Source organism: Winogradskyella psychrotolerans RS-3, from assembly GCF_000427335.1.
In the GTDB taxonomy this organism is placed as follows: Bacteria; Bacteroidota; Bacteroidia; order Flavobacteriales; family Flavobacteriaceae; genus Winogradskyella; species Winogradskyella psychrotolerans.
The window spans coordinates 1-57,671 of record NZ_ATMR01000042.1 but is presented as its reverse complement, the minus strand read 5'-3'; the positions used below and the strand labels follow the sequence as shown (position 1 = coordinate 57,671).

Here is a 57,671-nt window from a genome sequence, read left to right as displayed (position 1 = left end):
AATTTTTGAACCCGCAGTGATTAATGCTTTAATAATTTCTACACGATTATATTTTGCTGCGTAGTGAATTGGCATCATTCCATTAGACTTTGCATTGACATCTACACCTGCTTTTATAAGCTTATTAACTTCGTCTAAGTCACCTGTAGCAACGGCCTTACATAAAGGACTGACCTCAACAGTTTTTACAATGACCTCATTTAAGCCCGAAGTTAAAATGTCATTAGATGCATTTACGTTTGAAATTGTGAAGCCTAATGCTAAGGCTAAAACGATTACTGATTTTTTCATGATGAAAGATTTTAAATTTAATTGATTGTTTTTTGATTATACTAAATAGACGACATATTGCTTGAAGTGTTACACCAAAAAATATTTTATAACATTTCTTTAACGCTTTGAAAATAAATATGTTAATATCATCACAAAACGTAAAGAGATCTTTACGAACTAATTAGAAAGACTTAAAATAGAGTTAACATGTCAAATTTTTTTAACATACAGATTTGTTGTAGCGTTGTATGTATTATCTTTGATACTCAAAATATTTCACATGAATAAAAAGGTTATTTTAATGATTTTAGATGGTTGGGGAAAATCACCCGATCCTAAAGTCTCTGCTATAGACAACGCAAACACTCCATTTATAGATTCACTTTACACTAAATACCCAAGTGCCAGTTTAAGAACTGACGGTTTACACGTTGGTTTACCAGAAGGACAAATGGGAAATAGTGAAGTTGGACACATGAACTTGGGTGCTGGACGAATTGTATATCAAGATTTAGTAAAAATTAACCTTGCTGTAGAAAATAATACCCTTAGAGAAGAGCCTGTTTTAAAAACCGCTTTCGAATACGCTAAAGTCAATAATAAAAACGTACACCTACTAGGCTTAGTGAGTGATGGTGGAGTGCATTCTCATATTAATCATCTTTTCGGACTCTTAAACGCCACACATGATTACGGACTAAAAAACGTCTTTGTACATGCATTTACAGATGGTAGAGATGTAGATCCAAAATCTGGATTTGGTTTTATTTCTAAATTAGAAGATCACTTAGAAAAAACCTCAGGAAAACTAGCAACCGTATCTGGTCGTTATTATGCCATGGATAGAGATAAGCGTTGGGAACGTGTGAAGATTGTTTATGATGCGTTAGTAAATGGTGAAGGAGAAAAAACCAAAGATGTATTACAATCGATTCAAGACAATTACGAAAACGACATTACAGACGAATTTATAAAACCTTTAATTGTAACAGGTAATGATAACCAACCTGTGGCAACTATTAAGGAAGATGATGTTGTAATCTTTTTCAACTTTAGAACCGATCGTGGAAGACAACTGACAGAAGCATTGACACAAAAAGATTTTCATGAGTATAACATGCACAAAATGAATCTTAATTATGTGACTATTACTAATTACGATAACACCTTTAAAGGAATTAATGTTGTTTTCAACAAAGATAACCTTACAGAAACCTTAGGTGAAGTCCTAGAAAAACATCATAAAAAGCAAATTCGTATTGCTGAGACAGAGAAGTATCCTCATGTTACATTTTTCTTTTCAGGTGGACAAGAAAAACCATTTGAAGGAGAAACTCGAATTTTAAGAAACTCACCAAAAGTAGCGACCTATGATTTAAAACCAGAAATGAGTGTTTATGAATTAACAGAAGCGCTTATTCCTGAACTTAAAAAAGGAGAGGTTGATTTTGTATGTCTAAATTTTGCCAATGGTGATATGGTTGGTCATACAGGAGTTATGCAAGCAGCGATAGAAGCTTGTGAACATGTTGACAAATGCGTTAAAGAAGTTGTAACTACAGCCTTAGAGAATGATTATACCACTATTTTAATTGCTGATCATGGTAACTGCGAAACGATGATAAATCCTGATGGCAGTCCAAACACAGCTCATACAACTAATCCTGTTCCAATTATATTAATAGACAAAGATTTAAAAAACATTAAAGACGGTGTTTTAGGCGATATAGCTCCAACCATTTTAAAATTAATTGGTGTACCTCAGCCTAAAGCAATGACTAGAGAAAGTCTTGTATAAATTTCTTAATAGTGTAACTTTGCCCTAGATTATAATAAATAGCATGAATTTTCAAAATAGATTAATAGTGGCCGTAGATTTCGATGGCACCATTGTAGAAGATGCCTATCCTAAAATTGGAAAAACGCGCATCTTTGCTTTTGAAACCTTAAAAAAGCTTCAAGAAGATGGTCATCGATTAATTCTTTGGACCTATAGAAATGGTGCAAAACTACAAGAGGCTGTTGATTTCTGTAAAGATAATGGCATTGAATTCTATGCCGTAAATGCTAGTTTTCCTGAAGAAAAATACGATTACAGTAGAAGTCGAAAAATTCATGCCGATCTTTTTATTGATGATAGAAACATCGGAGGTATTCTCGGTTGGGGCGAAGTTTATCAAATTATCACCAATGAAGAACCTAAAATTCCTACTGCTAATAAAAAGTGGTGGCAATTTCAGTTAATCTTCTAGTTTATTAAATTAAAATAAGATTTCTCAATTTCCTCACTGTGATCTGGATGTGCTATATTGACTAAAGCTTTAACTCTGTTTTTAATTGTTTTACCATATAGATTCGCAATCCCGTACTCCGTAACGACATAATGTACATGCGCTCTCGTTGTTACAACTCCTGCACCTGGTTTTAAAACAGGAACAATTCTACTGATTCCATTTTTAGTTACTGATGGTAAGGCAATAATAGCTTTACCTCCATCACTTAATGATGCTCCTCTAATAAAATCCATTTGTCCACCAACACCAGAATACATACCAGAACCTATAGAATCTGCACATACTTGACCTGTTACATCAACCTCAATTGCAGAATTGATGGCAACCATCTTAGGATTCTGTTTAATATATGCTGCGTTATTTGTGTAATTTGAAGCGCGCATTTCTACAAACGGGTTATCATCTACATAATCATACAAGCGTTTAGAACCCATTACAAAAGTAGAAAGCGCTCGTCCACGATTAATCTTTTTATAGTTACCGTTTATAACATTATTAAGAATTAAATCTATAACTCCATCCGAAAACATCTCCGTATGTAAACCTAAATCTTTGTGATTCGTTAACTGTGTTAAAACGGCGTTAGGAATAGAACCAATTCCCATTTGAAGTGTACTTCTATCCTCTATTAAACTGGCAACGTATTCTCCTATTTTAAGTTCTATAGCATTAGGTTCAGCCATGAGATGTACTGGCAATTCTTCATTCGATTCTACAAAATAATCGATTTCTGAACTATGAATAATTCCTGCGCCATGCGTTCTTGGCATTTGCGGATTTACTTGAGCAATCACAGTCTTAGCATTATCTATAGCAGCCAAAATAGCCTCAACAGAAACACCTAAAGAACAATACCCATGACGATCTGGAACAGAAACATGAATTAAAACCACATCAAGTTCTAAAATGCGTTGCTGAAAAAGACGCGGTAATTCACTTAAAAAAACAGGAGTATAAGATCCATTACCCGCTTTTATGGTATGTCTTACATTTTTTCCAAGAAAAAAGAATTAACATGGAAGCTGTCTTTCAATTCCGGATTAGCATAAGGAGCAACTCCTTCGGTATGCAACTGACAAACCTCAACATTACGAAGTTCTTCATGTCTTGCCGATAACGCCTTAACAAGTACTTGTGGTGCCGCAGCTGCTGCTTGAATATAGACACGATCATTAGACTTCACAACTTTTAAAGCCTCTTCTGCGGAAACAATTCTATACATAGTTATACCATTTAATTCTGCAAACATATAATAGAAAACTTATTTTTAAACTGTTATATATCATGTTTTAGAAATACTTAAGAATTGTTATAATTCCCTATCTTTGCCGCTCAATATTTTGAATCATGATTATAGTAAAAACAGCAGAAGAGATTGAATTAATGCGTCAAAGTGCGCTCATCGTATCTAAAACCTTAGGTATGTTGGCTAAAGAAACCAAAGAAGGTGTAACCACGAATCATTTAGATGCTATCGCTGAAGAATTCATTCGGGATCATGGTGCTTTACCTGGCTTTAAAGGCCTTTATGATTGTCCCTCAACGCTGCTTTGTAGTGTTAATGAAGCTGTAGTTCATGGTTTACCAACAGACATTCCATTACAGGATGGTGACATTGTCTCAATAGATTGTGGTTCATTTATGAATGGCTTTTATGGCGATCATGCTTATACTTTTGAAATTGGAAATGTTGCAGAAGAGACTAAGAAACTCATTCAGATTACTAAAGAATCACTTTATAAAGGTATTGAACAATTAAAAATTGGCAATCGCGTTGGCGATGTAGGTTTTGCAATTCAACAATTTACCGAAGCAGAAGGCTATGGTGTGGTTAGAGAATTAGTTGGTCATGGTTTAGGAAGAAAAATGCATGAAGATCCTGAAATGCCTAATTACGGAAAACGTGGCCGTGGCAAAAAATTTATTGAAGGTATGGTGGTTGCCATTGAGCCTATGATCAACTTAGGAACGCATAAAGTAAAACAATTGAGTGATGGTTGGACGATTGTAACACAAGACGGAAAACCAAGTGTACATTTTGAACACGATGTTGCTATTGTTGACGGTAAGCCAGAAATACTTTCTACGTTTGCCTATGTACATGAAGCTTTAGGAATTGTAACCAAAGAAGAAGAACCTTTTAGACAAAACGCATTAGTACTCTAATTATATACAGTTATGACCATTGCACACTTAGAGAATGAATTAAGCTCTTTAAGAGCAGAACTCAACGCTCATAAATTATATAGTGCTTTATCATCTATTGATGATATAAAAACTTTTATGGAGCAACATGTGTTTGCCGTTTGGGATTTTATGTCTTTATTAAAAGCGCTTCAAAATCAATTAACGAACACTAGAGTGCCTTGGACTCCTGTTAAAAATCCATCGACGGCTCGTTTTATTAACGAGATTGTTCTTGGTGAAGAAAGTGATATTAATGAGTTTGGTGAACCTAAAAGTCATTATGAAATGTATTTAGATGCGATGCACCAAATTGGAGCAAGCACTTCGCAAATTGAAAGTTTTGTTAATCATATTCAAAATATTGATTCTGTTTCTATTGCAGCAGAAAAAGTAACTTTGAATGCTGAAACATTAAAATTTGTAGATTTTACATTTAAGGTAATTGCAACAAATGAATCGCACAAAATTGCCTCGGCTTTTACTTTTGGTCGTGAAGATGTAATACCTGATATGTTTTTTCAAATTATTAATCAGTCTAAAACCAGCGACAATACCTATAGTAAGCTAACCTATTATTTAAAGCGTCATATTGAATTAGATGGTGATGAACACGGCCCACTTTCATTAAAAATGATAGAGGAATTATGTGGTAATGATAAACAAAAATGGAATGAGGCTTTAGACGTTGCCAAAGCCGCTTTACAACATAGAATTGCACTTTGGGATGGTATTTATGATTTAATTTCTAGTCAAATAGAAGCGTAAATATTATTTTTATTTTCTGAATTAAGTAACGGTATTGTTTCTTACTATCACTAAATAGTTATTTCTCAGAGATACTTAGAGTTTTCACGGAGATTCACGGAGCGTTTTGAGTATAATTTTGATATTATGGTTTACGATAAAATTACGGAAAATATTATTGGAGCAGCTATAGAAGTGCATAAAGAACTTGGCCCAGGCCTATTAGAATCCGCTTATCAGGACTGTTTGTTTTATGAATTAAAAGTATTAGGCTATTCAGTTCAAAAAGAAGTTTCAAGACCAATTATTTATAAAGACATCACGTTAGATCACGGTTACAGAATTGATATATTAGTAGAAAACAAAATAGTTATTGAACTAAAAACTGTTGAGAAATTTACAGATGTTCATACCGCTCAAATATTGACTTACATGAAATTAGGGGATTACCCAATAGGACTATTACTTAACTTTAATACTAAGCTTCTAAAAAACGGAATAAAAAAATTCATAAACACAATCCAGTAAGAACTCCGCGAAACTCTGTGTGTCTTTGTGTATCTCTGAGTAACACTATGAAAAAACTTTTTAAACTTATATTAAACACCATACCAAGACCTTTACTCATAAGATTAAGCTACGTGGCACGCCCAATATTAGCTTTCTTTTTAAAAGGAGATACATTCACGGATCCCATTGACAACAAAAGCTTTAAAACGTTTTTACCTTATGGTTACGGTAACCAAAGAAATAATGTATTATCACCATCTACATTAAGTTTAGAACGTCATAGATTATTGTGGTTATACCTTAATAAAGAAACTAATTTTTTTTCAAGAGATACTGAATCAAGTTCAGCATTAAGTGTACTTCATTTTGCGCCTGAACAATGTTTTTTAAAACGTTTTAGAAGTCTTAAAAACTTAAAATATACGACTACAGATTTACTGTCTCCTATTGCAGATGTTAAGGCTGATATTTGCGACCTTCCTTTTGAAGATAATAGTTATGATGTAATTCTTTGTAATCATGTTTTAGAGCATATCCCAGATGATACTAAAGCCATGCAAGAATTATACAGAGTAATGAAACCTGGTGGGTATGGTATTTTTCAGATTCCACAAGAATTAGATAGAGCGGTGACTTTTGAAGACGATTCTATTACAGACAGAGATGAGCGTGCTAAAATTTTTGGACAATACGATCATGTTCGTGTTTATGGTCGTGATTATTTTGATAAGCTGCGTTCTATAGGTTTTAAAGTTGAAGAAGTGGATTACACGGCTTCACTTTCTAACGAAGACATTGAAAAATACTGCCTAGCGAAAGGTGAAATTATTCCTGTAGTTTATAAATAAAATAACATACTAAAATGACGCAACATATTATAATTGCAACTGGAGCTTTATTCGGTATGCTAGCCGTAATCTTTGGTGCTTTTGGCGCCCATGCTTTAAAGAAAATCTTATCTACAGATCAATTACATAGTTTTGAAGTTGGCGTAAAATATCAAATGTATCATGCCATTGTTTTGCTAACTTTAGGTCTAAGCGCTACCAACGTTACCTCAGCAACGTATTGGTGCTTCACAATTGGTATTATATTATTCTCGTTTAGTATTTACGGTTTGATTTTATCGGATGCCAAAGGCAAAAAACTTCGGTTTTTAGGACCTGTGACTCCGATTGGTGGATTGTTATTGGCAATCGGTTGGTTGTTGGTGTTGATTCATGCATTATAAGATTAAAATAACCACATTAAAAAAGTACCTAGACTCGTGTAGAATAGCACAAGAAATAATTCTAATTTGTATTGTTTGAAATACTTCATGCTTAAATAAAAAGAAAAGTTAAACTCAAATGAATTAGTCTAACTTTTCGAAATTTTAGAACTAATTTTACTAATATTAGTTTACGTTAACCGTATTCCCACAACCCGAATTTTTGCGATACACTTGTACATTAGTAGAATCATAAGCATTACTTCCACCAGACTTCGTTATTTTTTGTAAATAAGCATCTTGATCACAGCTCCATCTGGCTGTTCCACCAGCACTAATTCTTGTTCCTGGATTACTACTTCCAGCTCTACCTATATAAATTTCATGATTCGAGTTATTACGAAGTGTTACCGTGTTTTTTAACTCTGATGCCTGATAGTTTGCCTCATTCTGTTTTATTCTTCTTTGCAAGTCTTTATACTCTGGCGTAGCTTTTATAGAATCGTTGTAGCGTTTTATTTCTTCGTCTCCTGCTTCTCTTGCGCGTTTAATTTTTGCAATATCTATATTATCCTGGGTAGATATTGGACTCGCTTGTTTGGCTTTCATCGCCGTGACGTAATCGTTGAATATCTTTTCAATATTTACCGTTTGTATATATTTATAGGTTGGTGATTGTCCTGTAGCTTCTAACTTAGCTTTCATACGTCCTAAAAAACCACCTTTCTTCTTTTTCTTCTTTCCTGAGTCTTCTTTTGCTTCGCTACGATCTTTAACCATAACATATACAGCAGTGACATTTTTCACTTCTGGAACACCGTCACTTGGTATGTAACTAATCTTAAATAATAAATCGTCGATTACCATATAACCATCCAGTCCTCTTTTGTAAGTGTTTTTTATGGTCATTACATTTGGGTAACTATCTACTCTATCATAATCGCCTAGTTCAGACGCTCCAAAACCACCATAAGTTTCTGAAACGGGTTTAGCTTCAAAACCCACAGGTTGTCCGGTTGCTAATTTTATTACGGTAATAGCTACTGCTGGTTTTCCACTTACAATAGCTATGGTACCATCGTCATTTATAGATATACCAGAAAACCCTTCGTAGGTTGCTGTCTCACCATTAGCTTCAAGCGCTTCGTAAAAGGTTTTTTGAGCTTGCGCTATGGTCGCTGTAAAAATTAGAGCAACCGTTATCATTATTTTTTTCATAATAGGTTAAATTTTAAGTTTATATCGTGTCAAATATCGAATATGACAGAGCTAAAAAATGAAGTAAGTTTCTGAAATGCCGTTTTTGACTTCTAAAAAATAAGAACTTCTAAAAATTTGAATTAATTCGAAATTTATTCTGAAACCGCTACAACAAACGCTTTAATTTTTTGTTGTGTCATAGCAATAATCTTTGCTTCATTTTTACTATAAAAATTACTATAACTAAAATCTGTCCAGTCTTCGCTATCTGCATCTGCTGCTTTAACCATAACAAAACTTTCGTTATCATATGTAATAACAAAAAGTCCGTAATCGTTATAAAAAACAGGAATTCCTAATTCTTTACTTTCTTCTTTTTGATACTTATAAATTGCAGGCATACATTGAGCACAAGCCGCAATTGCTAATACCTTATCGCCTGCAAACTCTCCATATTGAAAAAGCTTAGATTTGGTTGGCTTATTGCCTATTCCCTTTTCGGCTTCTAATAAATGGTAAGTTCCGTTAATGGCTTCTGTAGGTATTTCATTTTGAGAAAAAAGTACAGATGATGTAAATGCTATAATAAAGTAAGTTAAAATTGTTTTCATAATAAGTTGTTTTTTTAGATTTATACCACAAATATCTATGATGCTGTCGTTGGTTTTGCCTATCGGTTTCTGAACCAATAATTTCAACTTCTAAACAAAAAAAATCACGTAAGCCTTACACTTACGTGATTTCTAAAAAACTATGTATTTTATTGTTTGATAAAACGTTTGGTTGAAATATTTCCGTTTTCATCTTCAATTTTAATTAAAAACAAGCCTTGAGATAAACCAGACACATCAATAGTGGTATGTTGCGTCTTTAAGACTTCGTTTCCTAAAACAGAATAGATAAAGGCTTGCTTAAACGCTTGATCCATTTCTATATTTAACATTAAACTTGTTGGGTTTGGATAGAGTTTAATGTGGTTTTCATTAAAATCAAGATCATTAATCCCTAAAGTAGAATCGTACTCATAAGCTCCCCTATCTACCGTGGTATTTAAAATACGTTGATTTCCTAACAAATCTAGAGAGGTAGTAACATAACTATTATCTCCTGTGTCGATTGCAGATGAGCCTGCCGTTAATTCAAAGTTAGCATTCAAATTAGGGTTTGAAGAACTTGTATTAGTAGTTCCTGAAATAAGTGAAAAATTATTTTCATCTGTATTATGTGTTATTACTCTATTACTACTTACGGTTAATCTTGTATACGTAGAACTAGTTCTACCTATTGCAGGGCTTGTTACTCCACCATTTGCTGTGTTGCCCCAGAAAATATTATTTGCTATATTAAAGTCTTCAAAGATCCCTGTTCTCTTGGAAATTCCTACAACTGAATAATCTGAACTCCATTCACTACCTAAGCTGCTATTGTTTACAAATGTGTTATTTACTAAGTCTGCATAAAGTAGCATGGACCAATAAGCTCTTATTCTTACTGCTGCTGCTCCAACCCCGTCTCTAGCATTAGCAACATCATCAGCGGTTTTATTACCTTTAAATAAGGTATTCGTTATATTAACATTCATAACAGCTCCATTACCTGAACCATGATGAAAGTCACCGCCTGCTCCTGCATTTGCCAAATTATTTTCAATGGTACAAGCATCAATACTTAAAGTAGATAGAGCTGCTGTAGTTGTCATCGACAAACCTGCCCCTGTATACGCCACATTATTTTTTATAATACTATTCTTTAAAGTGAAATTTGCGATGCTTGCTGTTTTAAAAATACCTGCTCCAAAACGATCATCGCCACTTGTAGCATTTGCATAACCATCTTGTATGATTAAACCATCTATAATCAAATCTTCTTGAGTGACTTCTACTACATGATAACTATTATCATCTCTTGTAGCATCACTAAAAGCAACTGTAGCAGCATCATCGTTATTTAAATCGCCACTTAAAATGGTTTCATTTGTTGTATGTATTAGGCTTATATCTCTATCGGCTAGAGTATTTTCTGTACCCGCAAAACCTCCATAAATATTTGCAATTACATTAAAACTAACATTTCTATCTGAAGCATCTGGTTTATAAGTTCCTTTGGCGATCCAAATATTGGTTGCTCCCGAAATAAGGGCATCGTGTAAACTAACAAATGCATTTGCCCAAGTAGAACCATTATTGTTACCCGTTGCATTTTTATCTACATAGGCATGAGTCAATGAAGACAATATAAAATTAGCAGTAACATTCTTATCATCATTCATTAAAACGGTTGTTGTACTTGTGCTTCCCGTAGCATCTCCGGTCCATACATTAAAAATAGAACCAGTATTTGAAGTCGCAGTTAAAGTTACTGTTGTTCCAGAAGTATATGTACCGTAAGATGACGATGGCGCTGGACTTGTTGTTAGTGTACCATCTCCTATAATACTTGTATCTATAGCGTAGCAATTTTCACATAAATTATATAGTGCTGTAATTTCAGTATCACTTAAAGCTCTATTAAAGACTTTAATATCATCAATAGATTTTTTATAATTAGCTACAGATGAAGGTGAAATAGTCAATACCCCATTGCCTAAAAAACTTGTTATATTACTCTGTAAAACAACATTTCCTGTTAGTGTATTATTTAAAACACCATCAATATACACATGAATACTTCTCCAATCTTGAACAGGATGACTAGTACCTTTCAAAAGAATATGATGCCAAGATCCATCATATAGATTATTTACAACAGCACTTTTCGAATCATTTGATTGCCCTCCACTAGAGTTGTATAAACTTCCTGACCAAGTGAGTACATTACCTGATGAAAGCTCTAACCTAAAACCATTAGCCCCATCATACATTTGAATAATACGCTCTGTACTAGTTACTGAATTTGGTTTTAACCAAAAACTTAATGTTAAATCAGTAGAAGTTACAGTTCCTCCCGTAAATTGATCTCCGTTTAATTCAATAGCATTCCCGGCTGTTCCATAACTATCCGTTACAAAAGCAGCTGCACTTCCTGTTTGAATTAAATTACCTGTTCCTGGGTTTGCCTCATTTACCAAACTTCCTCCTGTAAAAGAATAATGTAAAGCTTCATCAATAGGTGTTTGCGCAAAAGCGATACTGCTTACAAAAAGCAGTGCTAACAGTAATTTTGTTTTCATAATAAGTTGTCTTTTAAAATTTATGAAAACAAATATCTACTATAAAGCTTCAAAAAATTGCTGTGAGTTTCTGAAATGCTAATTTCAACTTCTAAACAAAAAATCTCGTAAGCATAACACTTACGAGATTTCTAAAAAAACAAAATTATGTATTATTGTTTGATAAAACGTTTGATTGAAACATTTCCGTTTTCGTCATCAATTTTAATTAAGAATACACCATTTTTTAAGCTAGAAACATTTAACTGTTTATTTTGAGTTTTTAATACTTCTTTACCTAACATAGAATAGACAGTTGCTTGTTTTATGCTTTTAGTCATTTCTATATTTAACATTGAAGTTGTTGGGTTTGGATGTAATGAGATTGAATTTAGATGAAAATCATCTATGCTTAATAATGCTGCACAATCGTCACTATAACTTGCTGTTGGCTCTTTTTGCCATCCTGATGTTGGCGTGAAGCCTGCATCTATTTGAATACAGGTTAAATCTAGGTTGTTAAGTGCATTAAATTGAACTAAATTCGGATTGTATCCATTAGCTATATCTAGACTACTTAGTTGATTATTACTACAATCTAGTCCTTGTAAAGCCGTATTTGCTGAAACATCTAAACTTATGAGCTGATTATAACTACAGCCTAGTCCTTGTAAAGCTGTATTTGCTGAAACATTTATATTGCTTAGTTGATTATTACTACACTGCAACACTCCTAAGGCCGTATTTGCTAAAACGTCTAAACTGGTGAGTTGATTATAACTACAATATAACTGTGTTAAAGCTGTATTCGTAGAAACATCCAAAGCACTTAGTTGATTGGCTTCACAATCTAAATATTCTAAGTCAGTGTTTGCAGAAACATCTAAACTTGTAAACATATTACTACTAATCGAAAGTCTTGTTAAAGCCGTATTTTGTGATACATTTAAACTGCTTAATTGATTAGTATAACATTCTAAATTTATCAAAGCCGTATTTTGTGATACATCCAAACTTGTTAAATTATTATTATAACAGTATAATTGAGTTAAGTTCGTAAACGCCTCAATTCCTGTTAAATCTGAAATAGATAGGTTGCCAACATTTATGGCTCCCGTAAAAGCACTTGCCTCACTACATTGTATTTCTGCATCACCATTGGTGTTTATAGCAGTGTTTCCAACTAAATAAGATTTAAAGTTGGCATCTGGGATATTTACAGTACAAGGTGCCAAATTAGTGTCTGTATATTTATAAATACCTGGTAGTGTTCCAACCACAGCGATATAAATATCTTCACCATCAATATCTATACCTCTTGGATTATTGATCGATTGACCTATGTACGAAACTACTCCTGTACCCGATTTATGAATTTTACGAATATATCCTGTACTTGCACTGCTAATAAAATACAGATAATCATTTACAAAATGAATTCCCCATGGTTTTGGCAAACCACTTTTCACCAATTGAGCCATTGGTGCCGCTGCTGCTAAGTCTATTTTATAGATAGCTCCATTACTGCTGCCTGTACCAGTATATGTAAAATACATAATTGCCCCTTCATTAGTAACATCTGCTATATATTGATGACTTACTGGCAATGAAGCAACAAATACACTCGAGTTAACACCTGTAGCTTTACGTAATTCGTGTAGCGAATTATTATTAGGATTTGTAGATGTAAAATATAATTCATTATTATAAATGTAAACTGTAGACACAGTTCCTGAGGTATTTAATGCTTCATAAGAGCTTGTTGGTATTGTACCTCCAACATAAGCCGATCTAATACCATAACCTGGCACATAAATATTCTGGTTTAGACTCCAAAGATTATAGCCATTATAACTTATACCATTACTAGTGAACCCTGTAGCCACAGTTTCGAAATTATTTGTCCCAACTTGATTTTTATTAGCTCTTAAAAGATTAGCATTACTCGTGGTATAGACATAATCATCCACTACTGTGACACCTCTTGCGTCTCCGCTACCTGATGCAATTCTTGTTTGCGCATAACTTAATGTTGAAATTAACATCAATAATAAAAGTAATTTTGTTTTCATAGGTTAAGAATTTTAAAGTTTATAAGACCAAATATCTTAAACCAGCCTACTACAAATCCAACTTAACTTCTGAAACACCATTTTCAACTTCTAAAGCAAAAAAAATCTCGTAAGCTTTACACTTACGAGATTTCTAATAAAAACAAAACTATGTATTATTGTTTGATAAAACGCTTGGTTAAAACGTTTCCGTTTTCGTCTTCTATTTTAATTAAAAATAAGCCTTTTGTTAAACCAGACACATCAATGTTTTTATGCTGCGTTTTTAAGACTTCTTTTCCTAAAACGGAATAGATGGTTGCTTGTTTAAACTCTTGGTTCATTTCTATATTTAAGATTGAAGTTGTTGGGTTTGGGTGTAATGAGATTGAATTTATATTAAAATCATCTACACTTAATGCTGCGCAATCGTCACTATAACTTGCTGTTGCATCTTTTTGCCAAGTTGTTGGCGGTGTAAAACCTGCGTCTATTTGAATACAAGTTAAGTTAGGATTGTTAGAGGCAATAAAGTCGTTACTGCCAGTAAACGAAGCATTGTTTCCATTAGCAATATTTAAACTCGTTAATGCATTACTAGAACAATTTAGTTTATATAAAGCTGTATTAGCTGAAAGGTCTAAATTTGTTATAGCATTACTGTGACAATACAGTTCTTCTAATGCTATATTATTAGACAAATCTAAACTTGTTAATGTATTAAATGCGCAATATAAATTTGTGACATTTACAAAAGCTTCAATACCTGTTAAGTCAGAAATTGATTCATTATATAAATAAATCTGCCCTGTAAAAGCAGTCGCTTCACTACACTCAATTTCTGTATTTCCGTTTGTGTTTATAGTCGGTTGTGCTACTAATGCTGCCTTAAAATTGGCATCTGGTATGTTTACTGTACAAGGTTCAGCAATAGAAACATCAAAATTTAAATCGAAATTAGGCTGTGGAATTATTGTCCCGTTATCACTTTGAAAAAAAGTACCACCTGAATAACCTCCAGCAAAATCAAATAAAATATCAACGTTGTTTATGGTAATTTCAAAAGTATATTGGACATTATTAACCATATTTACAACACCTGTAATATCTACTCTAATAGGATCGTTAGCTTGACTTACTGTAATTGCAGGATGTGATTGCGTGTATATTGGTGAACCGCTTACCTGATTTCCAGAAAATATCTTTAAGGTTCCAGCTGGAATTGTACCTGCAGATGCGGCTAAGAATTGCACATATTCTAAAGCCCCATCACATTGAGCTATAAAACCCTGACCACAACTGTAGTTAGGACTAAGACTACCAGTTCCCTGATTAAAGCTTGTGGTGCATTGTTGTGCTTGCATATTTAAAAAGCTAAATACTGCGAGTAATAAAAGTAATTTTGTTTTCATAATAGGTTAAGAATTTTAAAGTTTATAAGACCAAATATCTTAATCCAACCTACTAAAAATGACAATGAACTTCTCAAACACCACTTTGGACTTCTAAAGCAAACTACCCTATATTTTGAACAATGGTTAAAAACTCTTCCTTTTTATCTTTTGAGACAGAAACCGTTTCATCGTTATCCATTATAATATAACCGCCATCTTTTTTATAATATTCTTTAATATACTTTAAGTTGATTAAGTACGAACGATGTGGTCTGTAAAACATAGGAATAGTATCTAATAATTCTTCAAAATGTTTTAATGGCTTACTGATTAACAGCTCTGAAGCATCTTGCACATGAACTTTGGTGTACATACCATCTGCCTTTAATAGGATGATATCATCAAAATTCACAAACTTGATACCATCTGCAACTGGAAGTGCTATTTTTTTAAAATTAGACGATTTTAAACTTTTCTGAAGCTCATCTAATTTGATGTTAATATGAGATTTCCCTATGTTAATAATCGCTTTATCAATTGCATCACTAAGCTTATCTAATCGCAGTGGTTTTAATAAATAATCTACAGCCGAAAGTTCAAAAGCCTTAATAGCGTATTCGCTATAAGCCGTTGTAAATATAATTTCGAAATTACGATGTGTTTCCTCCAAAAAATCAAAAATTTCTAAACCCGAATGCTCTGGCATTTCAATATCTAAAAATACAATTTGTGGTTGTTCAGCTTTTATAATTTGGACTCCACTTAACAAATCTTCAGCGGTAAAAACAGTAGTCACTTTTTGGCAATTCTCCTCTATTAGTATCTTAAGCAATTTTCTTGCTTTAGGTTCGTCGTCTATAATTACTACTTTCATATGTGTTTATTTTATTAGAGCATGTTTAATGATTAATCTGTAGTGTATGGGATTGTAATATCAACTTGCGTACCTACAGGTATATCTTTATCAAACAGATCGGTAATAATGACACCAACTTGTTTTTCCTTTCCGTAGTTTAATAATGCTAATCGATCTTGAGTAGCTTTAGTAGCAAAAGACGGATGACTTTTACGACTTCTCGATTTAAATTTTTCAGCTTGTGCTCTACCAACACCATTATCTACAATAATACATCGTACTGTTTTTGATTCATCATTTATAAAGAAATTGATTTTTAAATTCCGATCTATTTTACGATGTAACAATCCATGTTTTAGAGCATTTTCTACATAGGGTTGAATAAGCATGGTAGGAATATTAGCTTCGTCTGGCTTTAAACTGCCAGATGTTGAAATGCTATAATGTAATTTATCCTCAAAACGTAACTTCTCTAATTCTAAATACATTTCCAAACAATCAATTTCTTCTTGTAAGGTAATCTTCCCCTTGGTGCTATGGTTTAAGTAAGTTCTTATTAAATCTGCGAACTTTCCCAAATATATAGTTGCTAATATTTTTTGGTTTAAAACAATATATTCTTGTATCGAATTTAACGCATTGAATATAAAATGCGGATTCATCTGCGAGCGTAAATTTTCTAGCTTTAAAGCGATTAACTCATTATCTAAAGAGAGTTGTCTAATCTCTAATTCTTTCGCTATTTCCTTCTTTTTTAATTTCCTTTTGTAATACAAAATAATGAGACCTACAAAAGATAAACTGTAGGCTAAAATAAACCACCACTTTTTCCAATATGGCAATTTGATATTCAATTTAATACTTTTAAGGTTAGCGTCAGTCCCGTCAATAATTGATGTTGGCCTTACCTGAAACGTATATTTACCCACTGGTAGACTACTATATTTTACGGTATTCACACCTAAATCTGTAGTAATCCAATTACTATTATAACCAACTAAACGGTATTGATACGTTTTATTTATATTGTATAAAATACCATTGACATTAAAACTAAATTGTACTGAATTCTGATTATAATCTAAATCATAATCCGTTCCTAGATCAGTCGATTCTTCATTAATCTTTATGTCGTTAAAATAAATTTCGGGTTGTGACGTCGTTTTAAATACCTTCTCTTTATCAAAAGAAAAAATGCCCTTATTTGAAGACAATACCACGCGGTTCTTTAAGACTTCGATTCCTGAAATTTTATAAGATAAAAGACCATCTGTCTTAGTTAAATTTTTAAAATCTTTGTTATCCGTATTAAATACTTGCAAACCTTTTGGTGTCGCTATCCAAACCGAATTTTCATCAGCCTTTAAATATTTAATCTGATCAGACAACAAGCCTTCTTCTGTAGTGTAATGCGCAATAACTTGATTATCCCTTATTGCAAAAATTCCATTTTTAAACGTTCCCACCCAAACGATGCCATCTGCAGTTTCCGTAATAGAAATAGCTAAAATCTCTTTGTCATTATAGCGTATTGTGGTTGCTTTAAAATCGTTATCTAAAACTAATAAATCATCTACATAGCCAACAAAAATAGTATTACTATTTTCATTATAATAAGTTGTATAGATGCGCTTATTTTTAGAAAATGTCTTTACTGATTCTGCTTTATTATCCATAAAAGCCAATCTGATGTACGTTCCAAAAAGTGTCATCGTTTCATTAACACGAGAAAAACTTTTCACACCAAGAAATTCATGTTTTTTTATGGTTTCTAATGTCTTGTTATTTACAAAATAAGCACCATCGTCGATACTTACATAACTATATCCAATATTAGAATTATACTGTATTGCAGAGACTTTATTACCCAGGTTAGAAGATGCTTTATAAGTAGAAGCATCAACGTTTAAAAACCCTACGACTCCACTTTTAGAACCAAAAAACACAAGCGAATCATTCACCTTATCGATAGCCATAATATCATCGCTGTTTTCAGGCAATTTATGTTTTACAACCTCTATATTCGGTATTAGATGAACACCATTAGTAAGTGTGGACACCCAAAAATTTTGATCTTTATCAATGATAACGTCAGTAACGATTTCATCTTCTAATATTTGGTTTTTAAGTGTGAATTCATTTTTATCATTTTCATAAATATAAATTCCGGTATTGGTTAACACCCACAAATTACTCTCTATGACCTTTATAGCAATGATTCTTTTATTTTTCAGAAGTTCTAATCCTATTGTAGCATCCGCAGTGCCTGTATTTAGGTTGATACTTCTGAACATGTTTTTATGCTTAAATTGTTGAGAAAAAAATAAAATCTCATTTAGTTTAAAAACTTGACCTTGTCCTGTAATCATACCTTTAATATCACGATAGTGAATATTAAGCACAAACTGATTGGTCTCCTTAAAATCATTATTGAATATTTTTACAGCATCAAAACTAATCAACATGTAGCCCGTATCTAGAGGCATCAATCTTGCCCCACCATTTCCATAAAGTTCTCTTAAAAGAATCTTCTTGGTAATTAAATCAATAACATATAACGAACGACTTGTTGTAATTAAAAGTTTGTTGTCTCGTATTCTATAATTCCCTAACTGCCCTTTTAATTCCTCTTTTAAATCTATAAAGGTAATGAGTTGGTTGTTTTCAACATAAAAGAACTGTCCTGAAATATTAGTACACCATATACGGCCTTGTGTATCTTCAAAAAGTCCAAAAACAGATAGGCCTCTTTTTTCTGCGTTAGTATATTGGGTATACGCTTTGCCATCATAACGATACAAACCACTCTCTGAAGCCAACCAAATAAATCCTTTACTGTCTTCTAAAACCCCGTAAAATTCAATATCTGGTAAGCCATCTTTTTCAGTAAGATGAATAGACACAGGTTCTTGGGCGCACAAAAAATGCAAGCCTAGTAGCAATACAATAAAAAGTAGTGTTTTCTTCAACATTTAAAAATTGTAGTTAAAACTACAATAAAATACAAATTGTAAGCCTATAAGCTTTTAAAAGTGTGTTTTTAACTGCTGAAAGTTGTTGTTTCTATTGTGGAAAGTTATTTAATGAAAGGGTTTCAAGTTCTTTCGCTTCATTCTCAAAAATAATAAACACTTTTAGTTCAGAATGTCTTTCTGTGAAAGCTTTTACCTTTTCAACTCCCATAGCCTGAAATGCGGTTGCATAAGCATCAGCCGTCATACAATCTTCTGCAAGAACAGAGACACTAAGAATATTTGTTTTTGAAGGATAACCTGTTTTCGTATCTATTATATGTGCATAACGATTACCGTTGTCATCAATTTTAAATTTACGGTACGTGCCAGAGGTTGCCATCGCTTCATCTTGCAACGGAATGACTTTAGAATAGGATTGTTCTCCTTCAAAATTTGGATCGTCGATACCCACTTTCCAAGGTGATTTTTTATCAAGATTAATACCTCTTACGCGTATTTCTCCTCCGATTTCAACTAAATAATCGGTTACATTCTTGCTTTCTAAAAACTCACCAATAACATCCACACCATAACCTTTTGCAATAGCATTAAAATCTAAAAACGATTTAGAACTTTTAACAATTTTATTATCCCTCAATCCCATGCGATTATATCCCACAGCCCTCATTAAACTATCTATAGTCGTGCTATCTATATTGGTGATTTTTCCTTCTGGCCCAAAATCCCATGCATTCACTACCGATCCGATGGTAGGATCAAAAGCTCCTTCAGTTGCTCTGTAAATTTCTTTGGATTTATTAAAAACACGCGTAAAATGTGCGTCTAATTCTACGCTTTCACCTTTATTAATTCTAGATATTTTTGAATCCGGAATATAGGTAGACATCGATTCATTAATTACAGCAAAAAGACTATCGAACTGTATTTTATAATCTGAATCATCCGTTGTGTAATATTGGATATTATAAGCTGTTCCAAATACAGGGCCACTAATTTTAGTGTTTTCAGGTTCTTGATTACAAGAAAAAACAATGCTAATTATAAATAGGTAAACTATTTTTTTCATAAATATGTAGATTGATTTAGACTGTGATTATTCGAATAAAGCGAATGCTGTATTAATTCAAATTCATTTCAATAACCTGAATCCCGTTATACTCAATAAGATATTCTTCATCTAAATAAATCGGTAAGTCTTCACCTTCAGGATTCCCCAAACCAACACCTGCGTATAACACTTTCGCATCTTTATCGAATGCGTGTTTTTTAAAGGTCTCCATCCAAACCACATCGTAATTATTAGGATTTTCTGGTAAAATAGCAGCACGCACCACGACAAAATAATACTGATTATTTTTGTCGATACAGACAAATTGCGGATGGCGTTTTAGCTTGCTATTAATCGCAATAAATTCAAAACCACGCGCTTCTAGGTCTTTGCCAACATGGTTCATGGCGAGATTGTGTACTTCTTGAGGTGTTAGTGGTTTACTCATATTAAATTTTGACTTTTACAAAGATAAAGTCTTGATGAGATATTTCCGAATATAACTGTAGAATAAAGAATTTTTGAAGCCTAGCCAATAATGTTTCTATATTATTTAAACCGCACAAATTTAGAATTTCCAAACGTATAATTTGAAACTGAAATCACGGCATCATCTTCCAATTGATACCATGGAGAAATACCAGCATCTTCCATATTCTTAACCAAATGCACACTTTGGGCTGGTGTATTACCTTGAAATAATAAAAATAATTTCTCGCCTTTATCATTAATCACTTCATCTGCAATCATAACAATATGTCCGGGAGAACCTCCTTTAATAAGCATATCACCGATTTTTAAATCTTTTGCAGCAACAGATTCCAACTCATTGAAAAGCGATAAAGTACCAGAATACATGTAAATTAAATTCAAGTATTTATAGAAGTTTTCTTTTGTAGTATTAGCATTAGCCGTTTTATGAAACGTTACTTTATTACCGTTAATTTTAGGTCTATACCCTTCTGCATATTTGGTCCAAGAACAATAATGCCCAGACGTAAAGTTGAAACCTATTTCATCTTTTCTATTATTATCCCATAAGTATTCACTTCGTATCCGAATTAAGGCATCCGCACATTGTTGTAGTCCGTTTTTAGGTACAGGAATCTCTAAAATGCCAATGTGTCCTCTTTGCCAAAAATAATTGGTATCATCGTAATTGATAATTTTACTTCCAAAAGCTTTCAGTTTGTAATTTCTAAGATACTCTTGAAAACTTCCTTGTCTATAATTCACGCGTTTATACCCCTCAGGACTATTAACTCTTGATGCAATCGTTAGACTATCTTTATTAATGAGACTTGGTGTTTCAATACTTGATTTAACGATACTAACCACCTTTTTTACTGGTTTAAACTGAAATGCTAAAACAGCAAGTGATGTTAAGATTAAAATGGCGAGTAGAACTTTTTTCATACTTTAAATAACGACAAAAAAATCTATTTTCGTATGTTGAGGATTGAATTATAGTTCGTTATCGTAAGATTTCCGAATCAATTCGGCTTTACTATTAATCTCTAAAGCCTTGTAGATATTCTTAATATGCGTACGCACCGTATCAATGGAAACAAACAAATCATTAGCAATCATTTTGTAACTTTTGCCATCTACAATTTCTGCAACAATTTCTTTTTGTCTTGGCGTTAACAAATTGCTTTTATGCTGTTTTGGAGCAAAGGTATTCACTATTTTGCGTGCAATGGAAGGTGACATATAAGAACCACCTTTACTCACCACTTCTATAGCTTCTTTTATTTTTTTAAGCGGTGTTTTCTTCGATAAATAAGAACAGGCTCCGGCACATAATGCCTTATAAATACTATCATTATCTTCAAACGTGGTTAACATAATGATATCTACTTTGGGAAGTTCGTTTAAAAGTAACGGAATCCCTTTAATACCAGACATGCCTAATAAGTTGATATCGAGAAGAATTATCTCTGGCAACTTTTTAAGTGATTTAATCGATGTTAAAAAGTCTTCAACCGAAGACGAAATCTGTACACATTCTATTTCAGGTTGGGCATCAAAAAAGGCGTTCAGGCTTTCCTGAATTAACTCATCATCTTCTATAATCCCCAAGGTAATCGTATTCATTTTTTGAATGTGAAAGACTTTTATTTTATCACCATTTCAAAAGCTAAAAAAGTGATATCTATTCAATAGTAAAGTTATAATTTTAAAAACGGTGTACAATCACATTAAGATGTGATTTTAATCAAAAAAACTCAAAATAATCCATATAACTCATTTTAATATAGTTTTGAGATTACAGATTAAATGGCAAATGCAGATGAACGCTAAATCCGTTTTCTTTTTAAATACTAATTCTGCTTTTAATTTTTCAGCACGCATTGCCATATTAGATAAACCTAAACCTGTGGATTTATAGCACTCTTTTTTACTACCATTATCTTGAATTGTAAACTCACAACCTTTAGAGGTGTTGATTAAAGATATTTTGACATTAGAGGCATCAGAATGCCTTAAAATATTGGTTATAGATTCTTTATATATTAAAAATATATCCTGTTTGGTTTGTGCTGTTAAACGTCTACTGGGATTTCTGATACTAGAACTGTCTATTTGAAACGCAATTTCTTTTGGTAACAATAATTCTTCTGCTAACTCGTGCATGCGTTCAATTAAATCATGAACCGTTTCACGTCTGCTATCTATACTCCACACCAAATCGCGCATCTGAGAAATGGCATTCCGACTAATACCTGCAATTTTTTGAAGCTTAAGCTTATCGGCTTCACTGGCATTAATTTCCATAAGTTCAGTTTGCATGGCAAGACCAGATAATAACGAACCTACATCATCGTGCAAATCACTAGATATTTTAGTTCGAAGCCGTTCCATGGCTAAAGCTTGCTTAAATCTATATCTAAAAATGGAGTACATAATGGCAATTACAAATAGCAGCACTAATAGTATAAACCACCATTTCTTGTAAAAAATTTGTTTAACCGTAATTGGAATCGATAAAATGGATGCCGCTTTATTTCCTCTAGAATCTGTACCTTTTATTTTTAGCACATAATCACCTGCTGGTAATTGATTATAACGGATGGATGATGCATTCCCTTGATAAAACCACTGACCTTCAAAACCCTCTAATTTAGTGCTGTATGTGTTCTTTTGATTATTAAAATAATTAGGCATCGTCCAATCAATCTGAAAATATTGATCATATGGAGAAATTTCTACTGCCTTATTTTTCAAGTAACTACAATCATTATTAAATCTACTTTTAAGCTTGCTATTATATCCAGAGATACCTGTAAAATGAATATGAAACCGCTCTGCACTCTTAAAAATCTCTTCAGGTTTAAAACTATTTAGACCATTCATACCTCCGAAATAGTAATTATTCTTACTGTCTTTAAAGGCAGATGAATAATTAAACTCGTTGTGAGAAAGACCATCTTCTACATAAAAATTTTGAAACTGAGCATTTTCCTTATCAAAATACGAAATACCATTATAAGTACTAATCCACAAATTACGTTGTTCATCATGCATAATACCAACGACATTATTGTCTGCCAAACCATCGGCTTTGGTATATTTTTTAATCGTTTTTCCGTCTGCAGAAAGATAATTTAGTCCTCCACCATAGGTGCCAATCCAGAGGCTACCGGTTGTACCTCCTTCAAGAACTAAAATGCGATTTTTTGAAATATTAGGTGTTGTGTTGATACTAAATCGTTCTACAACCGTACCATTGAGATCAATTTTTAATAAGCCATCATTTTGAGTACCTACCCAAACCATATCATCTTCACGATTCTGATAAAAATAAGACAAATCTGAAACTTCAGTAAAATCAGATGTGTCTTTAAAAACGAATTCGCTCTCTTCGGTCTCGGGATTAAAAAGAACCAATCGCGATAAGGTATAACCGAACAGCAAGCGTCCATCTCTAAGCTTGATTAATGGATTGGGCCCATACACTTTTAAGTTCGGAATAAATTGATCGTAGCTTTTAGTTTCTCCAGTTTTCAAATCAATTTTATACACCGTTTTTCCAACAGTAAATGCGGTAGTTTTAGCCTTATTAGTCACAAAAAAACTTGCGGCATATTGAAGCTCAATCTTGTTTTCACTTTCAGTGTGTAACTTAAGTGTATCCATTTTACCATCAAAATCTTGAAAAAGCAAGACACCTTCGTTTTCACAGTGCGCAAAGATAGTTCCATCATTAGCTTCAAAAACAGCACGCATTGCATTACCCCAACCATTTTTATTGGATTTAAATACATTCTTAAACAGTTGCTTATCCGTTCTAATTTTAAATAGGCCATTATCTGTAGCAACCCAAAGTAAATTACTGGCATCGATAAAGAGCCTATTAATTTTAGTGAAATCAAATCTTGACTTAAGAATTTCAGAATAATCTATAAATTCACCTTTTGGACTCATTCTATATAACTTTTGCAGACCACCAAACCAGATGTGATGTTGATTATCTTCAATAGCATAGCCAAATTCATCCTCTACATCAAAAATCAGTTTTGAACGTTGTGTTTTTTCATCAAAAACTTTAACACCACCTGTATGAGGAAAATAATAATGTGTATTATTATGGTCAAAAAACGAGATTACATAGTGCATTTCAGAACCAAACCATTCGTAACTTCCCAAGTCATGAGAAGCCATAAGTTCACCATCTGTATTATACTTTAAGGTACCATTTGGAGTACTCCACCATAAAAAACCTTCAGCATCTTGGAGTAAGCCGCTAAAACCTCTATTTGTTCTTGGGATAGATGCCATGATTCTAAAGTTTCCATCCTCAAACTTTTGAAGATATTGCTTAGAGTCTTGACCTTGATTTTCCCAATAATCATCTGTAATAACCCAAATACTATGATCAGCTGTTTTTAGCAATCTCAATACCTTGCCTTTTATATGATGTGCTTCGTTGTATTCCTTTACTTTGTCTGTGGATAAGTTTAAATTAAATAGGCGATCATTAGCCATAAACCAAAGTGCATCCTTAGCTTCATTCATTATCATTTCAGCTGTAAAACCTTCCTCCTCAATAAAATTGGGGTTTTTCTTATCGCTATTATAAGTCAAAAAATGGTAGCCATCATAGCGATTAAGGCCTTGTGATGTTCCAAACCACATATGTCCAGATCTATCTTGGGCAATGGCCTGAACGTCTCTAAACATCAGCCCTTCTTCTGTGGTTAATACATCGACTTGCGACGGGTTTTGAGAATATACACTACAGAACGCAAAAAGTAAACTTATTTGCAGAACAAAAGCGCACGGTAATTTAAATAAATTCAAAATAATGGTTGTAATTAATAGCTAAGTATCAAATATACAAAAAGATATCCCCTAATATCACATCAATATGTGATTGACAACACCTCAATTAAAACCTAAATTAGCTACAGTTAAAACACCCCTTTTTACGATGTTTTAACAAAGCAAATCCCACTACCCTAAGAAATTTGATTTTGCTTGTTATGATTAATAGCAACATGTAACACAATAAAACCCATTACAACAATGGGTTTAAATACATAGCAATTGCTATATAAAATAATTATATCAATTATTAAAATCAAATTATAATGAAAAAAGTAGGCATTATTGGTGGTTCTGGTTTTATAGGAAGCCATATAACAAAACAGTTTTTAGACAATGGCTTTGAGGTTAAAGTCTCAACCAGAGATTTATCTAATATTGACAAATACCGACACTTAAATCGGCTTAAAAATGCTGAGCATTTAAGTTTTAGCGAATTAAATGTTACCGATAAAAACAGACTAGAAAACTTTGTAAAAGATTGTGATATTGTCATTCATTCTGGTACACCTTTTCAGTTAGATTTTACAGACGCTAAAGCCGAATTGTTTGATCCAACCATAAAAGGAACAGAGAATTTCTTGGAAGTCATCCATAAAACACCAAGTGTAAAAAAGGTAGTTCTCATTGCTTCAGTTGCAGCATGGAACACCAATTTCCCTTTACCAGCAGGAGGAAAATTAAGTTCAGATAATTTTAACGAAAACGACACTCCTTTTACAAATGAAGAAAGTCATCCGTATGCACAAGCCAAATTTATGGCTAATCAAACAGTTAATAAATTCATTGCAAAACATCCAGACTCAATTACTGAAATCGTGAGTGTATCACCAGTAATGGTTATGGGAAAATCACTTTCAAATCGAGAAGATTCTACCTCAACTGGCATTCAATATTTATTCAAAAATAAGATTGCACCTAATCCTTTTATTCAAATGTTTTATGATGACGACATAGAAATGGCAATCGTTAATGTAAAGGATGTTGGTCGGGCTGTCTACAAAGCTGCAACGATCCCTGGTTTGCATGGCAAAAACTATTTACTGAGTAGTGAAACCTACCCCGTTTCGGATGTGACGTTGATGCTCAATAACAAAACACCAAAACATGCCGCCAAAATTATCTATCAAAACCAGCTGGCAGAACGCGACTTAGGATTACCGTTTCAATCCGTTTCTAAAACCCTAAATCAATACAACTCTTAAAAAAATAAAATCATGAAAAACGAATTAGCAAAATGGTCAAAAGCAGAATTCAAAATTTATATGTTATTGCTCTGTGCAAAATTTGACCATCATGAAGCAGAAGAAGAAATCGCGCTTATAAAATCAAAAACAGACAGCGCCACTTTTAATAAAATCTACAATGAATTTAGCTGTGACGAAGAAGATAGTTGTTTTGAAAAAATAGAAGATACCATCAACCAACACGAATATACTTTAAAAGAATTAGCTGATTTAAAACAAGAAATTCTTGATGTCTTTCATTCTGACAATAAAATCTCACAAAGGGAGATCTACTTAGAAAAAGTGTTTGACAATATTTTATACTGAAAAAAATGAACCAACCAAAGCAAAATAACAACATAAGAAAATATGGAATCATAACTTTAGCTCTCTGTACAAGCCTTTTAGCATGCTATTATCTTATTACTACAGCATTACCCATGCTAATTCCAACTGAAGCAGTTTACGGCTCGTATTACTTCCCGAGAGTGTATTGGGTATTTCCACATATTGTTTTGGGGATAATCGCGACTATAATTGGGCCATTTCAATTTATGCCAAAAATTCGAAATAAATATCTCAAAATCCACAGGCAATTAGGTCGTGTTTATATTATGTCTACTGTTTTATCAGGAATATCTGGTATGTATATGGCGATTACTTCCGATGTTAATTTACCATATGCCGTTGGCTTGTTTATGCTTGGCGTTGCGTGGTCAACGTCTTCCATAATGGCATTTATTTCTATAAAGAACCGAAAAATAGACTTGCATAAAGAGTGGATGATAAGAAGTTACGTCATAACGCTAGCTTTCGTCACATTCAGATTTGTATACGATATTATTAGGTCATTTGATATTGGAACCTGGGAAGAAGTTCAAGTTTTAATGAGTTGGGCCTGTTGGGCGATACCCTTATTTATTGCTGAAGTTTTTATACAAGGAAGAAAGATAAAAAAGAAATAATACAAAATGTGAACCTACTCGTAGATTAAGACAGAAAGGACTAGGTCTAATTGAAATTGATTAAAAAACCTTAAACAAAAGATAAATTAAATATTATGAAGAACATTCTATTATTACTAAGCCTTGTTTTACTCATTACAGGTAGTAAGCAAGGACATGCCCAAAAAGCAAAATTACCTAATGGTAATATTACTGAAAAACTGAGTTACATTAAGGATAGTAAAAATTTCAGTAGCGAAAGTGAACGTTTAAAAGTGCTCTTTGAAGTCTTTACCGAAAGCCAATTAGAAGCATCGCCTGTAATGGCTACTTTTTTTGGTAAACCTGGATACAACCATTTTTGGGATGATGTTTCACCTGAAGCCACAAAAAAAACTTAGCGGTATTAAAGATTTTTAACGACTCTAAAGACTGGTTTAATCTTGAAAATTTAACGGAAGAAGATAAAGTCAACTTCAGCATCTTTAATCGCTCTGTTGGCGACCAATATACTTTAAATAGCCAGTTTCCGCAGCAGTATTTAATCATAGACCAAATTCAGGGCATTCATTCGTACATACCTGCAATTATTCAAATGATGCCAACGAATTCGCCAAAGGCATTAGAAGATATTATAGCAAGACTTGAGGGTGTTTCAGAACTTTTAAAAAACGTTGAAATAACGTTAACAGAAGGCATTGAAAAGGGCATCGTGATGCCACGGAATACAGTGGTACAAGTACCCGAACAATTGAAAAGCATGATTTCAGAAACGCCTGTAGAAAGCATTTTTTATACACCATTTACAAACCTAGAAGGCAATGAAATATTGAAAGAGAAAGCTCAGACTATCATTAGCGAAAGTGTTAACCCAGCTTTTGACAAGTTTATGAGTTTTATGACAGACATCTATTTGCCTAACACTAGAGGAAGCTATGGACTAAGTGAATTACCCAATGGAACGGCATGGTACAATGAGCAAATAAAGTTTCATACCACCACAAATAAGACCGCTCAGGAAATCCACGATATCGGCCTATCTGAAGTAGCAAGAATATTGGTTGAGATGGAAAAGGTGAAATCAGACACAGGCTTCAAAGGAGACTTAAATGCATTTAATACTTTTCTAAAAGAAGACCCTCAGTTTTATTTTGATACGCCTGAGGAATTGCTTTCGGCTTATCGTGACATTTGCAAAAAGATAGATCCTGTCTTGCCCCAACTTTTTGGGAAACTACCAAGGCTTCCGTATGGTGTAAAGAAAGTGCCTGCTTATTCAGAGCAAGCGACTACAACGGCGTATTATAATCCAGGTTCTCTGCAATCTGGTATAGCAGGCTATTTCTATGCGAATACTTATAAACTAGAATCGAGACCCAAATGGGAGATGGAAGCCTTAACTATTCATGAAGCGGTTCCTGGTCATCACTTACAGATTTCACTTGCTCAAGAACTAGAAAACGTTCCTGAGTTTAGAACCATGCTCGGGTTTACGGCATTTATTGAAGGTTGGGGACTGTATTCTGAAAGTCTTGGATCAGAACTCGGTATGTACCAAGATATGTATTCTAAATACGGGCAATTGACTTATGAAATGTGGCGTGCCATGAGATTGGTAGTTGATACCGGCATCCATGCCTTTGGGTGGACAAGACAAGAAGCTATCGACTATTTTAAAGAGAATTCTGGCAAAAACGAAAACGACATTTCGGTTGAAGTTGATAGGTATATCGCTTGGCCTGGACAAGCTCTAGCTTACAAAATTGGCGAACTGAAAATAAAAGAACTTAGAAAAAAGTCAGAAGACATCCTAAAAGATCAGTTTGATATCAGGGCATTTCATGATGTTGTTTTGGGTAGTGGAACGATTCCTTTAAACGTGCTAGAAGGCAATGTAAATCAATGGATAAGCCTTGAAAAAAACAATTGAGGACTAAATAGTTGTTTACATAAAACCGTCAGAAAACAAACCGCTTTAAATAATTATGAAACTAAATAAACTTATGAAAACCAAAATTTTATTACTCATGCCTATCATTTGCTTCTTATGGTCTTGTAATGAGAAAGTCAAAACGACAACTATAGAGAAAGAAACAAAATCGTCCTATTTCGATTATTCTAACAGCGACGACCAAAAAACAGGTGGCATCAAAATGATTCCTATTAAAACTGCTAAAGGCACATTTAATGTTTGGACAAAACGTATGGGCAACAATCCAAAAATGAAAGTGCTGTTGCTTCATGGAGGTCCAGGAGGTACTCATGAATTTTTTGAGAATTTTGATGGCTATCTTCCAAATGAAGAGATTGAATACATTTATTATGACCAGCTAGATTCCTATTACAGCGACAAACCAAACGATTCCACTTTATGGACTACCGAGCATTTTGTTGAAGAAGTAGAACAGGTTAGACAAGCTTTAAATCTCGACAAAGATAATTTTTACCTTCTTGGACAATCTTGGGGCGGTATTCTCGCCATGGAATACGCTTTGAAATATCAAGATCATTTAAAAGGTTTGATTATTTCTAATATGATGGCTAGCATTCCTGAATATGAAAAATATGCAGCGGAAGTTTTAGGTCCTCAACTGCCACCAGAAGTTTATAAAGAAATAAAAGCCATGGAAGCTGCAGAAGATTTCGGCAATCCACATTATACAGAACTCGTTACACAACATTATTATACCAAACACATCTTGCGTAAACCATTGAACGAATGGCCAGAATTTATTAATCGCGCGTTTTCGCATCTTAACCCAAACATTTACATCTATATGCAAGGCCATAGTGAATTTGGTGTCACAGGAAATGCGACGTTGAAAGGTTGGGATGTTTCTGGTAGATTAAAAGAATTAACGGTTCCAACATTGATGATTGGCGGAACATACGACACCATGGATCCCAAATATATGGAATGGATGAGCACCGAAGTTCAAAAAGGGAGAAGTCTCACGACAAACGCGGCACATGTATCACAATATGATGATCCTGAAGCTTATTTCTCAGGATTGATACAATTTATAAAGGATGTGGACAGCGGCGAATTCAAATAAACTTTAATAGACGTCTTGGTATTGCAACCGAGAATTAAAATTAATAATTACTAAAGACCAACCATTATGAAAAAATTAACCATCATTTTTTTTGCATTTTTATGTTTCTATTCCTTCGGCCAGATTAACGCCAAACTGATGCGCTACGTAGATGTTTCGAACACTCAAATCTGTTTTGTTCTTGGAGGAGATATATGGGTTGTAAACAAAAATGGCGGAGTCGCCACGCAACTCACCAATTCTCCAGGCGAAGAATCTTATCCTAAATTTTCTCCAAATGGTAAGGAAATAGCTTTTACGGCGAGCTACAGAGGAAATCCAGATATCTATGTCATGAATACTAAAGGAGGAATTCCTAATAGAATTACCTATGGCTCACATTCAGACCGTATGGTAGATTGGCATCCTTCTGGTGATAAAATTCTATTTGCATCACGTCGTGAAACAGGTATTCCTTCAGGTCGTATAAACCAACTATTTTTAATTTCTAAAAACGGAGGTATGCCTGAGAAATTACCGATTCCGTATGGTGAAATAGCTTCTTTTTCAACGGATGGAAAACAGTTAGCATACATTACAAAAATCACTGAAACCTATCCATTTAAACGCTATCGTGGTGGTTTAACATCGGAAGTAATATTATTTGACCTTGAAAATAAAACCGCTAAAAACATCACTAACCATACGGCAAATGATGGCAAACCGGCTTGGGCAGGCAATAAAGTTTATTTCCTGTCTGATCGTGCTGATGATATGCGCTTAAATGTTTGGAGTTACGACACGCAAACAGAACATCTCAACCAAGTCACCCACTTTAAAGATTTCGATATTACCTATTTATCCGCTGGTCCTTCAGACTTAGTCTTTGAAGTTGGAGGCACACTTCATCTTATGGATCTCGCTACCGAGCAATCAAAAGAAGTAAACGTTTCTGTTGTTAGTGATTTAACCTTAGAAATGCCAAAACGTACTGATGTAAGCAAGACTATTAATAATATGACTGCATCTCCGGGCGCTAAACGCATTGTATTTGAGGCCAGAGGTGAGTTGTTCAATGTACCTGTTAAAGACGGCTTTGTTGATAATATCACCACGAATTCTGGTGCTTTCGATCACAGTCCTACGTGGTCTCCAAATGGTGACTATGTGGCGTATTGGAGTGACTCCTCTGGAGAATATGAAATTTACGTTCAGGCGATGCGCGAAGAAAAAGCTCTAAAAAAAATAACCTCTCGTAACAAAGGTTATGGCTATACCTTACATTGGTCGCCAGACAGTAATAAACTTGCTTTTATAGATGAAAAGAATGACATCAGCATTGTAGATATCAATTCAGGTAAGATAGAAATTGCAGATAATTACAGGTGGAATTACGGTCATGGTGGTCGCTATAGTTTTCCCATAAACTGGTCGCATGATTCTAAATATCTAACCTACACGTTAGGAATGGATAATTCTAATGAAGCTATTTTTATTTATGATGTCAACAACAAAAAATCACAACAAGTCACAAGTGGTTTTTATAACGACAGCAATCCTGTATTTAGCACAGATGGAAAACACATATTCTTTCTTACCAAAAGAAATTTTGATGCTGCATACAGTGCTTTAGATGATGGTACTTGGATTTATCCAAATGCTACGCAATTGGCAGCTATCAGTTTAAGTGATGCATCGCCATATCTTCTCGAAGCAAAAAATGATGCTCTAGAAGCTGAAAAGAAAGAAAACGCTTCTGAAAATAGTGATAAGGCTAAAGACACTAAAACAGTCGAAAAACCTATCAAAATTGATTGGACTGAACTTGAAAACAGATTGGTCATCCTACCCATTAAACCTGGTAATTTAGGACAATTAATGGCATTTGATGATAAAGTGACTTATATCCGATATCCTAATACAGGATCTGAAGGAGGCGACCCAACGCTAATGTTTTATGATTTAAAAGAGCGCAAAGAACAAACGATTATGCCTAAAGTTAATAACGTGGTTCAAACAGCAGATGGAAAAGCACTATTAGTTCAGAGTGGTCCGCAATTTGGAATTGTACAACCCGCTCCAGATCAAAAAATCAAAGATGCTATACCAACAGACGGTTTGGTTATGGAACTTAATCCACGAGAAGAATGGCATCAAATATTTAATGATACATGGAGGAGATATCGCGATTTCTTTTATGACGAAGATATGCAACAAGTAAATTGGCAAGCGATGCGAACACGTTATGGTGCGCTTATAGACGATGCAAGATCACGTTGGGACATTTCGTATTTGCAATCAAATATGTTGTCAGAATTAAGCGCAGGACATACCTATACATTTGGTGGAGATAACGAAACTATTGAAGACGTAAGCACAGGCTATTTAGGTATTGATTGGGCAATGGATTCAAAAGGCTACAAAATTAAAAAATTGTAAAACCTGCTCCATGGGATGCCGAAAATCGATCTCCATTTGATCGTCCAGGGGTCGACGTTTCAGAGGGTGATTATATTCATTCCGTAAATGGAATGGCTTTACCATTGGATAAAGAACCTTTTGCAGCTTTTGAAGGTCTTAACGGAAAAACTGTCGCTTTAAAAATAAGTAAAACTGGTAAGTTAAGTGATGCAAAAAACATAGTTGTAACCTGTTTAACAGCTGGTGAGGAAGGAAATATCCGCTATTTAGATTGGATTGAAACCAATCGTTTAATGGTCGAAAAACTTTCAAACGGCAAATTGGGTTATGTGTATATGACCGATACATCACCACGAGGACAACTCGATTTGGTAAAAATGTACTACGGCCAGTTAGATAAAGAAGGTTTTATTATTGATGAACGTTTTAATGGTGGTGGTCAACTAGCCGATCGTTTCCTTGAATTAATGAAAAGACCAACCATTTATAATTTGTATTGGAGACACGGAAAAACACATACCATGCCTACAAAAGCTAATACTGGCCCAATGGGAATGTTAATAAACGGCTGGGCAGGTTCAGGTGGTGATGGACTTCCCTGGGCATTCAGGGAAATGGATGCAGGTCCGATTGTAGGCGAACGGACTATTGGCATCTTGGTTGGCCCAGCCACTGGACATCAGCTTATAGATGGCGGAGGTATAACGGTTCCTGGTGCTCGATTGTTTTACAATTCTGGGAAATGGTTTGATGAAGGTGTCGGTGTAAAACCAGATTTCGCTGTTTGGGATGATCCAAATCTATTGATAAAAGGACGTGATCCGCAAATGGAAAAAGTCGTAGATGAGGTGATGAAACTTGTAAAAGTTAATCCAAAAATGGTGACGCCAATACCTAAAAAAGAGGATCGTACGGCAAAAGGTCTAAAAAAAATTAAGATAGTTGCACTTAGAATTTTATGTCATAAAAATAATAGACTCACGAAAAGACTATCTCTTATTTTTATTTCAATAGGAATAACACAAAGACTTAAAAACAAACCTAATAGCATATGATTTAAATAATGATAAAAGATAAGGGATTAAAAATAAAAGTTGGTGTATTTGGTTTATCGGCTAATATCATCAACATTATTATTGGGTCGGGTATTTTTGTGCTGCCTGCAATTGTAGCCAGTTATTTAGGAGCCTCTAGCATCATTGCGTATTTATTTTGTGGCTTGTTAATGGCTACGATTATGCTTTGTTTTGCCGAAGCCGGAAGTAAAGTCACCAATACTGGAGGTCCTTACACGTATATTGAAACCGCTTTTGGTGATTATGCTGGCTTTGTTGGAGGATTTTTTGCCGTAGGAAGTAATCTGTTTGCAGATGCGGCAGTTTCTAATGCTTTGGTCAACGTTATTGCTTCCGCATACCCAATATTTGAAAACGGTTTACCTCGTATTCTATTTTTATTTATACTGTTTTATGGCTTGGTTTACATCAATGTCATAGGCCTAAAACAAGGTATTGGTTTAGTAAAGTTTAATACCATTATTAAGTTAATACCCTTGATTTTATTAATTGCTTTTGGCTTTAAAGATGTTTCTTTAAGCAACTTATATTTTCATGATCTGCCAAGCTTTAAAACATTAGGGGAAACATCTCTTATTTTATTTTTTGCCTTTCAAGGTTGTGAAACGGGAATTATTGTTGGTGGAGAAGTTGTGAATCCAAAACGCACTATTCCAAGAGCTATTTTAATAAGTATTACGACGGTTATGGTTGTTTACATTTTAATTCAAACTGTTTCTCAGGGAGTTTTAGGTGATGCTTTACCCAATTTCACAGCGGCACCACTTGCCGAAACAGCTAAAGTCATATTTGGCAATTTTGGATATCTATTCCTAATTATCGGAGCCGTTGTGTCTATGTTTGGCTATATGAGCGGCACTATTCTTAACAGTCCAAGAATTGTTTACGCACTCGCCAGAGATAAAGTCATCCCAATAGCCGCACTTTCTAGAATTCACAAATCTTTTGCGACACCACATATAGCCATTATAGTGTATGCCACTATCGGTTTTATTCTAGCTATTTCAGGTAGTTTTGAACAGTTGGCAGTCATTGCGAGCAGTTCTATGCTAATTCTATATTTAGGTGTTGCCCTATCCGTAATGAAATTGCGTAAATCTAAAAAAAATTATGAAGGCAGTTTTAAGATTCCCGGAGGCTGGACGATTCCTATTATAGCTATTGTCATAATTCTATACTTTTTATCAAGTCTTTCGACACATGAAATGATTGGCACAGGACTTTTTATTGTGGCATTAACGCTTATTTTTTTCGCTATGAAATTTTTAAAAAGAAGGAGGAATGATTAAACTTTTTAGAAATATCCGCAAAAACTATCTTAATGAGGGCAAAAACACCAAGTATTTAAAATATGCCATTGGTGAAATCATCCTTGTGGTGATTGGTATTCTTATTGCGCTTCAAATTAACAATTGGAATGAAAACAGAAAATCCAATATTGAATTACAGCTGATAACAAAAAATCTAGTTCAAGAATTTGAAGCCAATCGAGAAGCCCTACAAAAAGCATTGAACTCAGTGATATATACCAAAAACGGAAGTTTAGATAATCTATCATTAATAGCGTCTAAAAACAATTTGATTTCAAAAGAACAAAGGAATACAATGATTGAAAAGTCATTGTTCTTTCCGACTTGGATACCGAGCAACTTTACAATGAACGAATTAAACAATACAGGTAAGTTGTCCTTGTTAAAAAATGAAAACTTAAAGCAATTACTTTTTAATTGGGAAACCCAAATTGAAGTGATAAAAGAATGGAATCGAAGGCTAGAAAAAAGCTCACAAGATATTATAGATTATATAAAACACAACGGATCATTACGAAACTTAAATTATAACACAATTAAAACTAAGCCTTCAAATTTAGGCGTTAATAACAGTGATTTATTTGATAACATCATCTTTGAAAATCTATTAGATGAAAAAGTGCTATATGCTCAATTCATGGAAAATCAATTAAAAAAAATGAGTACTATAATTGAAACTATTTTAAAGGAAACTAAAAACCAATGATAAAATTCTTTAGACATATTCGTCAAAATATGATTACGGAAAGTAGAACTTCTAAATATCTACTCTACGGCATCGGAGAAATCATTCTCGTGGTTATTGGGATTTTAATTGCGCTTCAAATCAACAATTGGAATGAGCATTCAAAACAAAACCAAATAGAACACCAATATCTCATGGCTTTAAAAGAAGAATTTAACCACAATACCCTTAAGCTAAAACAGGTAATAGCTACCAACAAAGCCAATGCCGATAATGCTTTAAAAATCTCTGATCTCATGGGACCTGAGACTCCCGAGATTACTGAGAAGGAATTTTCTAAGTTGGCTATGAATATGACCAATTGGGAAGTGATGTATCACCCAAATCAAGCTGTGTTAGATGAAATCATCAGTTCGGGGAAGCTTTCTATTTTTAGTAATGCGACTTTAAAATTTGCTTTATCCTCTAGTAAAGGCATTCTGTCTAGAGTTAAGTTTCAGGAAGAAGAGCATTCCGTTGTTAGAATGCAGGTTATAGAACTTATGAATGCTAAGGGCAATGCTAAACGAATGATTATAGATGCACAAGGTGATACTTTCGATATCAAACCAAGCAAATTTGAACTCGGCAATCTTCAGTTATTGCAGTCTCAAGAATTAGAAAATGAACTGATGGATTTTATTCTAACGGCTCGCTACCTAAATCAAAATTACTATTCAGAATTAAAAAAAGAAATAGAAAACATATTAGAATTGATTGATAAAGAATTAGAATAATACACCATGATAAAAATGACACTAAAAGGACTTACATCAACTAAACCAACCAAAAAAAATGACAACAACACCAACCTCTTTAACCCCATTAAAAGCACTCGAGCGTATTCAATCTTTAGATGTGATGCGTGGCATTGTGCTTTTCGGAATTTTACTCATGAACATCAATGGCATGGCATTGGCACATGCCTATGAAGACCCAACAATATCTGGTGGAGCTACAGGCTGGGATCTCTACACATGGATCACTACAAATATGCTTTTTGAAGGCACAATGAGAGCCTTATTCTCGTTGTTGTTTGGAGCTGGTATGTTTATACTTTTAGACCGTTTGGAAAAAAAAGGTGCTGGTATTAAAGCTGCAGACATTTATTTTAGACGCTTAATGTGGCTACTTGTTTTTGGACTCATTCATGCTTATCTCATTTTGTGGGTTGGCGAAATATTGTTCAGCTATTCACTTATGGGTTTTTTAGTGTATTCCTTTAGAAATTTGGCTCCGAAAAAGTTAATGATTGTAGCTCTTATTTTATTTTCCGTAGGTACTATTTGGAATTATGCAGAGTATAAATCTAACGTCAAATTTATGGAAGATGTCACTTTAGTTGAAGAATTTAAAACTGAAGGAAAAGAGCTTACAGACGAACTAAAAGCTGCGGAAGATAAATGGCAAAACATTCAGAAAGAACGTTCACCAGAGGCCATTGCAGAACACAATGCAAACATGCAAAAAGGGTATTTTGATGTTGTTGCTTTTTTAGCACCTATTAATATGCATTTTGGAAAATACTATTTCTATCGCTACGATGTCTGGGATATTTTAAGCATGATGCTTTTAGGTATTGCATTTTTTAAACTGAAGCTATTGTCTGCTATAAAACCGTATCGTTTTTATGGCATTATGATGCTGGTAGGTTATGCTATAGGACTGAGTGTTAATTATTACGAGGTAAAGATGATATTAGATGATAATTTTTCGTTGTTGAGTTTTTCAAAAGCCAACGTCACTTACGATTTGGGTCGTGTTGCCGTTGCTATGGGACATATAGGAGCTATAATGCTCTTCTGTAAATTACCAATTTTAGCACTACTAAAAAAAGCGCTTGCAGCTGTAGGCAAAATGGCACTGACCAATTATGTGATGCACTCCGTCATTGCTATGTTCTTATTTACAGGCGCAGGATTTGGTTTATTTGGAGAATTTCAACGTCATGAACTTTTATATATCGTATTCGCAATTTGGGTGTTTCAGCTGATAGCAAGTCCTATTTGGTTGAAGTATTTCTATTTCGGTCCTTTAGAATGGTTGTGGAGAAATTTGAGCTATCAAAAAAAGCATGCTTTAAAAAAGAAACATTCAGAAACACAAAACGCAAACCTATAAAACGATGTTTAAGTTCTTCCGAAAAATTAGATTTGACCTTATGGAAACCAATAAAACCAACAAATACTTTAAATACGCTATTGGCGAAATCATCCTCGTGGTCATTGGGATTCTCATTGCACTACAGATTAATAACTGGAATGAACAACGTAAAACTATAGCTGAGATGTATGGCATTTATCAATCCATTGTTGATGAATTAGAAACTGACATTCAGACTTTAGATAAAATTTTACCAGATTTTGCTTGGAAAAACAACACTATTAAAAGAATCATCAATTCAAACCCATCTCAAGACAAATGGATATTGAATGACTCATTGTTCTATTCTTTCGTTTCAACCTATGATTTTGAAATTGGCCTAAATCGTTTTCAGCAATTAAAATCTAAGCTAGGCTACAATAACGAAACAAAAGAATTGACCAATACAATAATTGATTTTTATAACAAACAACAAATAGATTTAAACGTAAAATTAGAAGAGCATACGATTAGTTTTAACAGAAATGTAAGTTATTGGGAAGAAAACACGGAGTGGTTTGGTGATGCTTATAGCAATGGAGATTTAACAAAACTAAGTGCTTATGTACAAGATAATCCAATTTTTAGAAATAAGATAATATGGTACGGAATAGTTCTTAGACGGTTAGAGAGTGCGCTAGAAAATACCAGAAGGAGGCCGAGGCTATAAAAAACTGATAATTAAACATTTAGATAATGATTAAATTCTTCCGAAAACTACGTCAAAATATGATTAGAGAAAACAAAGTTAATAAGTACTTACTCTACGCCATTGGCGAAATCATCCTTGTGGTGATTGGTATTTTAATTGCCTTACAAATTAACAACTGGAACCAAGAATTAGGCAATAAACAAAATGAGCATGTTATCATAAAGAACCTAAATTTAGAATTTAAAAAGAACAAAATAAGTATTGAGAAGTATATTAAACACCACGAAACTATTTTATCTGATACAAGAGTCCTTATCGATTTAGTAGGAGAGCCTGAAGACGTCCTAAACAGATTCAACCTCGATAGCCTCTTAGCACAAACCATTGATTATATGAGTTATAAACCAAGTCAATCTGTAGTTTTAGATGTCATTTCTTCTGGTAAGCTTAACTTAATTTCTTCAGACTCATTGCGATTACAATTTTTTGAATGGTCTAGCAATTTAGAAAAAACGAAGAAAACTATAATACATTGGATCAAATTAATCAGACCATTGTGTTAACATATCTCACAAAGCATGCCTCGTTAAAAAACATAGATAGCTATGGAATTTTGGCGTGGAATAAAAAATCAAAACTCAAACATTCCAATTACAAAATGTTCCAAGATATTGAATTTGAAAATGTGATAGATAACCAAGCTTGGGATTTAAAAAATTATATCCTGTCACTTGAAGAGCTTGAGAATACTATGGATAGAATCATAATCGAAACCAATAGAGAATTATAATTTTATATGATAAAATTTTTCCGAAAAATCCGCCAAAACCTAATTATGGAAAACCAAACCTCCAAATACCTTAAATACGCCATCGGCGAAATCATCCTCGTGGTCATTGGAATTTTGATTGCGCTTCAAATTAATAATTGGAATGAAAACCAAAAAGCAAAACAATTGGAAGCTAATTTTTTTGACAATGTCCTAATAGAACTCAAAAAAGATCAACTAAAACTTAACTATTATAAAAATTTTCACACCAAGAGAATTGAATATTTAGACACCTTGCTAACTTATGTAAGAAACCCAAACAAAACTATGGGTATTGATAAATTTGGTATGTATGTAGAACCATTGTTCTATGCATCAGACCCAACAAATTATAACATCACCTTTGAATCTGCTAAATCCTTAGGCACCTTTAACAACTTTAAGGAGAAAGAACTTTTAAAAGATCTTTCACAATATTATACAGACTTTACTCTAATTGAAAAATCTTTTAGTTCTATTTCACGATTTATTGAAAATCAATTTGAGCCTATAATGTACACCCTTCCCGAAAATTATATAAATAAAAATACTGGCAATTTGGTTATAAACGAAGGAAGCGTGCAAGAATTTTATAATAAAGTTGCATCTATAAAAGATTATCGAGGGATAACTGCAGATTATGAAAAAATATTAAAAACACCCAAATTGGAAAATTATTTAATTGGTGATATGGGAAGAACTTTTGGAGCCATTAGCATCATATCTACAAGACAACACATGCTAAATCAATTACTAAAAAATTAAAATCCAATGATCAAATTCTTCAGAAAAATTCGTCAAAATATGATTACCGAAAATCGAGCTTCAAAGTATCTGCTCTACGCCTTTGGAGAAATTATCCTTGTAGTTATTGGGATTTTGATTGCGCTTTATTTAAATAATAAACAGGAAGTATATAGCATTCAAAAACAACAAGAAAACTATTTGAGGCAGATAAAAGGGGAAATGGAAAACAACCTTAAATCCCTTGCTATAGAAGAAAAAGATCTATCCCAAAAAATGGAACATGCTATTAAAGTTCTAAACATAATGAGTAACGATAGTTTGATAGATAATTTAAGCGAAACTGAAATATCTTCACTTATTAATGGATTCCTAATTACGGATATTGTACTGTTTTATGAAGATGGTGCTCTCAACCAAATCATATATTCAGGTGGATTAAAAGAAATTAAAAATGATTCTATTAGCAGTTTACTCGCTTCTTGGGAAGGTAAAATAAATAGAGTAAGGCTACAAGAAGAACAGGTCGCAGCAGGACAAGAAAATCTTATACATTACGTTTATCAACATGGTAATTTTAGAAATTTATCTGATGATTTGGGATACTCTAAAGAGTTAGGAATTGCAATGTCTGAACATAAAAAAGGCAATAAGCACCTTTTTCGTTCTAAAGAATATGAAAATTATATATTTCAGTTTGTTGGGTTTGGTTATTCATTACAAAATCGGGAATACCCAAATTTCAAAAAGGACATACAATTATTAATTACATTGATAGATAAGGAATTAAAAGATTAGTAACATCAAATGATTAAACTCTTCAGAAATATACGCCAAAACCTTCTCAATGAAGGCAAAACAACCAAATACGTTAAATACGCTATTGGCGAAATTGTTTTGGTTGTTATTGGAATTCTCATTGCCTTACAGATAAACAATTGGAACGAAAACCGAAAAGCCAATATTGAAGAAACAGCGATTTTAGAAAGTCTACATGAAAATTTAATTTTAGCCAAGCAGCAATCAGAAGCGTTAATAGCCGAAGAAAAGGTTTTAAAACAATCACTCATTTTTGTTCTTGGTATTGAAGCTAATCCTGTTGACATTGAAAAACAAACTATTACAGATTCAATTTTTAAAGATGCCGTTTGGAATTTACAAAGTGATCTTCCGACTATAAACACCTATACTAATATAAAAAACACAGACAAGTTAAGCTTAATTAAAAGTAAAACTATTAATGAAAAATTCAGCGATTTAGACTTCAGATTGAACAAGCTTAATAATGTGCTTGAAGACCGATTAAGTGTACATCAAATCCGAATCGATAATATCCTTGAGAACGATATCAATTTTATCCCTTTGGTAAAATCTACCGTTACCGAAATCAGCATTACAAATGAAACTACAAATAACTATAATGAGATTTTAAGTGATAAAAGAATACGAAATCTTTTAGGAATGAAATTAGACTTTACGCAAGATGTTATTGATTTTAGAGAAAATTTAGATATAGAAATGAAACAATTAATATGTCTTATTGAAGCGGAATTAAATGAATAATAATAAATGTACAGAACACATAACAACTATAAAAAATAAAAACCATGAAAACAAAATTATTAGCACTTAGCGTATTCGGACTTTTAATGTGTTCGCCACTTTGCAGTCAAACACTTGATAAAAAATATGGAACAGATGTCAAATCTATAACCAGTATCATTGATGCTTATTATGACGTTATTTCGGGCTCAAGCACTGACCCTTGGCAATTTGAAAGAGATAACTATTTGCATTCCGGTACGGCTGTTATAGTGCGATTAGATGACGACGGAAAATCAGATACACATACGTTGGAAGCAGAATATATTCCGTTGTTATTAATACCTAAAGAAAATTTTTATGAAAAGGAAATTAAACGGAACATAAGTCAATTTGGCAATATGGCTCAAGTATGGAGTGCTTATGAAGTCAGAAGCAACCCAGAAATAGATTCAAACCTAAGAGGGTTAAACAGTATTCAACTTCATTTTGAAAACAGCAGATGGTATATAGATAGTTGGACCACACAGATGCAAACGGAGACCAACACCATAGTAACCGATTTTTTAAAAACCGAGTAAAAAAGATTAAAACAATAACAAAGTTGCCATCTAAAACTATTAATTGAAGATATTCTTGAAATTATTACCTTGCTCGCAAATGAACTGAATGAATAACAAAGCTGCTTTTATACTCGTATTACTTTTAACCATAGGGCTTTCAAGTTGCAAAAACAAAAATTCATTACCTGATCCATTAGAAGCCGGTTGGCAAGGTAATGCAATATGCGAAGTTCTAGAAGACAACAAAAAACTAAGAGTATTGAAATGCACATTTAAACCAGGTGTAGGCCATGAGAAACATTATCACAATCTACATGTTGGCTATACCTTAGTTGGAGGAAAATTTAGAATTACAGATGACACAGGGATGAGAGAAGTGAATGTACCAACGGGCTATACATTTAGTAAGGATTCTATAACGTCACACGAAGTTTTGAATATTGGAAAGACCACCTCTGTTTATTTAATAATGGAATACAAATAACATGAGTTATTTCCTACAAAAAAATCACTTTTATCGTTTGGTATAGTCGTTTAGTGTTAGTTATTCCGAATTAAAATTTATATTTGTCTTTAAACCCCATAACTCACTTATTTTGTATATCCCTAATACACAAAACAAGAGTAGTATTGATTTATTAGATTTTATCCAAGAACGCGCCACCATCGGCACTTGGGAATATAACCCTACATCTACTATTCTAAACTGGAGCATTCAAACTAAAAAAATTCACGAAGTTCCTTTAGATTATGTTCCTAACGTTGAAATTGGTATCTCTTTTTATAAAGAAGGCTACAGTCGAGATACAATCACTAGACTATTTACCAATTGCATTGAAAATCACGAGGATTTTGATATTGAAGTTCAAATTATCACCCATACAGGAAAAGATAAATGGGTAAGAGCAATAGGCATAGCCATCGTTAAAAATGATACGTGTATTTTAGTTCAAGGCTTATTTCAAGATATAGATAAATCAACAAAGGATTCAAAAAATTTAGCGTTTAAAGAACTTCAACTTAGAAGAACATTTGAAACTGCTTTAGTAGGAATGGCAATAGTAGATCTGGAAGGTAATTGGATTGATGTTAATAAAAGTCTATGTAACACTTTTGGTTATAGTAAAGAAGAAATAGAAAAGTTAAGCTTCATGGATATAACACATCCTGATGATTTACGCAAAGACTACAAGGCCATGATGAGTATGATGAGTGGTAAAATTGATCATTATGAGACTGAGAAACGTTATATAAGTAAACAACACGAAACGATTTGGACACAGTTATCTACATCAATAGTTAGAGATGACAAAGGGCAACCTCAACATTTCGTCGCTCAAATAAATGATGTTACTGAAATAAAAAAAGCGAGCAAAAAAGTTTCACAATTATTGACTACAACTGAAGACCAAAATAAACGTTTATTAAATTTCGCCCAAATTGTATCACACAATCTAAGGTCACATTACGGCAATTTAGATATGTTATTAGATATTGTAAAAATGGACTTACCTGAAACCACAGATAATGAAATTTTCCCATTAATATGTCTAGCTGTAAGTCATCTCGGTGAGACCGTAGAAAACTTAAACGAGGTCGCTGCAATTAATATTCAAAAGGATTTAAAAACAGAACCGCTAAACCTACTAGAAAATTTCAATAGAGCATATTCTAGTATTTCTGCCCTTATAATAGATTCTAAAACTACAATTTCTATTAATATTGAACCTCATATTGTAGTGAAGGCAGTACCTGCATATTTGGACAGTATTTTATTGAATTTTTTAACCAATGCTATAAAATATAAAAAGCCAGCTGAGCCAGCAAAAATTGAAATAAGCACAAGTATTAAAGATAATTTTGTTGTTTTAGAAATTAAAGATTATGGCCAAGGTATTGATTTAATTAAATATGGTGAAAAACTATTTGGTATGTATAAAACATTTCATAAACATGAAGATTCACGTGGCTTAGGATTGTTTATAACTAAAAATCAAGTCGAGGCCATTGGTGGAAAGATTGAGGTAGAGAGTGAAGTTAATGAAGGAACAACATTTTATATACATTTAAAAACACATGAATAAAATTGACGTAGCATGTATCATCGATGATGATCCAATATTTGTTTTCGGTGCAAAAAGAATGATGGAATTATCCGATTTTTGTAAATCATTTATGGTATTTAAAAATGGGCAAGAAGCATTGAATAATTTAAAACCAATAATGATTGCCGGTGAGGATGTTCCAGATATTATATTATTAGACATCAACATGCCTATAATGGATGGTTGGGAGTTTTTAGATGAGTTTGTTAAGATTGAATCTCATAAATTAATTACGATATACATCGTAAGTTCTTCTATTGACCCTGTAGACTTAAATCGTGCTAAACGCTATAAAACCATATCTAATTACATTATAAAACCCATTTCTACAGATACCTTAAAAGAAATATTACAGCTAGAGTTGGAGAAATAAGAAAAGCCAACGTGTTATTTTAATACAAAATTAGGAGTCAAGGCAAATAGTTATGTGCGCATTTAAAATAGTTTTTAGATTTTTGTAAAAAAGTATTTTGGACAAGTATCAAGACTTACTCAAACTTATACCTCCAGATTCCCTAATCAATCATTTCGGATCTAGTAAAGAATACAAAAAATAGAGAAGTTATAGTTATGCATCTTTATTTCGAAGAACATAATACAATGACCTCTAAAGAACCGAAGCGTGTTTTAATCGCTCATGTACTCTATAAATAATAGAATATCATGGCTTTATATTAGAAAAAAAATATTTATTTACATGTAAAGCTGCGTAGATGGCTTGATAAATGAAGTTGTACAAAGAGATTGAAATTTAGCAGCGTCAGGAACACGGATGACACCAAGTTTGCTGCTTTTCCCCAAGAGATTAGTAAATACTAAAGCCTCTGATTGCCAAACGATAGGTGAATTTTATAACGGTGTTGACAAAAAATAAGCAGACAGTATAGAGACTATTTTAGCGAGTTTAAAGCTTGGAAACAAAAACCACACGCCGAAAATTTTTTTTTTTTCAGAGAATATAAGGGCTTACCTATTTATTTATGAAACAGCGCTTTCCAAAGGTGAACTCTATACCATAATCACAAATAAAAATGCAAAAGGAAAAAAGGTAGTATCATCGAAATATTTACAGACACAAAAGTAGAACCCATTATAGAACAGCTTCTCAAATTATCGACAAAGAAAAGGGCTAAGGGATTAAAGAGATTACTCTAGGCATGGCTAACTCAATGAAAACGATTCTCAAAAGCCGTTCAAATTACAAATCGATTTCATTTACAAAAGCTTGCTCTAGATGGATTACAAGATATTAGAATAAAAAAACAGATGGGACATCATAGATCCAGAAAATCAAGCGATAAAAGATGCCAGATTGACTAATCAAACATACAGGTCACAGCGTTTTAGCATTGGTACAAGGATGTTGACCAATCTGGTTTTAGATCATTTCGTACACAATAGTAAATACGATTACTTTTAACTATAAATCCATACTTAATTTTTTTTCAACCGAAGCACAAACGCATCAGCAGAATGTTTTAATACCAAAATAAAAGCCTATAGAACGCAATTCAGAGGTGTTAGAAACGTAGAATTCTTCCTTTTTAGATTAACAACAGTTTTTGCTTAAATACAACTTTTAGTCTTGATCCCTTTTAGTCTTGATCCCAAGAAACTCTCTTTTCTGTTTTAAGCATCTAACAAAAAAGAAAGCCTTTCAATTTCTTGAAAGGCTTTCTTTTTTGAGTGGGACATACTGGATTCGAACCAGTGACTTCCACGTTGTCGACGTGACACTCTGAACCAACTGAGTTAATGACCCTTTTATTCTAAATTAAGACTATGCTCTCTTTAGCTTATTTTTGAAAGAATAAATATACTTAAAAAAGGAATTAAACATCCCTAAATAGATACCAATCTTACAAATGCAATTGCGATATACTATCGCAAATATTGGAATTTTTGTTTCAAAAAAGAACTTCAAAATCCCACGTACTTCCCTTTTAAAAGCAAAAATCCCGATTCACAAAAGTAAATCGGGATTCTAATTTCTGTGGGCGACAAGGGATTCGAACCCCTGACCCCTTGGGTGTAAACCAAGTGCTCTGAACCAACTGAGCTAGTCGCCCTAATAAATCAAGTAACGTATAAAAAAAGTTCACATTTCTGTAAACTTTGTGGGCGACAAGGGATTCGAACCCCTGACCCCTTGGGTGTAAACCAAGTGCTCTGAACCAACTGAGCTAGTCGCCCTATTTATTAGGACTGCAAATATAGTCTAGTTTTTAATATCTCAAAACATTTTTTTAAAAAAAATCAAATAATTTCTGCAACCACAAAAGTACTACCTCCAACATAAATTAAATCATGTTTATTAGCCTTTGATTTTGCGTCAGTTAAAGCATCAACAACACTACCATAAGACTTTCCAAATAATTTATTTTTTTCAAAAGAATTCTTCAATAGTTCTGCATCTAACCCACGTTGCACATCTGGTTTACAAAAATAATAGATAGCTTCAACCGGAAGAACAGGAATTATGGAGTCTAAATCCTTATCATTAACAACCCCGAAAACAATATGAAGTTGATTGAATGACTCTTCTTTTAATTGTTTCATTACAGATGTTAAGCCCTCTTTATTATGAGCGGTATCACATATAATCTTTGGTTCTGTACCTAAAATTTGCCAACGCCCTTGTAAACCCGTATTTGTAGTGACGTTTAAAAGTCCTTTTTCCAAGTTCTTTTCAGAAATAGTAAACCCTATACTTTTTAAAACCTTTACCGACTGTAAAACCGTTTTTATATTATGAATTTGATACGCTCCTTTTAAATCACTTTCTAAAATTGTATCAATTAATTGATCTGCAAAATAAATCTCTGAATGCATTTCCTCTGCGTTCGTTTTAAAAACAGTTTTAGTCTCAGAATGTGTCTCACCAATAACTACAGGGATATTTTGTTTAATGATTCCTGCTTTTTCACCAGCAATTTCTTTAAGAGTATGCCCTAACATTTGGGTATGATCGTAACCGATATTTGTTATTACAGATAATTCTGGTGTAATAATATTTGTAGAATCTAAGCGTCCACCTAATCCAACTTCTATAATTGCAATATCCACTTCCTCGTTAGCAAAATACTCGAATGCCATACCAACAGTCATTTCAAAGAAAGACAGTTGATTTGCCTCTAGAAATGCTTTATTTCGTTTAATAAAATTGATAACAGATTGTTCGGTAATAACCTTACCATTAATACGGATACGTTCTCTAAAGTCCTTTAAGTGTGGCGACGTATATAAACCCAGCTTATAACCTGCTTCTTGTAAAATAGAAGCTAGCATATGGGTTGTAGAACCTTTACCATTAGTACCACCAACATGAATAGACCTAAAACGATCTTCAGGATGGTTTAAATGCTTCGCTAAATTAATGGTGTTCGTTAAATCCTTTTTAAAAGCTGAGTTCCCTTTATTCTGATACATTGGAAGTTGTTGAAACATCCAATTCACAGTATCTTGATAATTCATTCTATTGACCTACATCAAAGTTAATACTTACAAAACCGACTTGAGTTGTTGGTGCATCAGCATCTGCTGGCCATTTATGAGACATTGCTATCTTTTTAGCAGGCTCTAATAAACATGGATGTGTATTGGTTGTTCCTCTAATACCAGGTTCAGCTTTAATCACTTTTCCTTGTTGATTAACTTCAATTCTAACCACCACCAGACCATATTCATTACAATCTTGCTTAAAAATTTGCTTTGATGGTCTTCCTCTACCACCTAATCCATAGCCAATTCCACCTTTTCCAGGACCTGAGCCACCAAAATAACTTGCCGCATAAGGATCTCCATCTAACTGTCCTTTGTTTCCACCTTGTTTATCTGGTCCTTCACCTCCATCAGTATTACCTGAAGCATTTTTAACACCACCAATAAGATTGTCTAGCTGTTTCTTTTTCTCTGCTTCTTCTGCACGTTTCTTTTCTTCTGCTTCACGCTTCTCACGTTCCACTTTTTCTGCTGCGGCTTTGGCCTCTGCTTTGGCTTTCGCTTCTGCCGCCTTTACTTTTGCTTCAGCTTCTTTTTGCTTTTTAATAGCAATCGCTTCGGCATTATCTTGTGTCATTACCTCTTCAGCCTTTGTTGCCGCTTCTGCAGGTGCCACCTGTGCTTCTTCTGGCTGAACTTCCTCAACAACCTCTTCTTCTACAACTTTGTCTTCAACAGCCTTCTTTGGTTCACTTAATGGCTTATTTCCACTACCGAAATCGGTAGTTCCAAAGTTTACAGCAACACCATATTCTTCTGGTGGATCCATATATTGAGGTCCAACAACAAACAATAACAAGAGTAGTATCAAAGCAATAAGCGCTGTGATTCTTGCGGAATTACGTTCGTGTTTTGTCTCTAAATATTTCACTTTTATATTGTTATTTTAAACCTGTTAGGCCACTAAATTGTTTTCAAAAATGATGCCGCTTAATTTGGTTGCACAGCTAAAATCACTTTAAATTTATTTCGGTTTGCGATATCCATAACTTTCACCACATTTTCTACAGGAACAGATTTTTCTGCTCTTAAAACAATTGTTGGTGCGTCTTGTGATTCTAATATAGATATTAATTGTGTTTCTAAGACACTTTCGCCTACACGTTTCTGATCGATATAATAGGTCAAATCTTTTTTGATACTTACCGCTGTAGATTTTTTATTCTCAGTCTTACCACTTGCTTTAGGTAACACAATATCAATAGCATTAGTACTTACTAATGTTGACGCTATCATAAAAAAGATTAGTAATAGAAATACAATATCGGTCATAGACGCGAAATTGAATTCTGGTGTAACTTTATTTCGTCCTCTAATATTCATAATTAGATTGGTTCGTTTAAGTGATCTAAAAATTCAATCGAATTAGCCTCCATTTGGTAAACAACTTTATTGGTCCGTCCAACAACATGATTAAATGCTACATAAGCTACAATACCAACAATAAGTCCACCTACAGTTGTAGTCATGGCTGTATACAATCCACTTGCTAAAACATCCATTTGAATTGTACCTCCTGCATTTGCCAATTCAAAAATTGAAATAATCATACCAATTACTGTTCCTAAGAAACCAATCATTGGTCCAACACCAGAAATGGTTGCTAAAACACTAACGTTCTTTTCTAAATTGTATATTTCTAATCGACCTGCATTTTCAATAGCGGTATTAATATCTTCTAAAGGTTTCCCAATTCTAGTCAACCCTTTTGCAATTAGGCGAGATACTGGTGAATTCTGCTGTGCACATAACATTTGAGCAGAATCAATTTTACCATTACTCACATGATCTTTAATTTGATTCATAAAGTTTGAATCTACTTTAGATGCTGCTTTTATGGCGAAAATGCGTTCAAAGTAAATATATACGGATACAATTAAAAGGAGGAATAAAATAAAAATAATCACCATTCCTGATGTTCCTCCACTTGTAATTAATTCTATTATGGATAAAGTCTTTTCTACTGATTCTCCATCAGTTAAAACGGCTACTTCATCTTGAATAGTACTGAATGCTATCATATTCTAAAAATTGAAATTATTTTTAACTATTTGTATAACGTCTGTTTTGAAACAAAAGTATGTGTATTAAAATATAGTTCTAGTAAACATAAACACAACTGATCCTGCTAAAAACCCTAATAATGCTAACCATGATATTTTTTTAATATACCAAAAGAAATCTATTTTTTCCATTCCCATAGCTACTACTCCAGCTGCAGAACCGATAATTAACATACTCCCTCCTGTGCCTGCGGAATACGCTATAAAATGCCATAGCTCATTATCAATTGGTTCTGTAAACATTCCTAAACTCGCCGCAACAAGTGGTACATTATCAATAACTGCTGAACCTACTCCTAATAATAGAACGACTAAATCTGAAACACCACCATGATGTAATTCAGTTCCTAACATTGGCATAGTCTCTTGAAGTGTACCTGCAAAACCAAATAGAATACCTAAAGACTCTAAAGCTGCTACTGCCATTAATATTCCTAAAAAGAATAATATACTTGGTAATTCAATCTTAGATAATGAATAATGTACAGGACTATGGTGTGCGTGTGCATCACTTTCTACTGAATCATGACTAGACATACTAAACTTAGTATTACTATATATTTCTGCAAAAATGGCGACAACACCTAGTGCCAACATCATACCAACATAAGGAGGTAAATGCGTCACTGTTTTAAAAATCGGAACCGATACGATACCACCAAGACCCAAATACAACATTATAGCACTGTATTTACTTTTCGGTTTATCATTATCTTTTTCTTCTGATTCAATCTTACCTTTAAAAGCGGGTAATAAAGATGCTATAAATGTTGGTACCAACATACAAACTAATGATGGCAAAAATAAATACACAAATAAATGACCCGTTGTCACTTTCTTACCGATCCAAAGCATTGTTGTTGTTACGTCTCCAATAGGTGACCAAGCTCCACCTGCATTGGCAGCAATAATTATTAAACCTGCATACCAAATACGAACATCTCTATCGTGTATTAATTTTTGTAAAATTGAGATTAATACAATAGTTGCTGTAAGATTATCTATGATAGCTGAAAGAAAGAATGCTAAGAATCCAAATATCCAAAGAATTTTTCGTTTGCTTTTAGTTTTTATAAAGCCTTTAATCGTTGAAAAGCCATCAAAATAATCGATAATTTCAACTATGGTCATGGCTCCTAATAAGAATACTAATATTTCTGATGTTTTGCCTAAATGATGAAGTAAGGTTTCTTCCATCATATGCATCTTTTCTTCATGCCCTAGCAAACCAAAATTATCCATTAAGTTATGCGTAGCCGAATCAAACCATTGTGTAAAGTTGTCAATACCAAGCGATATTAATGCCCAACTTATAGCCATCATTACTAAAGCGGGAATTAATTTGTCTATTTTAATATTGTGTTCTAGGGTTATGGCTAAATAGCCAAGAACGAATACAAGTATTATTACGGTTTCCATAGTGTTAATTATAAAAGTAATTTATTATATTAATTGTCTGAGAGCAATCTCAAAAGCAGTTTCGCTAATACCTGTTTTTGTTGGATTATTATTATGTACTTCTTTTAATGCTTTTCTTATAACGTTAGAGGTGTCTTTAAAAATAGCTTCGTCAGTCATTTGCACTTTACGTTCCATAAAATATGCAAAAACTCTAGCCATACCACAGTTTGAAATAAAGTCTGGTATTAAACTGATTTTTTGATCTGTATATTCCATGATTGAGCCAAAGAAAATTTCTTTATCAGCAAAAGGAACGTTTGCGCCACAAGTTATAACCTCTAAACCTGTGTTTATCATTTGATCTATTTGATCTCGAGTCACTAATCGTGAAGCTGCGCAAGGAGCAAAGACCTCTGCTTGTAAAGACCAAATTTGTTGGTTGATGTCTTCAAACGGAATTAGATTATCAGCAATAAGTGTATTACCATTTTTCGCTAAGTATAAATCGGTTATGTCTTTAAACGAAAAACCTTCCTTATTAATTACCCCACCGTCTCTATCTATAATACCTACGATTTTAGCTCCCATTTGAGCAAAATAAAATGCTGCTGCTGCACCTACATTCCCAAAACCTTGTACAATGACACGTTTCCCTTTAATAGAGTCTCCATTAATATCATAAAAATGCTCGGCAGCTGTAGCAACTCCATAGCCAGTAATCATATCTGCTACAGTGTATTTTCTATTAACACTAGGAGAATAACTAGGATTTTCAATTACTTTAATAACTCCATGTCTTAACTGACCTATTCTATTAATTTTATCCGCTATTGTTGGTTTAAAGTGACCTTCAAAAACACCTTCTTGAGGATGCCAAACACCACTCTGTTCGGTAATTGGAATAACCTCGTGAATCTCATCCACATTTAAATCACCACCTGTACCGTAATAACTTTTAAGTAAAGGGGAAACCGCAGCATACCAACGTTGTAAAACTCCTTTTTTTCTTGGATCTTGAGGATCGAAATTAATTCCAGATTTTGCTCCACCAATTGCTGGACCAGAAACAGTGAATTTTACCTCCATCGTTTTTGCTAAGGAAAGTACTTCATTTTTATCCAATCCTTTTCGCATTCGCGTTCCACCACCAGCTGCACCACCTCTTAACGAGTTAATTACAGTCCAACCTTCGGCTTCTGTTTCTGCGTCATTCCAATGGAACACTATTTCAGGTTCTTTATTTTCGTACGTATGAAGTAAATCTTTTATCAATTTTGATGTATTTATTATTCTATAACAAATATAAAAAACAATCGAAGCGAAAGCTTAATTAAATTCTGTTTTTCGGAATTAATATTTTTCCTGAAGAATGGTTTCGTTTTGCCCCTGTAACGCTTTTTAAGCAATTAATTTCATTCCTTTTTTTGAGCACACCTAATAACCCAAAAATTAATGCTTCTTTAAATTCTATGATCTCGTTCTGTGGAATTACAATTTCAACTATTGAAAAATGTTTTAACCTATCTATTAAAAAACTATTGTAAACACCTCCCCCTGTAATCAAAACTCTTGTGTTTTTTTCAACTAATACATTTGAGATTTGAATTGCAACATGTTCTACAAAGGTTCTTAATATATCTTCTGTTTTAAGATTATAAGATTCAATTAAAGGGAATATATTTATATCTACCCACTCCAAACCTAAAGATTTTGGTGGCTGCTCCCTATAATAATGAAGAGCATTAAGTTGTAATAATAAATCTTTATTGACTTTTCCTGTAGAAGCTAATTGACCTTTGTCATCAAATTCTAGGTTTAGTTTAGCGACATAATGATTCAACACAATATTTACTGGACAAATATCATAAGCAATTCTTTCATTTTTATAGTCAAAAGAAACATTGGCAAAGCCTCCTAAATTTAAGCAATAATTAAAGTTATTAAACAATAAACGATCACCAATGGGTACTAAAGGAGCTCCTTGTCCACCTAATTGGACATCTTCAACTCTAAAATCGCATATTACGTTTTTATTCAAAATATCTGCCAATATTTGTTGGTTACCTATTTGGTAAGTCAATCCTTGCTGCGGTTGATGTAAAGCAGTATGACCATGTGAAGAAATAAAATCTATATCTTCAATTTTATACGTCTTTATAAACGTTGAAATAACAGTCGCTAAATATTCAGAATACTCCGAGTCAATAGCCTGCAATTGATTCATTGATTGATTTACCAAGCCACCCAATACTGTTTTCCATTGTGTTGAGTACTTAATAGTTTCAGCATAATGAATTTTAAAATCCCAATTAGTATCGACATCATATGTCGCATAAATAAGGTCTATACCATCTAATGATGTTCCGGACATTACGCCAATAACGTTATAATTATATTTTGCCATATGAGTAAAAATAATATTCCTTATTGAAAATACCGCAATAATAAATTATCTTTGCTTCAAATTTTTAAGAAATCAATAATATTATAGTTTATGGACTTTAGCTTAACAGAAGAACATTTAATGATTCGTGATGCAGCACGAGATTTTGCACAAACAGAATTACTTCCTGGTGTTATAGAACGCGATAATGCACAAACATTTCCTGAAAGCTTAGTACGCAAGATGGGAGAATTAGGTTTTTTAGGCATTATGGTTGATCCTAAATATGGAGGAAGTGGCATGGATGCAATTTCTTATGTGCTTATCATGGAAGAATTATCTAAGGTTGATGCGTCGGCTTCTGTAATGGTTTCTGTAAATAATTCTTTGGTTTGTTATGGACTAGAATCTTATGGAAATGAAGCTCAAAAAGAAAAATATCTAACAAGATTAGCAACTGGAGAATGTATTGGCGCATTTTGTTTAAGTGAACCTGAAGCAGGTAGTGATGCTACATCTCAGAAAACAACTGCTATTGACAAGGGTGACCATTATATTTTGAATGGTACAAAAAACTGGATAACAAATGGTGGACGAGCAGAAGTTTACATCGTAATTGCGCAAACAGATAAGCATAAAGGGTCTCATGGTATTAATGCTTTTATTTTAGAAAAAGGCATGCCGGGTTTTGATATTGGACCAAAAGAAGATAAATTAGGAATTAGAGGAAGTGATACCCATACGTTACAGTTTAATGACGTAAAAGTACCCTTAGAAAACAGAATTGGCGAAGATGGATTTGGATTTAGATTCGCTATGAAAACACTATCTGGTGGACGAATTGGTATTGCAGCACAGGCTTTAGGAATTGCAGCTGGTGCCTATGAATTAGCTTTAAAATATTCTAAAGAGCGCAAAGCTTTTGGTACAGAAATTTGCAATCATCAAGCTATAGCGTTTAAATTAGCAGATATGCATACTGAAATTGAAGCTGCTAGAATGTTAGTGATGAGATCGGCTTGGGATAAAGATCAAGGCAATAATTACGATATGTCTAGTGCAATGGCAAAATTGTATGCAAGTAAAGTTGCTATGGAGCATACTGTTGAAGCTGTTCAAATTCACGGTGGAAATGGATTTGTAAAAGAATACCATGTAGAGCGTCTGATGCGTGATGCAAAAATTACTCAGATATATGAAGGTACTTCTGAAATTCAGAAGATTGTAATATCTAGAGGAATTATAAAAGATTAAACTCTAAGTAAAGTATAAAAAAACGGCTTCAAAATTATTTTTTGAAGCCGTTTTTGTTTTATGCCAATTCATCTAATACTAAGCGAATTTCACCATAAGAATATTTATCATCAATTTGATGCTTTAAATCTGAAAGGTTATCGAAGCTTTTCGTTGGAATGATTTTCTTTAATTCTTTATAATGACTTAAAGACATTAAGTCGGTAACTTTAATTTCACCTGAAGAAATAAAGTTTGCTAAATGACCAAAAATAGTATTAGAGTTCAATTCTCGTTCCAATGCTATTTGATCAATTGATTTTCCTGCTTTATATAAATCTAAAGATATTTTTTTAGTATCTCCTTTTACTTTTTAGGTTTTAGTTCTTCAAAAACCGAGTTATCATTGGACGTTTCAATATCGTTTTCATCACAATATTCTAAGATTACTTTTAATATATCAGCACCATATTTATCAACTCTAGTTTTACCCATACCATGAATTTGCGCTAGCTCTGTTTTACTTGTAGGTAAAATTTCGCACATGGCATAAAGGGACTTCTGTGTAAATATTTGATAATGTATCAAATCTTCCCTATTGGCTATACTGTTTCTAAGCTCTCGTAATAATTCAAAGAGTTCCACATTGGTTGTGCCATCTACAACAGATTCACGTGTTTTTTAGGTTTATCCTTAGTTAAGAATACAGATTTTGCTCTTAAAGATAAAAAATCTTTAGCCTTAAATCCTTCCTGTAATCCTTCGAAATAGGAAAGTTTAGTCACCAATAATTCCTCTAAAGTATCTAACTGCTTCTCAATATCCTTTTGAATAGCCTTATTATCGGTCGTAAATTTTAATTGTTTTAACGGATCTTGAATCTTAGATTTAGTTTGCTCTCTAAAATAGTCTAATGCTTTTCTAAAACGTTCTTGAGTAACTGAGCTCGACTCTGGTATTTCGTTAAGCCCTACTAACGATTTTAATTGAGATTTAAATCCATTACTTATTTTAAGCAAATTAGTAACACTATCTTTAATAGTTATTAAAGGTGTTTCTACAGTACCTTCAATACTCCCTCTATTTTTATAGTAAATATCTAATATGCGATTCGCAGGATATATGAATTTATAAAAATCAAAAATTTCTGAAATTAGTTCTAATTGAAAATTACGCTTCGATTCCAATAAAATAACATCATTTGGTTGATTCGATTCTGCATTCTTATTAAATTCAATAACATTATAATCACTAATAATTTGATTGGATTCAATCTTACTTTTAAGAACTAACCCTTCCAACGACTTACAACGACTTAATGCCACATAAGTTTGACCGTGCGCAAAAGCACCTTGTGCATCAATAATTGCTTTTTCAAAAGTTAGGCCTTGACTTTTATGAATTGTAATAGACCAAGCTAAACGTAATGGAATTTGTGTGTAGCTCCCTATCTTATCTTCAGATATTGCCTTGGTATTAGCATCAACAGTATATTTTATATTTTCCCAAGTCTCTAACTTAGTATTAATATTAAAATCATCATCAGGACAATTAACTACGACTTCATCTTTTTCTAATAAAATGATCTTACCAATTTTACCATTAAAATAGCGTTTCTCTGGAGAACTGTCGTTTTTAATAAACATCACCTGAGCACCAACTTTTAAATCTAAGACTTCCTTATTGGGAAAAGAATGTTCGGGAAAATTACCTTCCACAACAGCTTTGTAAGAAGTTACCTTCCCTTTTAACTTATCTAATTCTAATAAATTAGTTTGTCTGGCCTTATTATTATGAGTCGTTAGTGAAATATAACCTTCATCTTCTTTAGGTTCAAAATTTGGTAAGAATCGCTTATTTAACTCATCTGCTAAAGCAGTACTTAAATTGTTATTCCGAATCTCATTTAGAATATTAATAAACAACGGGTTCTCTTGTCTATAAATATGCTTCAATTCTATAGTAATGGGATTACAATTTTGATAAGATATGCTACTAAAGAAGAAAGCATTATTATAAAAGGGTTGTAATAATCGCCATTCATGATCTTTGATTACGGGTGATAATTGTTGTAAATCACCAATCATTAATAATTGTACTCCTCCGAATACTTCATTTCTATTCTTGTATCGTCTTAATGTTTTATCAATACCATCGAGTAAATCGGCTCTAACCATACTAATCTCATCAATGACTAATAAGTCTAGAGACTTAATTATATTAATTTTAGTCTTACTAAATTTTCCTTTGAAACCAGATGTGGTTAAGTCATCATTAGGTAAAATAGGTCCGAATGGCATTTGAAAGAAAGAATGAATCGTTACACCTTTTGCATTAATTGCGGCAACCCCAGTTGGAGCTACAATTACCATTCGCTTACTGGATTGCAATTTTAATTTATGTAAGAACGTAGTTTTCCCTGTACCAGCTTTACCTGTTAAGAATATATTTCTATTGGTATTAATTACAAAGTTCCAAGCTAAATCTAATTCTATATTTTCTTTAATCATGTCCATTTAAAATGAGGATTGAAGTTACTAAAAAAACGATTAAAGTTAAGTTATCAAAGTATTTAAAAGC

54 protein-coding genes, 3 tRNA genes and 1 pseudogene (1 of these 58 running past the window's edge) are annotated in these 57,671 nt (G+C 33.3%); 31 read left to right on the top strand and 27 right to left on the bottom strand.

Annotation, left to right across the window (positions count from 1 at the left end; translation table 11 throughout):
- Positions 1–291, bottom strand: partial view of an ankyrin repeat domain-containing protein gene (locus ADIWIN_RS03765; RefSeq protein WP_020895337.1) — the 5' portion only. 105 nt of this gene lie to the left of the window's left edge; the window shows 291 of its 396 coding nt (coding positions 1–291); it begins with the start codon at positions 289–291; its stop codon lies off the left edge, out of view.
- Between the two features lie 262 nt (positions 292–553).
- Between ADIWIN_RS03765 and gpmI the strand changes: the two genes are divergently transcribed.
- Together gpmI and ADIWIN_RS03755 are read left to right on the top strand one after the other, a co-directional pair.
- A complete protein-coding gene (gene gpmI / locus ADIWIN_RS03760; protein WP_040756470.1) occupies positions 554–2,071 on the top strand; it encodes a 2,3-bisphosphoglycerate-independent phosphoglycerate mutase in 1,518 nt (505 codons plus the stop codon).
- A gap of 43 nt (positions 2,072–2,114) precedes the next feature.
- Positions 2,115–2,525: a BT0820 family HAD-type phosphatase gene (locus ADIWIN_RS03755; RefSeq protein ID WP_020895335.1), complete on the top strand. Its 411-nt coding sequence runs from the start codon at positions 2,115–2,117 to the stop codon at positions 2,523–2,525.
- On the opposite strand, the pseudogene ADIWIN_RS03750 reads toward ADIWIN_RS03755, so the two are convergent.
- A pseudogene (locus ADIWIN_RS03750) lies at positions 2,522–3,789 on the bottom strand (acetyl-CoA hydrolase/transferase family protein). The gene ADIWIN_RS03755 and the pseudogene ADIWIN_RS03750 sit on opposite strands and share 4 nt — an antisense overlap.
- Before the next feature lie 125 nt (positions 3,790–3,914).
- Between ADIWIN_RS03750 and map the strand changes: the two are divergent.
- From map to ADIWIN_RS03725, 5 genes are all read left to right on the top strand, one after another.
- On the top strand, positions 3,915–4,733 hold the full coding sequence (gene map / locus ADIWIN_RS03745; protein WP_020895332.1) for a type I methionyl aminopeptidase: 819 nt from the start codon (positions 3,915–3,917) through the stop codon (positions 4,731–4,733).
- A gap of 12 nt (positions 4,734–4,745) precedes the next feature.
- On the top strand, positions 4,746–5,519 hold the full coding sequence (locus tag ADIWIN_RS03740) for a DUF3050 domain-containing protein (protein ID WP_020895331.1): 774 nt from the start codon (positions 4,746–4,748) through the stop codon (positions 5,517–5,519).
- 126 nt (positions 5,520–5,645) lie between these two features.
- Positions 5,646–6,026 (top strand): GxxExxY protein, encoded by a 381-nt coding sequence (locus ADIWIN_RS03735; RefSeq protein ID WP_020895330.1) that lies wholly within the window; start codon positions 5,646–5,648, stop codon positions 6,024–6,026.
- A gap of 47 nt (positions 6,027–6,073) precedes the next feature.
- Positions 6,074–6,856: a class I SAM-dependent methyltransferase gene (locus ADIWIN_RS03730; protein ID WP_020895329.1), complete on the top strand. Its 783-nt coding sequence runs from the start codon at positions 6,074–6,076 to the stop codon at positions 6,854–6,856.
- Between the two features lie 14 nt (positions 6,857–6,870).
- On the top strand, positions 6,871–7,239 hold the full coding sequence (locus ADIWIN_RS03725; RefSeq protein ID WP_020895328.1) for a DUF423 domain-containing protein: 369 nt from the start codon (positions 6,871–6,873) through the stop codon (positions 7,237–7,239).
- 165 nt (positions 7,240–7,404) lie between these two features.
- Here the strand turns inward: ADIWIN_RS03725 and ADIWIN_RS03720 are convergent, their stop codons facing one another.
- From ADIWIN_RS03720 to ADIWIN_RS03665, 12 genes are all read right to left on the bottom strand, one after another.
- On the bottom strand, positions 7,405–8,436 hold the full coding sequence (locus tag ADIWIN_RS03720; protein ID WP_020895327.1) for a hypothetical protein: 1,032 nt from the start codon (positions 8,434–8,436) through the stop codon (positions 7,405–7,407).
- Positions 8,437–8,570: 134 nt separating this feature from the next.
- Positions 8,571–9,029 (bottom strand): hypothetical protein, encoded by a 459-nt coding sequence (locus ADIWIN_RS03715; RefSeq protein ID WP_040756469.1) that lies wholly within the window; start codon positions 9,027–9,029, stop codon positions 8,571–8,573.
- A gap of 149 nt (positions 9,030–9,178) precedes the next feature.
- Positions 9,179–11,587 (bottom strand): LamG-like jellyroll fold domain-containing protein, encoded by a 2,409-nt coding sequence (locus ADIWIN_RS03710; protein ID WP_020895325.1) that lies wholly within the window; start codon positions 11,585–11,587, stop codon positions 9,179–9,181.
- A gap of 152 nt (positions 11,588–11,739) precedes the next feature.
- Positions 11,740–13,638 (bottom strand): T9SS type A sorting domain-containing protein, encoded by a 1,899-nt coding sequence (locus tag ADIWIN_RS19355; protein WP_020895324.1) that lies wholly within the window; start codon positions 13,636–13,638, stop codon positions 11,740–11,742.
- Positions 13,639–13,793: 155 nt separating this feature from the next.
- A complete protein-coding gene (locus ADIWIN_RS03700; RefSeq protein ID WP_020895323.1) occupies positions 13,794–15,029 on the bottom strand; it encodes a T9SS type A sorting domain-containing protein in 1,236 nt (411 codons plus the stop codon).
- 103 nt (positions 15,030–15,132) lie between these two features.
- Complete coding sequence (locus ADIWIN_RS03695; protein WP_020895322.1) at positions 15,133–15,885, bottom strand: LytR/AlgR family response regulator transcription factor; 753 nt, start codon at positions 15,883–15,885, stop codon at positions 15,133–15,135.
- Positions 15,886–15,917: 32 nt separating this feature from the next.
- Positions 15,918–18,836, bottom strand: coding sequence for a sensor histidine kinase (locus tag ADIWIN_RS03690; RefSeq protein WP_235046997.1), 2,919 nt, complete (start codon positions 18,834–18,836; stop codon positions 15,918–15,920).
- 94 nt (positions 18,837–18,930) lie between these two features.
- Entirely contained in the window at positions 18,931–19,908 is a 978-nt protein-coding gene (locus ADIWIN_RS03685) for an FAD:protein FMN transferase (protein WP_020895320.1), read from the bottom strand.
- A gap of 52 nt (positions 19,909–19,960) precedes the next feature.
- Entirely contained in the window at positions 19,961–20,338 is a 378-nt protein-coding gene (locus tag ADIWIN_RS03680) for a DUF8840 domain-containing protein (RefSeq protein ID WP_020895319.1), read from the bottom strand.
- A gap of 101 nt (positions 20,339–20,439) precedes the next feature.
- Positions 20,440–21,306: a DUF4846 domain-containing protein gene (locus ADIWIN_RS03675; protein ID WP_020895318.1), complete on the bottom strand. Its 867-nt coding sequence runs from the start codon at positions 21,304–21,306 to the stop codon at positions 20,440–20,442.
- A gap of 48 nt (positions 21,307–21,354) precedes the next feature.
- Positions 21,355–21,987 carry a response regulator gene (locus ADIWIN_RS03670; protein ID WP_020895317.1) on the bottom strand — a complete coding sequence of 211 codons (633 nt, stop codon included), beginning with the start codon at positions 21,985–21,987 and terminating at the stop codon, positions 21,355–21,357.
- 150 nt (positions 21,988–22,137) lie between these two features.
- Positions 22,138–25,194, bottom strand: coding sequence for a ligand-binding sensor domain-containing protein (locus ADIWIN_RS03665; RefSeq protein WP_235046995.1), 3,057 nt, complete (start codon positions 25,192–25,194; stop codon positions 22,138–22,140).
- Between the two features lie 290 nt (positions 25,195–25,484).
- Between ADIWIN_RS03665 and ADIWIN_RS03660 the strand changes: the two genes are divergently transcribed.
- From ADIWIN_RS03660 to ADIWIN_RS21150, 23 genes are all read left to right on the top strand, one after another.
- The gene (locus ADIWIN_RS03660) at positions 25,485–26,423 is read left to right on the top strand and encodes an NAD-dependent epimerase/dehydratase family protein (protein ID WP_020895315.1); all 939 of its coding nucleotides are present in this window, start codon (positions 25,485–25,487) and stop codon (positions 26,421–26,423) included.
- Between the two features lie 12 nt (positions 26,424–26,435).
- Positions 26,436–26,771, top strand: coding sequence for a hypothetical protein (locus ADIWIN_RS03655; protein WP_020895314.1), 336 nt, complete (start codon positions 26,436–26,438; stop codon positions 26,769–26,771).
- Between the two features lie 5 nt (positions 26,772–26,776).
- A complete protein-coding gene (locus ADIWIN_RS03650) occupies positions 26,777–27,409 on the top strand; it encodes a DUF2306 domain-containing protein (protein ID WP_020895313.1) in 633 nt (210 codons plus the stop codon).
- A 95-nt stretch (positions 27,410–27,504) separates the two neighbouring features.
- Positions 27,505–27,789: a hypothetical protein gene (locus ADIWIN_RS03645; RefSeq protein WP_020895312.1), complete on the top strand. Its 285-nt coding sequence runs from the start codon at positions 27,505–27,507 to the stop codon at positions 27,787–27,789.
- Between the two features lie 11 nt (positions 27,790–27,800).
- Positions 27,801–29,318 (top strand): DUF885 domain-containing protein, encoded by a 1,518-nt coding sequence (locus ADIWIN_RS03640; protein ID WP_081669523.1) that lies wholly within the window; start codon positions 27,801–27,803, stop codon positions 29,316–29,318.
- A gap of 73 nt (positions 29,319–29,391) precedes the next feature.
- A complete protein-coding gene (locus ADIWIN_RS03635; RefSeq protein ID WP_040756468.1) occupies positions 29,392–30,444 on the top strand; it encodes a proline iminopeptidase-family hydrolase in 1,053 nt (350 codons plus the stop codon).
- A 66-nt stretch (positions 30,445–30,510) separates the two neighbouring features.
- Positions 30,511–32,862: a S41 family peptidase gene (locus ADIWIN_RS03630; RefSeq protein WP_200859782.1), complete on the top strand. Its 2,352-nt coding sequence runs from the start codon at positions 30,511–30,513 to the stop codon at positions 32,860–32,862.
- Positions 32,856–33,899 (top strand): S41 family peptidase, encoded by a 1,044-nt coding sequence (locus tag ADIWIN_RS20775; RefSeq protein WP_235047005.1) that lies wholly within the window; start codon positions 32,856–32,858, stop codon positions 33,897–33,899. Before ADIWIN_RS03630 ends, ADIWIN_RS20775 begins: the two co-directional genes overlap by 7 nt.
- An 8-nt stretch (positions 33,900–33,907) precedes the next feature.
- Positions 33,908–35,209, top strand: a complete 1,302-nt coding sequence (locus ADIWIN_RS03625) for an APC family permease (protein ID WP_020895307.1) — start codon at positions 33,908–33,910, stop codon at positions 35,207–35,209.
- On the top strand, positions 35,202–35,936 hold the full coding sequence (locus ADIWIN_RS21155) for a hypothetical protein (protein WP_020895306.1): 735 nt from the start codon (positions 35,202–35,204) through the stop codon (positions 35,934–35,936). Before ADIWIN_RS03625 ends, ADIWIN_RS21155 begins: the two co-directional genes overlap by 8 nt.
- Positions 35,933–36,691 carry a DUF6090 family protein gene (locus ADIWIN_RS20670; protein ID WP_051155396.1) on the top strand — a complete coding sequence of 253 codons (759 nt, stop codon included), beginning with the start codon at positions 35,933–35,935 and terminating at the stop codon, positions 36,689–36,691. The genes ADIWIN_RS21155 and ADIWIN_RS20670 overlap by 4 nt, the downstream gene beginning before the upstream one ends.
- Positions 36,692–36,749: 58 nt before the next feature.
- Entirely contained in the window at positions 36,750–38,075 is a 1,326-nt protein-coding gene (locus ADIWIN_RS03610; RefSeq protein WP_020895304.1) for a DUF418 domain-containing protein, read from the top strand.
- A 40-nt stretch (positions 38,076–38,115) separates the two neighbouring features.
- The gene (locus ADIWIN_RS20665) at positions 38,116–38,766 is read left to right on the top strand and encodes a DUF6090 family protein (protein ID WP_020895303.1); all 651 of its coding nucleotides are present in this window, start codon (positions 38,116–38,118) and stop codon (positions 38,764–38,766) included.
- 26 nt (positions 38,767–38,792) lie between these two features.
- A complete protein-coding gene (locus ADIWIN_RS03600; protein WP_020895302.1) occupies positions 38,793–39,311 on the top strand; it encodes a DUF6090 family protein in 519 nt (172 codons plus the stop codon).
- Positions 39,305–39,538: a hypothetical protein gene (locus tag ADIWIN_RS03595; RefSeq protein ID WP_161624663.1), complete on the top strand. Its 234-nt coding sequence runs from the start codon at positions 39,305–39,307 to the stop codon at positions 39,536–39,538. Before ADIWIN_RS03600 ends, ADIWIN_RS03595 begins: the two co-directional genes overlap by 7 nt.
- 45 nt (positions 39,539–39,583) lie before the next feature.
- On the top strand, positions 39,584–40,321 hold the full coding sequence (locus ADIWIN_RS20660; protein ID WP_051155395.1) for a DUF6090 family protein: 738 nt from the start codon (positions 39,584–39,586) through the stop codon (positions 40,319–40,321).
- Positions 40,322–40,360: 39 nt separating this feature from the next.
- On the top strand, positions 40,361–41,098 hold the full coding sequence (locus ADIWIN_RS19335) for a hypothetical protein (RefSeq protein WP_152487208.1): 738 nt from the start codon (positions 40,361–40,363) through the stop codon (positions 41,096–41,098).
- 9 nt (positions 41,099–41,107) lie between these two features.
- A complete protein-coding gene (locus ADIWIN_RS20765; RefSeq protein WP_020895298.1) occupies positions 41,108–41,863 on the top strand; it encodes a DUF6090 family protein in 756 nt (251 codons plus the stop codon).
- Positions 41,864–41,907: 44 nt separating this feature from the next.
- The gene (locus tag ADIWIN_RS03575; RefSeq protein WP_020895297.1) at positions 41,908–42,423 is read left to right on the top strand and encodes a hypothetical protein; all 516 of its coding nucleotides are present in this window, start codon (positions 41,908–41,910) and stop codon (positions 42,421–42,423) included.
- Positions 42,424–42,511: 88 nt separating this feature from the next.
- Positions 42,512–42,889: a cupin domain-containing protein gene (locus tag ADIWIN_RS03570; RefSeq protein WP_020895296.1), complete on the top strand. Its 378-nt coding sequence runs from the start codon at positions 42,512–42,514 to the stop codon at positions 42,887–42,889.
- A gap of 112 nt (positions 42,890–43,001) precedes the next feature.
- Positions 43,002–44,489: a sensor histidine kinase gene (locus ADIWIN_RS03565; protein WP_020895295.1), complete on the top strand. Its 1,488-nt coding sequence runs from the start codon at positions 43,002–43,004 to the stop codon at positions 44,487–44,489.
- Positions 44,482–44,883, top strand: a complete 402-nt coding sequence (locus ADIWIN_RS03560) for a response regulator (protein WP_020895294.1) — start codon at positions 44,482–44,484, stop codon at positions 44,881–44,883. Before ADIWIN_RS03565 ends, ADIWIN_RS03560 begins: the two co-directional genes overlap by 8 nt.
- A 1,116-nt stretch (positions 44,884–45,999) precedes the next feature.
- Positions 46,000–46,080 (top strand): hypothetical protein, encoded by an 81-nt coding sequence (locus tag ADIWIN_RS21150; protein ID WP_235047003.1) that lies wholly within the window; start codon positions 46,000–46,002, stop codon positions 46,078–46,080.
- Between the two features lie 117 nt (positions 46,081–46,197).
- Here ADIWIN_RS21150 and ADIWIN_RS03555 read toward each other — a convergent pair.
- The 10 genes from ADIWIN_RS03555 to ADIWIN_RS03510 all read right to left on the bottom strand — a co-directional run bounded on the left by ADIWIN_RS03555 (position 46,198) and on the right by ADIWIN_RS03510 (position 53,879).
- Positions 46,198–46,272: transfer RNA gene (locus ADIWIN_RS03555), tRNA-Val, on the bottom strand.
- 232 nt (positions 46,273–46,504) lie between these two features.
- Positions 46,505–46,579, bottom strand: a tRNA-Val gene (locus tag ADIWIN_RS03550).
- Positions 46,580–46,628: 49 nt separating this feature from the next.
- A tRNA-Val gene (locus ADIWIN_RS03545) sits at positions 46,629–46,703 on the bottom strand.
- A 63-nt stretch (positions 46,704–46,766) separates the two neighbouring features.
- The gene (locus ADIWIN_RS03540; RefSeq protein WP_040756465.1) at positions 46,767–47,984 is read right to left on the bottom strand and encodes a bifunctional folylpolyglutamate synthase/dihydrofolate synthase; all 1,218 of its coding nucleotides are present in this window, start codon (positions 47,982–47,984) and stop codon (positions 46,767–46,769) included.
- A 1-nt stretch (position 47,985) separates the two neighbouring features.
- Complete coding sequence (locus ADIWIN_RS03535) at positions 47,986–48,882, bottom strand: hypothetical protein (RefSeq protein ID WP_020895292.1); 897 nt, start codon at positions 48,880–48,882, stop codon at positions 47,986–47,988.
- Positions 48,883–48,941: 59 nt separating this feature from the next.
- The gene (locus ADIWIN_RS03530) at positions 48,942–49,334 is read right to left on the bottom strand and encodes an ExbD/TolR family protein (protein WP_020895291.1); all 393 of its coding nucleotides are present in this window, start codon (positions 49,332–49,334) and stop codon (positions 48,942–48,944) included.
- A gap of 2 nt (positions 49,335–49,336) precedes the next feature.
- On the bottom strand, positions 49,337–50,032 hold the full coding sequence (locus ADIWIN_RS03525) for a MotA/TolQ/ExbB proton channel family protein (protein WP_020895290.1): 696 nt from the start codon (positions 50,030–50,032) through the stop codon (positions 49,337–49,339).
- A 66-nt stretch (positions 50,033–50,098) separates the two neighbouring features.
- A complete protein-coding gene (gene nhaD, locus ADIWIN_RS03520; RefSeq protein WP_020895289.1) occupies positions 50,099–51,493 on the bottom strand; it encodes a sodium:proton antiporter NhaD in 1,395 nt (464 codons plus the stop codon).
- Positions 51,494–51,517: 24 nt separating this feature from the next.
- On the bottom strand, positions 51,518–52,744 hold the full coding sequence (locus ADIWIN_RS03515) for a Glu/Leu/Phe/Val dehydrogenase dimerization domain-containing protein (RefSeq protein WP_040756485.1): 1,227 nt from the start codon (positions 52,742–52,744) through the stop codon (positions 51,518–51,520).
- A gap of 61 nt (positions 52,745–52,805) precedes the next feature.
- Complete coding sequence (locus ADIWIN_RS03510; protein ID WP_020895287.1) at positions 52,806–53,879, bottom strand: anhydro-N-acetylmuramic acid kinase; 1,074 nt, start codon at positions 53,877–53,879, stop codon at positions 52,806–52,808.
- Positions 53,880–53,969: 90 nt separating this feature from the next.
- Between ADIWIN_RS03510 and ADIWIN_RS03505 the strand changes: the two genes are divergently transcribed.
- Positions 53,970–55,112: an acyl-CoA dehydrogenase gene (locus ADIWIN_RS03505; protein WP_020895286.1), complete on the top strand. Its 1,143-nt coding sequence runs from the start codon at positions 53,970–53,972 to the stop codon at positions 55,110–55,112.
- A gap of 58 nt (positions 55,113–55,170) precedes the next feature.
- Here the strand turns inward: ADIWIN_RS03505 and ADIWIN_RS20755 are convergent, their stop codons facing one another.
- From ADIWIN_RS20755 to ADIWIN_RS03490, 3 genes are all read right to left on the bottom strand, one after another.
- Positions 55,171–55,392: a helix-turn-helix domain-containing protein gene (locus ADIWIN_RS20755; protein WP_040756464.1), complete on the bottom strand. Its 222-nt coding sequence runs from the start codon at positions 55,390–55,392 to the stop codon at positions 55,171–55,173.
- A 65-nt stretch (positions 55,393–55,457) separates the two neighbouring features.
- Positions 55,458–55,736, bottom strand: coding sequence for an HRDC domain-containing protein (locus ADIWIN_RS20750; protein WP_200859781.1), 279 nt, complete (start codon positions 55,734–55,736; stop codon positions 55,458–55,460).
- A gap of 14 nt (positions 55,737–55,750) precedes the next feature.
- Positions 55,751–57,607, bottom strand: coding sequence for an ATP-dependent DNA helicase (locus ADIWIN_RS03490; protein ID WP_200859780.1), 1,857 nt, complete (start codon positions 57,605–57,607; stop codon positions 55,751–55,753).
- Between the last annotated feature and the right edge of the window lie 64 nt (positions 57,608–57,671).

What these genes read in the sequence shown, in the direction of transcription:
- gpmI (WP_040756470.1), top strand. Translation starts at nt 554, where the DNA reads ATGAATAAAAAGGTTATTTTAATGATTTTAGATGGTTGGGGAAAATCA.
- ADIWIN_RS03755 (WP_020895335.1), top strand. Translation starts at nt 2,115, where the DNA reads ATGAATTTTCAAAATAGATTAATAGTGGCCGTAGATTTCGATGGCACC.
- map (WP_020895332.1), top strand. Translation starts at nt 3,915, where the DNA reads ATGATTATAGTAAAAACAGCAGAAGAGATTGAATTAATGCGTCAAAGT.
- ADIWIN_RS03740 (WP_020895331.1), top strand. Translation starts at nt 4,746, where the DNA reads ATGACCATTGCACACTTAGAGAATGAATTAAGCTCTTTAAGAGCAGAA.
- ADIWIN_RS03735 (WP_020895330.1), top strand. Translation starts at nt 5,646, where the DNA reads ATGGTTTACGATAAAATTACGGAAAATATTATTGGAGCAGCTATAGAA.
- ADIWIN_RS03730 (WP_020895329.1), top strand. Translation starts at nt 6,074, where the DNA reads ATGAAAAAACTTTTTAAACTTATATTAAACACCATACCAAGACCTTTA.
- ADIWIN_RS03725 (WP_020895328.1), top strand. Translation starts at nt 6,871, where the DNA reads ATGACGCAACATATTATAATTGCAACTGGAGCTTTATTCGGTATGCTA.
- ADIWIN_RS03720 (WP_020895327.1), bottom strand. Translation starts at nt 8,436, where the DNA reads ATGAAAAAAATAATGATAACGGTTGCTCTAATTTTTACAGCGACCATA.
- ADIWIN_RS03715 (WP_040756469.1), bottom strand. Translation starts at nt 9,029, where the DNA reads ATGAAAACAATTTTAACTTACTTTATTATAGCATTTACATCATCTGTA.
- ADIWIN_RS03710 (WP_020895325.1), bottom strand. Translation starts at nt 11,587, where the DNA reads ATGAAAACAAAATTACTGTTAGCACTGCTTTTTGTAAGCAGTATCGCT.
- ADIWIN_RS19355 (WP_020895324.1), bottom strand. Translation starts at nt 13,638, where the DNA reads ATGAAAACAAAATTACTTTTATTATTGATGTTAATTTCAACATTAAGT.
- ADIWIN_RS03700 (WP_020895323.1), bottom strand. Translation starts at nt 15,029, where the DNA reads ATGAAAACAAAATTACTTTTATTACTCGCAGTATTTAGCTTTTTAAAT.
- ADIWIN_RS03695 (WP_020895322.1), bottom strand. Translation starts at nt 15,885, where the DNA reads ATGAAAGTAGTAATTATAGACGACGAACCTAAAGCAAGAAAATTGCTT.
- ADIWIN_RS03685 (WP_020895320.1), bottom strand. Translation starts at nt 19,908, where the DNA reads ATGAAAAAAATAGTTTACCTATTTATAATTAGCATTGTTTTTTCTTGT.
- ADIWIN_RS03680 (WP_020895319.1), bottom strand. Translation starts at nt 20,338, where the DNA reads ATGAGTAAACCACTAACACCTCAAGAAGTACACAATCTCGCCATGAAC.
- ADIWIN_RS03675 (WP_020895318.1), bottom strand. Translation starts at nt 21,306, where the DNA reads ATGAAAAAAGTTCTACTCGCCATTTTAATCTTAACATCACTTGCTGTT.
- ADIWIN_RS03670 (WP_020895317.1), bottom strand. Translation starts at nt 21,987, where the DNA reads ATGAATACGATTACCTTGGGGATTATAGAAGATGATGAGTTAATTCAG.
- ADIWIN_RS03660 (WP_020895315.1), top strand. Translation starts at nt 25,485, where the DNA reads ATGAAAAAAGTAGGCATTATTGGTGGTTCTGGTTTTATAGGAAGCCAT.
- ADIWIN_RS03655 (WP_020895314.1), top strand. Translation starts at nt 26,436, where the DNA reads ATGAAAAACGAATTAGCAAAATGGTCAAAAGCAGAATTCAAAATTTAT.
- ADIWIN_RS03650 (WP_020895313.1), top strand. Translation starts at nt 26,777, where the DNA reads ATGAACCAACCAAAGCAAAATAACAACATAAGAAAATATGGAATCATA.
- ADIWIN_RS03645 (WP_020895312.1), top strand. Translation starts at nt 27,505, where the DNA reads ATGAAGAACATTCTATTATTACTAAGCCTTGTTTTACTCATTACAGGT.
- ADIWIN_RS03635 (WP_040756468.1), top strand. Translation starts at nt 29,392, where the DNA reads ATGAAAACCAAAATTTTATTACTCATGCCTATCATTTGCTTCTTATGG.
- ADIWIN_RS03630 (WP_200859782.1), top strand. Translation starts at nt 30,511, where the DNA reads ATGAAAAAATTAACCATCATTTTTTTTGCATTTTTATGTTTCTATTCC.
- ADIWIN_RS03625 (WP_020895307.1), top strand. Translation starts at nt 33,908, where the DNA reads ATGATAAAAGATAAGGGATTAAAAATAAAAGTTGGTGTATTTGGTTTA.
- ADIWIN_RS21155 (WP_020895306.1), top strand. Translation starts at nt 35,202, where the DNA reads ATGATTAAACTTTTTAGAAATATCCGCAAAAACTATCTTAATGAGGGC.
- ADIWIN_RS20670 (WP_051155396.1), top strand. Translation starts at nt 35,933, where the DNA reads ATGATAAAATTCTTTAGACATATTCGTCAAAATATGATTACGGAAAGT.
- ADIWIN_RS03610 (WP_020895304.1), top strand. Translation starts at nt 36,750, where the DNA reads ATGACAACAACACCAACCTCTTTAACCCCATTAAAAGCACTCGAGCGT.
- ADIWIN_RS20665 (WP_020895303.1), top strand. Translation starts at nt 38,116, where the DNA reads ATGGAAACCAATAAAACCAACAAATACTTTAAATACGCTATTGGCGAA.
- ADIWIN_RS03600 (WP_020895302.1), top strand. Translation starts at nt 38,793, where the DNA reads ATGATTAAATTCTTCCGAAAACTACGTCAAAATATGATTAGAGAAAAC.
- ADIWIN_RS20660 (WP_051155395.1), top strand. Translation starts at nt 39,584, where the DNA reads ATGGAAAACCAAACCTCCAAATACCTTAAATACGCCATCGGCGAAATC.
- ADIWIN_RS19335 (WP_152487208.1), top strand. Translation starts at nt 40,361, where the DNA reads ATGATTACCGAAAATCGAGCTTCAAAGTATCTGCTCTACGCCTTTGGA.
- ADIWIN_RS20765 (WP_020895298.1), top strand. Translation starts at nt 41,108, where the DNA reads ATGATTAAACTCTTCAGAAATATACGCCAAAACCTTCTCAATGAAGGC.
- ADIWIN_RS03575 (WP_020895297.1), top strand. Translation starts at nt 41,908, where the DNA reads ATGAAAACAAAATTATTAGCACTTAGCGTATTCGGACTTTTAATGTGT.
- ADIWIN_RS03570 (WP_020895296.1), top strand. Translation starts at nt 42,512, where the DNA reads ATGAATAACAAAGCTGCTTTTATACTCGTATTACTTTTAACCATAGGG.
- ADIWIN_RS03560 (WP_020895294.1), top strand. Translation starts at nt 44,482, where the DNA reads ATGAATAAAATTGACGTAGCATGTATCATCGATGATGATCCAATATTT.
- ADIWIN_RS03540 (WP_040756465.1), bottom strand. Translation starts at nt 47,984, where the DNA reads ATGAATTATCAAGATACTGTGAATTGGATGTTTCAACAACTTCCAATG.
- ADIWIN_RS03530 (WP_020895291.1), bottom strand. Translation starts at nt 49,334, where the DNA reads ATGAATATTAGAGGACGAAATAAAGTTACACCAGAATTCAATTTCGCG.
- ADIWIN_RS03525 (WP_020895290.1), bottom strand. Translation starts at nt 50,032, where the DNA reads ATGATAGCATTCAGTACTATTCAAGATGAAGTAGCCGTTTTAACTGAT.
- nhaD (WP_020895289.1), bottom strand. Translation starts at nt 51,493, where the DNA reads ATGGAAACCGTAATAATACTTGTATTCGTTCTTGGCTATTTAGCCATA.
- ADIWIN_RS03510 (WP_020895287.1), bottom strand. Translation starts at nt 53,879, where the DNA reads ATGGCAAAATATAATTATAACGTTATTGGCGTAATGTCCGGAACATCA.
- ADIWIN_RS03505 (WP_020895286.1), top strand. Translation starts at nt 53,970, where the DNA reads ATGGACTTTAGCTTAACAGAAGAACATTTAATGATTCGTGATGCAGCA.
- ADIWIN_RS03490 (WP_200859780.1), bottom strand. Translation starts at nt 57,607, where the DNA reads ATGGACATGATTAAAGAAAATATAGAATTAGATTTAGCTTGGAACTTT.